Source organism: Psychrosphaera haliotis, assembly GCF_039523615.1.
Taxonomy (GTDB): domain Bacteria; phylum Pseudomonadota; class Gammaproteobacteria; order Enterobacterales; family Alteromonadaceae; genus Psychrosphaera; species Psychrosphaera haliotis.
Map to the genome: position 1 here is coordinate 1 of NZ_BAAAFQ010000010.1, position 57,671 is coordinate 57,671.

51 protein-coding genes (1 of these 51 running past the window's edge) are annotated in these 57,671 nt (G+C 39.5%); 33 read left to right on the forward strand and 18 right to left on the reverse strand.

Annotated features, from left to right (window positions below):
* The first annotated feature begins 349 nt into the window (after nucleotides 1-349).
* Both ABD009_RS12220 and trmA read left to right on the forward strand, forming a co-directional pair.
* On the forward strand, nucleotides 350-766 hold the full coding sequence (locus ABD009_RS12220; RefSeq protein WP_155697119.1) for an RNA recognition motif domain-containing protein: 417 nt from the start codon (nucleotides 350-352) through the stop codon (nucleotides 764-766).
* Nucleotides 767-885: 119 nt separating this feature from the next.
* Nucleotides 886-1,983: a tRNA (uridine(54)-C5)-methyltransferase TrmA gene (trmA, locus tag ABD009_RS12225; protein ID WP_343825784.1), complete on the forward strand. Its 1,098-nt coding sequence runs from the start codon at nucleotides 886-888 to the stop codon at nucleotides 1,981-1,983.
* A gap of 138 nt (nucleotides 1,984-2,121) precedes the next feature.
* Here trmA and ABD009_RS12230 read toward each other — a convergent pair whose 3' ends face one another.
* From ABD009_RS12230 to fabR, 5 genes are all read right to left on the reverse strand, one after another.
* Nucleotides 2,122-2,436, reverse strand: coding sequence for a hypothetical protein (locus ABD009_RS12230; RefSeq protein ID WP_343825786.1), 315 nt, complete (start codon nucleotides 2,434-2,436; stop codon nucleotides 2,122-2,124).
* Between the two features lie 19 nt (nucleotides 2,437-2,455).
* On the reverse strand, nucleotides 2,456-2,599 hold the full coding sequence (locus ABD009_RS12235) for a hypothetical protein (protein ID WP_343825788.1): 144 nt from the start codon (nucleotides 2,597-2,599) through the stop codon (nucleotides 2,456-2,458).
* Nucleotides 2,596-2,931: a helix-turn-helix domain-containing protein gene (locus tag ABD009_RS12240; protein WP_343825790.1), complete on the reverse strand. Its 336-nt coding sequence runs from the start codon at nucleotides 2,929-2,931 to the stop codon at nucleotides 2,596-2,598. Before ABD009_RS12240 ends, ABD009_RS12235 begins: the two co-directional genes overlap by 4 nt.
* Before the next feature lie 15 nt (nucleotides 2,932-2,946).
* Nucleotides 2,947-3,384: a hypothetical protein gene (locus ABD009_RS12245; RefSeq protein ID WP_343825792.1), complete on the reverse strand. Its 438-nt coding sequence runs from the start codon at nucleotides 3,382-3,384 to the stop codon at nucleotides 2,947-2,949.
* A 230-nt stretch (nucleotides 3,385-3,614) separates the two neighbouring features.
* Entirely contained in the window at nucleotides 3,615-4,253 is a 639-nt protein-coding gene (fabR, locus tag ABD009_RS12250; protein ID WP_343825794.1) for an HTH-type transcriptional repressor FabR, read from the reverse strand.
* Between the two features lie 110 nt (nucleotides 4,254-4,363).
* On the opposite strand from fabR, the gene ABD009_RS12255 reads away from it, so the two are divergent.
* Both ABD009_RS12255 and sthA read left to right on the forward strand, forming a co-directional pair.
* The gene (locus ABD009_RS12255; RefSeq protein WP_343825797.1) at nucleotides 4,364-5,482 is read left to right on the forward strand and encodes an acyl-CoA desaturase; all 1,119 of its coding nucleotides are present in this window, start codon (nucleotides 4,364-4,366) and stop codon (nucleotides 5,480-5,482) included.
* 147 nt (nucleotides 5,483-5,629) lie between these two features.
* A complete protein-coding gene (sthA, locus tag ABD009_RS12260) occupies nucleotides 5,630-7,066 on the forward strand; it encodes a Si-specific NAD(P)(+) transhydrogenase (RefSeq protein ID WP_343825800.1) in 1,437 nt (478 codons plus the stop codon).
* A 169-nt stretch (nucleotides 7,067-7,235) separates the two neighbouring features.
* Here the strand turns inward: sthA and hemE are convergent, their stop codons facing one another.
* Both hemE and nudC read right to left on the reverse strand, forming a co-directional pair.
* Nucleotides 7,236-8,303, reverse strand: coding sequence for a uroporphyrinogen decarboxylase (hemE, locus tag ABD009_RS12265; RefSeq protein WP_343825802.1), 1,068 nt, complete (start codon nucleotides 8,301-8,303; stop codon nucleotides 7,236-7,238).
* 305 nt (nucleotides 8,304-8,608) lie between these two features.
* Nucleotides 8,609-9,427, reverse strand: coding sequence for an NAD(+) diphosphatase (gene nudC / locus ABD009_RS12270; protein ID WP_343825805.1), 819 nt, complete (start codon nucleotides 9,425-9,427; stop codon nucleotides 8,609-8,611).
* A gap of 140 nt (nucleotides 9,428-9,567) precedes the next feature.
* Here nudC and rsd point away from each other — a divergent pair, with 140 nt between their 5' ends.
* Nucleotides 9,568-10,035 (forward strand): sigma D regulator, encoded by a 468-nt coding sequence (gene rsd / locus ABD009_RS12275; RefSeq protein WP_343825807.1) that lies wholly within the window; start codon nucleotides 9,568-9,570, stop codon nucleotides 10,033-10,035.
* A 119-nt stretch (nucleotides 10,036-10,154) separates the two neighbouring features.
* On the forward strand, nucleotides 10,155-11,447 hold the full coding sequence (locus ABD009_RS12280; RefSeq protein ID WP_343825810.1) for a YfiM family lipoprotein: 1,293 nt from the start codon (nucleotides 10,155-10,157) through the stop codon (nucleotides 11,445-11,447).
* 62 nt (nucleotides 11,448-11,509) lie between these two features.
* On the opposite strand, the gene fkpA is transcribed toward ABD009_RS12280, so the two are convergent.
* Entirely contained in the window at nucleotides 11,510-12,253 is a 744-nt protein-coding gene (gene fkpA / locus ABD009_RS12285) for an FKBP-type peptidyl-prolyl cis-trans isomerase (RefSeq protein WP_343825812.1), read from the reverse strand.
* A 131-nt stretch (nucleotides 12,254-12,384) separates the two neighbouring features.
* Between fkpA and ABD009_RS12290 the strand changes: the two genes are divergently transcribed.
* Together ABD009_RS12290 and ABD009_RS12295 are read left to right on the forward strand one after the other, a co-directional pair.
* Nucleotides 12,385-13,629: a WD40 repeat domain-containing protein gene (locus tag ABD009_RS12290; protein WP_343825814.1), complete on the forward strand. Its 1,245-nt coding sequence runs from the start codon at nucleotides 12,385-12,387 to the stop codon at nucleotides 13,627-13,629.
* Entirely contained in the window at nucleotides 13,616-13,843 is a 228-nt protein-coding gene (locus tag ABD009_RS12295) for a SlyX family protein (protein ID WP_343825816.1), read from the forward strand. The genes ABD009_RS12290 and ABD009_RS12295 overlap by 14 nt, the downstream gene beginning before the upstream one ends.
* A 51-nt stretch (nucleotides 13,844-13,894) precedes the next feature.
* Here the strand turns inward: ABD009_RS12295 and ABD009_RS12300 are convergent, their stop codons facing one another.
* Nucleotides 13,895-14,101: a YheV family putative zinc ribbon protein gene (locus ABD009_RS12300; protein WP_155697105.1), complete on the reverse strand. Its 207-nt coding sequence runs from the start codon at nucleotides 14,099-14,101 to the stop codon at nucleotides 13,895-13,897.
* 139 nt (nucleotides 14,102-14,240) lie between these two features.
* Between ABD009_RS12300 and ABD009_RS12305 the strand changes: the two genes are divergently transcribed.
* Both ABD009_RS12305 and ABD009_RS12310 read left to right on the forward strand, forming a co-directional pair.
* The gene (locus ABD009_RS12305) at nucleotides 14,241-16,157 is read left to right on the forward strand and encodes an ABC transporter ATP-binding protein (RefSeq protein WP_343825820.1); all 1,917 of its coding nucleotides are present in this window, start codon (nucleotides 14,241-14,243) and stop codon (nucleotides 16,155-16,157) included.
* Nucleotides 16,141-16,593: a TIGR02444 family protein gene (locus ABD009_RS12310; RefSeq protein WP_155697103.1), complete on the forward strand. Its 453-nt coding sequence runs from the start codon at nucleotides 16,141-16,143 to the stop codon at nucleotides 16,591-16,593. Before ABD009_RS12305 ends, ABD009_RS12310 begins: the two co-directional genes overlap by 17 nt.
* On the opposite strand, the gene ABD009_RS12315 is transcribed toward ABD009_RS12310, so the two are convergent.
* Nucleotides 16,570-18,945, reverse strand: coding sequence for a TonB-dependent receptor (locus ABD009_RS12315; protein WP_343825824.1), 2,376 nt, complete (start codon nucleotides 18,943-18,945; stop codon nucleotides 16,570-16,572). The genes ABD009_RS12310 and ABD009_RS12315 overlap by 24 nt on opposite strands.
* Before the next feature lie 214 nt (nucleotides 18,946-19,159).
* On the opposite strand from ABD009_RS12315, the gene ABD009_RS12320 reads away from it, so the two are divergent.
* Nucleotides 19,160-19,396, forward strand: a complete 237-nt coding sequence (locus ABD009_RS12320; RefSeq protein ID WP_343825826.1) for a DUF3149 domain-containing protein — start codon at nucleotides 19,160-19,162, stop codon at nucleotides 19,394-19,396.
* On the opposite strand, the gene ABD009_RS12325 is transcribed toward ABD009_RS12320, so the two are convergent.
* From ABD009_RS12325 to ABD009_RS12340, 4 genes are all read right to left on the reverse strand, one after another.
* Nucleotides 19,393-21,075: a porin family protein gene (locus ABD009_RS12325; protein WP_343825828.1), complete on the reverse strand. Its 1,683-nt coding sequence runs from the start codon at nucleotides 21,073-21,075 to the stop codon at nucleotides 19,393-19,395. The genes ABD009_RS12320 and ABD009_RS12325 overlap by 4 nt on opposite strands.
* 6 nt (nucleotides 21,076-21,081) lie before the next feature.
* Nucleotides 21,082-22,086 carry an XrtA-associated tyrosine autokinase gene (locus tag ABD009_RS12330; protein ID WP_343825830.1) on the reverse strand — a complete coding sequence of 335 codons (1,005 nt, stop codon included), beginning with the start codon at nucleotides 22,084-22,086 and terminating at the stop codon, nucleotides 21,082-21,084.
* Nucleotides 22,083-23,669, reverse strand: a complete 1,587-nt coding sequence (locus tag ABD009_RS12335) for an XrtA system polysaccharide chain length determinant (protein ID WP_343825832.1) — start codon at nucleotides 23,667-23,669, stop codon at nucleotides 22,083-22,085. Before ABD009_RS12335 ends, ABD009_RS12330 begins: the two co-directional genes overlap by 4 nt.
* A 126-nt stretch (nucleotides 23,670-23,795) precedes the next feature.
* Entirely contained in the window at nucleotides 23,796-24,371 is a 576-nt protein-coding gene (locus ABD009_RS12340; RefSeq protein WP_343826080.1) for an XrtA/PEP-CTERM system exopolysaccharide export protein, read from the reverse strand.
* Nucleotides 24,372-24,627: 256 nt separating this feature from the next.
* Here ABD009_RS12340 and ABD009_RS12345 point away from each other — a divergent pair, with 256 nt between their 5' ends.
* The 17 genes from ABD009_RS12345 to ABD009_RS12425 all read left to right on the forward strand — a co-directional run bounded on the left by ABD009_RS12345 (nucleotide 24,628) and on the right by ABD009_RS12425 (nucleotide 45,727).
* On the forward strand, nucleotides 24,628-25,995 hold the full coding sequence (locus ABD009_RS12345) for a TIGR03013 family XrtA/PEP-CTERM system glycosyltransferase (RefSeq protein ID WP_343826082.1): 1,368 nt from the start codon (nucleotides 24,628-24,630) through the stop codon (nucleotides 25,993-25,995).
* A 2-nt stretch (nucleotides 25,996-25,997) separates the two neighbouring features.
* Complete coding sequence (locus ABD009_RS12350) at nucleotides 25,998-26,849, forward strand: XrtA system polysaccharide deacetylase (protein ID WP_343825834.1); 852 nt, start codon at nucleotides 25,998-26,000, stop codon at nucleotides 26,847-26,849.
* A gap of 1 nt (nucleotide 26,850) precedes the next feature.
* Nucleotides 26,851-28,365, forward strand: a complete 1,515-nt coding sequence (gene xrtA, locus ABD009_RS12355; protein ID WP_343825837.1) for an exosortase A — start codon at nucleotides 26,851-26,853, stop codon at nucleotides 28,363-28,365.
* Nucleotides 28,366-28,368: 3 nt separating this feature from the next.
* On the forward strand, nucleotides 28,369-29,181 hold the full coding sequence (locus tag ABD009_RS12360; protein ID WP_343825839.1) for a glycosyltransferase family 2 protein: 813 nt from the start codon (nucleotides 28,369-28,371) through the stop codon (nucleotides 29,179-29,181).
* A gap of 2 nt (nucleotides 29,182-29,183) precedes the next feature.
* The gene (gene asnB / locus ABD009_RS12365; protein WP_343825841.1) at nucleotides 29,184-31,139 is read left to right on the forward strand and encodes an asparagine synthase (glutamine-hydrolyzing); all 1,956 of its coding nucleotides are present in this window, start codon (nucleotides 29,184-29,186) and stop codon (nucleotides 31,137-31,139) included.
* The gene (locus tag ABD009_RS12370; protein WP_343825843.1) at nucleotides 31,139-32,299 is read left to right on the forward strand and encodes a glycosyltransferase family 4 protein; all 1,161 of its coding nucleotides are present in this window, start codon (nucleotides 31,139-31,141) and stop codon (nucleotides 32,297-32,299) included. The genes asnB (ABD009_RS12365) and ABD009_RS12370 overlap by 1 nt, the downstream gene beginning before the upstream one ends.
* Nucleotides 32,296-32,685, forward strand: coding sequence for a hypothetical protein (locus tag ABD009_RS12375; protein ID WP_343825845.1), 390 nt, complete (start codon nucleotides 32,296-32,298; stop codon nucleotides 32,683-32,685). The genes ABD009_RS12370 and ABD009_RS12375 overlap by 4 nt, the downstream gene beginning before the upstream one ends.
* Nucleotides 32,686-32,688: 3 nt before the next feature.
* On the forward strand, nucleotides 32,689-33,987 hold the full coding sequence (locus ABD009_RS12380) for an O-antigen ligase family protein (RefSeq protein WP_343825847.1): 1,299 nt from the start codon (nucleotides 32,689-32,691) through the stop codon (nucleotides 33,985-33,987).
* On the forward strand, nucleotides 33,981-35,558 hold the full coding sequence (locus tag ABD009_RS12385) for a GMC oxidoreductase (RefSeq protein WP_343825849.1): 1,578 nt from the start codon (nucleotides 33,981-33,983) through the stop codon (nucleotides 35,556-35,558). Before ABD009_RS12380 ends, ABD009_RS12385 begins: the two co-directional genes overlap by 7 nt.
* On the forward strand, nucleotides 35,555-35,908 hold the full coding sequence (locus tag ABD009_RS12390; protein WP_343825850.1) for a hypothetical protein: 354 nt from the start codon (nucleotides 35,555-35,557) through the stop codon (nucleotides 35,906-35,908). Before ABD009_RS12385 ends, ABD009_RS12390 begins: the two co-directional genes overlap by 4 nt.
* Before the next feature lie 300 nt (nucleotides 35,909-36,208).
* The gene (locus ABD009_RS12395) at nucleotides 36,209-37,081 is read left to right on the forward strand and encodes a hypothetical protein (protein ID WP_343825851.1); all 873 of its coding nucleotides are present in this window, start codon (nucleotides 36,209-36,211) and stop codon (nucleotides 37,079-37,081) included.
* Between the two features lie 40 nt (nucleotides 37,082-37,121).
* Nucleotides 37,122-38,615: a lipopolysaccharide biosynthesis protein gene (locus ABD009_RS12400; protein ID WP_343825853.1), complete on the forward strand. Its 1,494-nt coding sequence runs from the start codon at nucleotides 37,122-37,124 to the stop codon at nucleotides 38,613-38,615.
* On the forward strand, nucleotides 38,615-39,694 hold the full coding sequence (locus ABD009_RS12405; RefSeq protein WP_343825855.1) for an acyltransferase family protein: 1,080 nt from the start codon (nucleotides 38,615-38,617) through the stop codon (nucleotides 39,692-39,694). The genes ABD009_RS12400 and ABD009_RS12405 overlap by 1 nt, the downstream gene beginning before the upstream one ends.
* Nucleotides 39,669-41,549 (forward strand): asparagine synthase (glutamine-hydrolyzing), encoded by a 1,881-nt coding sequence (gene asnB / locus ABD009_RS12410; RefSeq protein ID WP_343825858.1) that lies wholly within the window; start codon nucleotides 39,669-39,671, stop codon nucleotides 41,547-41,549. Before ABD009_RS12405 ends, asnB (ABD009_RS12410) begins: the two co-directional genes overlap by 26 nt.
* 1 nt (nucleotide 41,550) lies before the next feature.
* On the forward strand, nucleotides 41,551-43,491 hold the full coding sequence (locus tag ABD009_RS12415; protein ID WP_343825860.1) for an acyltransferase family protein: 1,941 nt from the start codon (nucleotides 41,551-41,553) through the stop codon (nucleotides 43,489-43,491).
* A complete protein-coding gene (locus ABD009_RS12420) occupies nucleotides 43,488-44,546 on the forward strand; it encodes an acyltransferase family protein (RefSeq protein WP_343825862.1) in 1,059 nt (352 codons plus the stop codon). The genes ABD009_RS12415 and ABD009_RS12420 overlap by 4 nt, the downstream gene beginning before the upstream one ends.
* A gap of 14 nt (nucleotides 44,547-44,560) precedes the next feature.
* Nucleotides 44,561-45,727: a glycosyltransferase gene (locus ABD009_RS12425; RefSeq protein ID WP_343825864.1), complete on the forward strand. Its 1,167-nt coding sequence runs from the start codon at nucleotides 44,561-44,563 to the stop codon at nucleotides 45,725-45,727.
* Between the two features lie 9 nt (nucleotides 45,728-45,736).
* On the opposite strand, the gene ABD009_RS12430 is transcribed toward ABD009_RS12425, so the two are convergent.
* Nucleotides 45,737-48,712, reverse strand: coding sequence for a hypothetical protein (locus tag ABD009_RS12430; protein ID WP_343825866.1), 2,976 nt, complete (start codon nucleotides 48,710-48,712; stop codon nucleotides 45,737-45,739).
* Between the two features lie 399 nt (nucleotides 48,713-49,111).
* Here ABD009_RS12430 and ABD009_RS12435 point away from each other — a divergent pair, with 399 nt between their 5' ends.
* Entirely contained in the window at nucleotides 49,112-49,825 is a 714-nt protein-coding gene (locus tag ABD009_RS12435) for a PEP-CTERM sorting domain-containing protein (RefSeq protein WP_343825868.1), read from the forward strand.
* 28 nt (nucleotides 49,826-49,853) lie between these two features.
* On the opposite strand, the gene ABD009_RS12440 is transcribed toward ABD009_RS12435, so the two are convergent.
* Both ABD009_RS12440 and ABD009_RS12445 read right to left on the reverse strand, forming a co-directional pair.
* Entirely contained in the window at nucleotides 49,854-51,101 is a 1,248-nt protein-coding gene (locus ABD009_RS12440; protein ID WP_343825870.1) for a glycosyltransferase, read from the reverse strand.
* Between the two features lie 6 nt (nucleotides 51,102-51,107).
* Nucleotides 51,108-52,052: a polysaccharide deacetylase family protein gene (locus ABD009_RS12445; protein ID WP_343825872.1), complete on the reverse strand. Its 945-nt coding sequence runs from the start codon at nucleotides 52,050-52,052 to the stop codon at nucleotides 51,108-51,110.
* Between the two features lie 213 nt (nucleotides 52,053-52,265).
* Between ABD009_RS12445 and wecB the strand changes: the two genes are divergently transcribed.
* Genes wecB through ABD009_RS12465 form a run of 4 tightly spaced genes read left to right on the forward strand, consistent with a single transcriptional unit; the run spans nucleotide 52,266 to nucleotide 56,784 of the window.
* Nucleotides 52,266-53,390: a non-hydrolyzing UDP-N-acetylglucosamine 2-epimerase gene (gene wecB, locus ABD009_RS12450; protein WP_343825875.1), complete on the forward strand. Its 1,125-nt coding sequence runs from the start codon at nucleotides 52,266-52,268 to the stop codon at nucleotides 53,388-53,390.
* 1 nt (nucleotide 53,391) lies between these two features.
* The gene (wecC, locus tag ABD009_RS12455; protein ID WP_343825877.1) at nucleotides 53,392-54,642 is read left to right on the forward strand and encodes a UDP-N-acetyl-D-mannosamine dehydrogenase; all 1,251 of its coding nucleotides are present in this window, start codon (nucleotides 53,392-53,394) and stop codon (nucleotides 54,640-54,642) included.
* Nucleotides 54,643-54,662: 20 nt separating this feature from the next.
* On the forward strand, nucleotides 54,663-55,706 hold the full coding sequence (locus ABD009_RS12460; RefSeq protein ID WP_343825879.1) for a hypothetical protein: 1,044 nt from the start codon (nucleotides 54,663-54,665) through the stop codon (nucleotides 55,704-55,706).
* A 4-nt stretch (nucleotides 55,707-55,710) separates the two neighbouring features.
* Nucleotides 55,711-56,784 (forward strand): FemAB family XrtA/PEP-CTERM system-associated protein, encoded by a 1,074-nt coding sequence (locus tag ABD009_RS12465; protein ID WP_343825881.1) that lies wholly within the window; start codon nucleotides 55,711-55,713, stop codon nucleotides 56,782-56,784.
* Here ABD009_RS12465 and ABD009_RS12470 read toward each other — a convergent pair.
* Nucleotides 56,776-57,671, reverse strand: partial view of a glycosyltransferase gene (locus ABD009_RS12470; RefSeq protein ID WP_343825884.1) — the 3' portion only. The gene runs 274 nt beyond the window's last position; only the last 896 of its 1,170 coding nucleotides appear in the window; its start codon lies beyond the right edge, outside the window — the gene reads right to left on this strand; the stop codon is at nucleotides 56,776-56,778. The two genes, ABD009_RS12465 and ABD009_RS12470, sit on opposite strands and share 9 nt — an antisense overlap.

The window sequence follows — 57,671 nt, forward strand, 5'->3', positions numbered from 1 at the left end:
GTCAACGTTTTTAGTAAATCTTTTTCAATGTTTTGAGAAAGTTTTCTAAACCGTTTTGAGTCAATCCAAACCACCTTCACTTTACGTTTCAAGCCGTTTGATGTCTCCCTGACAACGAGGACGCATTTTAGAGACTTTTCGTTTCAGCGCAAGTGCTAATTGCAATAAATCCGATCTTTTTAGATCGTTTGAACAGTTCTTGTTCGATCTGGATATTTTTTGGATCATTCTGTTAAATTATGAACAAGAAATAACTTGTAAATCCTTCTGTAGGTAATAGTATAGGCGGTACGTGAACGATCACGTGTTTACATTTATGTTTTTTAAAAATTTTTTGAGAGTATGGAATATGTCTTTTAATTCTTCGGTATTCGTACCGTCTATAGTAGTAGCAGTTATCGGTGCGGTTCTTTTTCATTTTGTTGGCTCTGCAGTCCCTGCAGCAGCTGCGTTTGCAATAGGTGCAGTAGTAGCTGGCCTAGCTGGTTCATTTACTGGCTCTTCTGAAGAGCAAGCAGCAAACACAACAACTTTATACGTAGGTAACCTTCCTTATCGTGCAAACGAAGGAAGTGTTCGTGAACTTTTCAGTGAGTACGGTACAGTATTCTCTGTGCGCTTATTAAGAGATAAGCAAACAGGCAAACGTCGTGGTTTCGGTTTTGTTGAGATCGCAGCAGCAGATAGCCAGAAAGTGATCGATACTTTAAATGACTTTGAGTTTCAAGAACGTATGCTTAAAGTACGTTTAGCAAATGACAAGTAAATAACACTTATCTAATAGAAAAAGGTCGCTTATGCGGCCTTTTTTATTGCCAAATTTAGTGTTTTAGTCAATTTTTGAGTAAAATGCATCATTATGTCCATTATTGTGAATCCACTACTATGCCTTTAAGCTCGATCCAACCAGAACAATACGACTCTTTATTAGATAACAAGATCAACTTAGTTAATGAACAGTTTAAGCAGTTCTCTATTCCTTCTATAGATGTGTATAAGTCTCCAACATTGCACTACCGTATGCGTTCAGAGTTTCGAGTTTGGCACGACGGTGACGATCTGTTTCACATCATGTTTGATAAAGAGACGAAAGAAAAGATCCGCATTGATCACTTCCCACCAGCAAGTGAACTAATTAACAACGTCATGGTTGATATCATGGATGCGCTGAGACCTAACGAGGTCTTAAGACGTAAACTATTCCAAATAGACTACCTATCAACGCTAACAGGTGAAGTATTAGTAAGCTTGCTATATCACAAGCAACTTGACGATGAATGGATCGAAGCGTGTAAAGCGCTAAAAGAAAGCCTATCTAAAAAGTATAAAATTGATTTTGTAGGCCGAGCGCGTAAACAAAAAGTTATTTTAGATAGAGACTACTTAATAGAAGAACTTAAAGTTGACGGAAAACCATACATATATAAGCAGGTAGAAAACAGTTTTACCCAGCCAAACGCCAAGTTATGCGAAGACATGTTAACGTGGGCTAAAAACGCAAAGCCATATACTGGTGATCTATTAGAGCTGTATTGTGGTGCAGGTAACTTCTCACTCGCATTAGCCGATAAGTTTGATCGTGTATTAGCTACCGAGATATCTAAAACCTCAGTTCAAGCGGCTCAATATAATATAGAGGCAAACAAAATAGATAATGTTGATATTATAAGAATGTCAGCAGAAGACTTTACCGAGGCGATGAATGGCGTACGTACATTTAATCGATTAGAAGGTATCGACTTAAAGAGTTATAACTGCAATACAATATTAGTTGATCCACCAAGAGCCGGTTTAGACGATGATACGGTTAAAATGGTGCAACAATACGAAACCATCATTTATATATCGTGTAACCCTAATACTCTGCACGACAACTTATTAGAGTTTAGTAAAACACACGAAGTTTCAAAGTTTGCTGTGTTTGATCAATTCCCATATACCGATCATTTAGAATGCGGCGTTGTTCTTACGGCTAAGTCTTAGTACGCCTCTAAGTCTTCGCCTTAACCATCGATAAAAAAGCCCACTCAAGTGATTATGCTTGGTGGGCTATTCTCGAAAACATACTTCGGCCTAACGCTTTAGCTTAGTACTGTAATAATGATGCTTTAATTAAAAGCTTTACGCTGCATCTCCACTAGCTCGTTGTTCTTTTAACGACAACCTCTGATAAGAGCTATAAGCTAATGTTCTTGTTTGACCTTCTCGCAAATATGCATCCATCTCAACGGTAAAGGTAGCAGACACAGGCACAACCTCTAAAATAACACCCTCGCCTAAATTTGCGCTTAATAGCGTTTTACCTGAAAACGCAAATAACCTTTTATCTTCGTCTTTAAAGTCTCCATCTACATAAAGCTTGATGCCTCTTATCCAGTTGTTGCAAATACGAACTTCTTTACCTTTCACATTAAATACAAACTCTTTACTAAACATATCTAATCCTTAATTTTGCTTATGCTAAAAACTTACCCAAAGCGCTGCCAATTGAAACACCTAATCCAAACAAATAAGCTGCCCCTACAATGGTCGCCAATGGCAAAACGCCGGGCTCATCCCATACAGATTTATACTCTTTACTGTCTAGTAACTGTTTCATACTACATCCTTAGTAAAAAACACTACTAACGCTGCTCCAATCATAATTCCAGAGGATAGAGTGAATATGAACTGTATTATTTTTTCTAATTTTTTGCTGCCTTCATCTGTTACCAGCTCCATCTCAATCACTGGTGTTTCTGGCACAATAATGTCTGCTTGTTGAATTTCAAAAACAGAAGCCAGCGCCATTACCGTTTCATTTGATGCATTGCCATAACGCTCAACACGCTGAATGGTTCGTAAACTTACGCCGCAAGCATCTGCTAAATGTTGTTGAGTCCAGCTCTGACTCGTTCTTTTTGTTTTGATTAACTCTGCATTTATATCCATTTTAAACCCCCAGAGTTACTTATCAAAAAATTGTAAGATTATTAACATGCCAACAAACCCGCATACTCCGCCAATGGCAAACGAAGTAATGAAGCCTTTAATAAATTCACTTTTAGAAGAGGTCGCTTTTGGCATCACTTTTCGAGTTTCTACATGTACACCGTCTTTAATTAGTGAGCAGTGTAATTCTGATTTCAGCATGTTTACCATATTAAACTCAACCTCAAACAATACGCCTTGATGCTCAAAAGAATGCACTGACTTTCGTCTTAAACTACGCTTTTCTGATACTAAAGTGCCATCAAATGTAACCGACTCTTTTCCCGATTTACCTGAACCCCAAGCTTCAACTTCATGGCCATCAATTTTAAATTCAAACCTAAAACCGTCTGAAAGCAGAGTCATTCCCGACAGCTTCTCTACACTATTGTTATTATCTTTTTCCGAAGTCATTTTCAAAATCCTTAATGTATTTGTGTTACTCAATGTGGGACTCAGTAAAACAAATATTTCCTAAACCTGTGACGACACCAACAGGACAGTCATACGTTTTGTCATATGTCTGTGGTTAGTGTCACAATATGACAGTGAGGTGTCACATCTTTGAAAGCCTTATACTGACTGGCTTTGCTTCTAATCATCTCTATTTTTAATCAAATGGAATTAAACGTAAAACCAGACGTCTAGTTTTTCACGTGTCGCATGGACTCGGAGCCTTTTGCAATAAAGCGCATTTGGCGAACCACTTTTATTGACAATAATTCTCGCTTTTCCTGGCTTAAATCTAATGCTTCTGCGCCGGCATTAAATACAATCGTCACCAAGGCATCAGCTTCATATAATGCGTCTTGATGATTCGAATTTGTTTTGGTTTGAATGTATTCCGTTAACTCCTCAACAAAGTGCTGAATTTCTCGGTTTACCGCTAACCTAAATGCCTTAGAAGTACCGGAACGCTCACGAAGTAAAAGCCTAAACTCATTACCATTAATTTCCACAAACTCCATAAAGGTAGAAATTGACGTTTGCACTACACTGCCTTTGCCTTTATCAATGCGAGCACGTGCTTGACGCATTAATTGTCTGAGCATTAAACCGGCTTCATCCACCAGCGTTAAACCTAACTCATCCATATCTTTAAAATGGCGATAAAAAGAGGTCGGCGCGATCCCGGCTTCCCGTGCAACTTCTCGCAAACTTAAATTCGCAAAACTTTGATCAGGACTTAACATCCTAAACGCGGCATCAACAATTGCTCGTCGAGTTTGCTCTTTTTGTTGAGCTCTGGTTCTCACTAGTTCTTGACCATTTATTGTTGTCATACGTTACCTAAATTCTGAATGTTCGCACTTTAGTGTCTATTCAACTCTGTTATTGATTTTATCTGCCAGTATTCTAAACTCTGCGTACACATGTATGCCGAGTATTAATAATGTCAAAACCACCTATTATCTGGACCAACGTCCTCATCTTTTTATCTACATTTCTAATTGCGATTATAGGTGTTCCTTTATATGGCTACCATTTTGGTTATCAAACCGAGCACCTTGTTGCCACTATTGTTTCGCTAGGTTTTGCAGGTATGTCTATTACTGTTGGATACCATAGACTATGGTCACACAGAACTTACGAAGCACACCCAGCTATTCAGTTTGTATTAGCATTAGGCGGTGCATTTGCATTACAAAACAGCGCATTACATTGGTCTTCTGATCACAGAATACATCATAAGTTTGTTGACCAAAATGATAAAGACCCCTACTCAGCGAAAAAAGGCTTTTGGTTTAGCCATATTGGTTGGATGTTACGAAGCTACCAGCCAGAACGATACAACGACTATAGCAACTGTCGTGATTTACAGAAGAACAAGATAGTCATGTGGCAGCACAAATACTACTTAGTATTAGCGTTGGCGCTGAACTTTGGTATTCCTATTCTTTTAGGCGTTATTTATAACGACATCTGGGGCATGTTATTAACGGTAGGTGTATTACGACTCGTATTAAGCCACCACTTTACATTCTTTATCAATTCTCTGGCTCACATTTGGGGCAAACAGCCGTACACAGATAAAAATACGGCTAAAGACAACGGCCTCCTTGCCTTCATCACCTATGGCGAGGGTTATCACAATTATCATCACATATTTGAAAACGATTATAGAAATGGCATTCGTTGGTGGCATTTCGATCCAACTAAATGGTTTATCAAAGCAATGAATGTTATTGGCCTAACGTCAAACCTACGTACCGTGCCTGAAGAAAAAATAAAAGCGGCCAAGTGGAAAATGCAAAAACAAAGAGCTAAACAGGCTTTATTAAATTTGCCGGGTAAATCCGAGGTATTAAGCCAATTAGAAGAAGAGTATCAGCATCTTGTTGAAGAGTTTAAGCATTTCGTAGAGATAAAGGGAACATACTTAGCTGCTAAGAAACAGGCTATATCTGACGCCGCACTTGCAGAACTGAAAACAAATTACGAACTTTTAAAGGCCAATATAAACCAACGTCAACAACAGTGGCAGGCATTAATAAATGAACTTCCCGCTTAAATAGGCTTATTGACGTTAAAATACCTACATAAATACAAAACTTTTACTAAAATGAATAATTCTCTAAGTTTTAATTCTTTGTTAAACTTACAAGAATTAGATGATTGAACATCATTCCTTTTATGTTGAAGCGACAAGGGTGTATTTGTGAGCAATAAAAAACAAAAAAACCAAGTAGATAAAAAAACACAATCGTTTGATTACGACACGGTTGTAATCGGTACTGGCCCTGGTGGTGAAGGTGCAGCAATGAACCTGACTAAAGCAGGTAAACGCGTTGCTGTTATCGAAAAGCACACACAAGTTGGTGGTGGTTGTACTCACTGGGGAACAATCCCTTCTAAAGCCCTTCGTCATTCTGTTAGTCGCCTAATTGAATATAATAGCAACCCACTATTTAACAAAAGCGAAAAAGCAGCGTCTTTAACATTTGAAAATATTTTAGAGCACACCACTAAAGTAATACGTGACCAAGTTAGATTACGCGGCGGCTTTTATAACCGTAACGAAGTAGACATCATTCATGGCACCGCGTCGTTTGTAGACAAAAACACACTGAAAATTGTAATGCTTGATGGCTCTATTGAGCACTTAACTGCAGAAAGCTTCGTTATCGCGACCGGTTCTCGCCCATATAATCCTGTAGACGTAGACTTTAAACACCCTCGTGTTTACGACTCAGATACTATTTTGTCGCTTAAGCACCAACCAAAAAACATCATCATCTATGGTGCCGGCGTTATTGGTTGTGAGTACGCTTCAATATTCCGTGGTTTGGGCTGTAAAGTTGACTTGATCAACACCCGTGATCGCCTATTGTCGTTCATGGATGCTGAAATGACCGATTCACTAAGCTACCACTTCTGGAATAGCGGTATCGTTATTCGTCACGGTGAAGAGTACGACAAAATTGACGCTCAAGAAGACGGTGTGATCATGACACTGAAATCTGGCAAGCGCATGAAAGCCGATTGTATTTTATTCGCTAATGGTAGAACGGGTAATACTGATTCACTAAATCTTCCAGCTGTGAACTTAGAAGCCAACTCACGTGGATGTTTAGCGGTAGATTCAACATACAAAACATCAGCAGACAATGTATTTGCTGTAGGTGATGTTATTGGTTACCCAAGCTTAGCGAGTGCCGCTTATGACCAAGGTCGAATTGCAGCAGAGTATATGCTTAACCTACCAACTGAAGGACAGTTAATTGAAGATATCCCAACGGGTATTTACACTATTCCTGAAATGTCTTCAGTAGGTAAAACAGAACAAGAGTTAACTGCCGCTAAAATTCCATATGAAGTAGGCCGTTCGTCATTTAAACACTTAGCTCGTGCTCAAATTGGCGCAACACCAGTTGGTGGCTTAAAAATTCTATTCCATTGTGATACTAAAGAAATTCTTGGCATTCACTGTTTTGGTGAGCAAGCTGCAGAAATCATTCACATTGGCCAAGCCATAATGCAGCAAAAAGGCAAAGCCAATACCATTGAGTACTTTATTCATACTACGTTTAACTACCCAACAATGGCAGAAGCGTACCGAGTAGCAGCTCTTAATGGTTTGAACCGACTGTTCTAAACTTAATTTTATGCAATAAAAAAGCGCTAAGGTTTAATCCAAAGCGCTTTTTTTGTATCTGTATCATCTGCAATCACATTACAAACAAAGGTAGCAAGCTACTTATTGTTAACTTGCTAGTAAATTTGTTCGCTTGCTAGTGAATTTTTTTACTTGTTACAGATCTAGTTTATTTGTGATATTTAGGGCTGTAATCCACAACGGCATTAATAAATGCGCCAGCATTTTCAGGTGTCACTTCAGGTGTAATACCGTGACCTAAGTTAAATACGTGGCCTGTGCCTTTGTCACCATAATCAGCAAGAATGGTTTGTACTTCTTGGCGAATACGATCTGGCGTTGCGTATAACATTGAAGGGTCCATGTTACCTTGAAGTGCAACCTTACTACCTACACGATCACGTGCTTCAGCAATATTGATCGTCCAGTCTAAACCTAACGCATCACAACCCGTTGCTGCCATTTTTTCTAACCACTGACCGCCATTTTTAGTAAATAGCGTCACTGGCACTTTACGGCCTTCATTTTCACGTGTTAAACCATCAATGATTTTGCTCATGTAGTTTAGTGAAAACTCTTCGTAGTCACGCGGCGTTAATACACCACCCCAAGTATCAAAAATCATAACTGATTGCGCACCAGCGGCAATCTGAGCATTCAAATAGCTTGTTACTGAATCCGCTACCTTATCAAGCAATTGGTGCATCATCTTAGGCTCTGAATACATCATGCCTTTTACTTTAGAGAAGGTTTTAGTACCGCTACCTTCAACCATGTACGTCGCCAGTGTCCAAGGGCTACCAGAAAAACCAATTAAAGGTACTGATCCGTTTAATTCTTTACGAATAGTACGAACCGCATTCATTACATATTGTAATTCACCTTCTGGGTCTGGGATTGGTAACTTATCAATGTCTGCCTTTGAACGAATTGGGTTTTCAAAACGTGGGCCTTCGCCTGTTTCAAAATAAAGGCCTAAACCCATTGCATCAGGAATGGTTAAAATGTCAGAAAACAGAATAGCCGCATCTAACGGGTAACGACGCAACGGTTGCATAGTAACTTCACATGCTAGCTCTGCGTTTTTACACAAAGACATAAAGTCGCCAGCCACAGCACGAGTCGCTCTGTACTCAGGTAAATAGCGTCCCGCTTGGCGCATCATCCATACTGGTGTTCTGTCTACAGGCTCTTGCATTAAGGCACGTAAATAACGATCGTTCTTTAATTCTGACATTAATTATTCTCTTTTAAACTGAATAGCAACTATCTACTACAACTCAACGAGTTTATTAACCATAGAGGTTAACGCTAAATTTTCTAGGCGGGATTCTACCAGAATGCACGGATTGTCTCCATAGAATGAAAGTGTATAAAAATTCATTTTTTTATTCTAAATCAATCATAGGTTATTTCTTGCACACTGATCTAGCTGGTGCTATAACTACTCTGCGCTCAAGAAAAACCATAATAAAACTCATTTAAATGAGCTCACGCGCTAGAAAAATTCGGCCACTCTTAGGAGTGGTTTTTTCTTTTCTGCTACCTTCTAACTAACTTCTTTGTAAATTCAATAAGCTGACCTGATATGGTTTTTGCTGGCGGAGTTTGTGGCAAGTCGTCAAATTCAAACCAATCAGCTTCCGCAATCTCGTCATCACAAATATTTAATTCGCCTGAGTCATACTCAGCAACAAAACCACACATCAACGAATGAGGAAAAGGCCAAGGCTGACTTTTCACATATTTGATATTTTTAACTTTAATACCCACTTCTTCCATCACTTCACGATGAACCGCTTGCTCTAACGTTTCTCCGCTTTCTACAAAACCAGCCAATACACTAAACAAGGTTGACGCCGTGCGTGTATGTTTAGCTAACAAAATCTTTGAGCCTTTGCGAATAGCAACAATGATAACGGGCGAAATGCGAGGGTAACAGCGGTGCTTACATGGATCGCACTGTGTAGCCAATTCCCAGTCAATAATTTTCATAGGACCGCCACACTGTCCACAGTATTGATGGGTCTTTAAAAATAACTGAACTTGATAGGCTCTAGCCGCAAATTCAAAAAGTTCGTTTTGCTCAAACAATACATTCCTAAGACCAACAAACTCATCAAGCTGCTCCTCTTGACTAGCCTGTGCTATTTCATCAAAGCTAATGGTGTAAACAGGCTCACCTTCATACTCACCAATTTTATGAACAACCTCTGGCTTAGCTAGATTTATAGCAAGATCATCAAGCCGCCCAAAAGGAATTTTGTTTCTTGGTGCAGGCAAATAAATTTGGTGACTTGAAATAACGCACCACCAGCCTTCTAATTCTGTTGAAAATGGAATACTGTGTTGAATCATCATTGTTCCTTCGCGGTTAAAAACCAATGAATACTAGTGTAAACCGAAACATCGAACTTTCGTTATGCTAAATCTAAATTTATGTCTTATAATTTTGAATAACATACGGAAAACAACAGTACTTTCAAAGAGGAAGACAAAAAATGTTAACTCGGCAGGAACAATCAGAACAAAAATATGGCGGCGCTAACACGGCTATCGATTCATGGTTAGCGGAGCGACAAGACTTGCTTGTGAAGTATTGTCAGCTAGCGGGTCTTCCACCTTTTGAGTCAAATAAAAACTCGCTTCCTGATCATGGAGCCATCACTAACTTTTGCCAAATAATGATCGATTACTTATCAGCTGGTCATTTTGAAATTTACGACAATATTGTTAATCAATGTACTGAACATGGCAAAAACAGCGCCGAGCTAGCAGAAAGAGTGTATCCATTAATTACAGAAACGACGGAGTCGCTTGTTGATTTTAATGATAAGTACGCCAACTTGCCTTCAGACAAAGAATTAACAACCTTTGACTATGACCTATCTGAACTAGGTAAAACATTAGAACAGCGCATGGAATTTGAAGACGAGCTTATTCATATTCTTTACAGTAAACATAGCTAAACCAAGGTTAACTTATAAACCCTGCCTCAATCTATCATTGGGGCGATACAAGGCTATTTATTATTAACCTAGTAACGTAAAATACAGGCAATACTCATTAATGGATAATTGCGCTTAAAATGAAGTTCTTGCTCAAACTGTTTAGCGTTTGCGTGTTTTTTGTATTGCTCATTGTTATCGCAGCAATTTCATTAAAACCCATCACACTCACTAACCAAACATTAACACCTATTCAAGTTGCGGCAGCAAAGCACTCTCTACAGCGCCTACTAACTGAGCTCAAAAAAGAGTCTGCTCATATCAACATCGTTTTGTACCAAACTGAACTGGACGCTCTATCAGATTTAGCCGCTCATACGATTAACAATGCCAATTTTGAAAACTATATTTCAGCTCAAACTTTTACTACCGCAGTCAGTTATAACCTAAGTCAGCTATTTAAAATTCAGCAGCAAGACTTTTATATCAACGCCTACTGTTCAATGTCACAACAAGATTCAAAGTTTTCCGTAGAGCACTGTAAATTAGGCAGCATACCCATTCCGCAGTTTATTGCTGAACCATTATTATTTGGCGCGTTAAAACATTACTTACCTAGCGATTCTGCGCAGCTTGCTCAACATCTATTTGAGCAATTTAGTATTCAGCCGAATGCATTGGCATTGAGCGCCAGTAGGCCTCCTTTGTTAATCACCAAAGTAAGAGAGTCTTTAAACTCAATCAAACAACAAGCCACGGATTTTGCCGTTGGCTCCAAGTTTAATACGGATAAGTTTTACGAATATATAAGCGTGCTGGAAAATAACAAAAACAACAGCAATCAGCTTGCCTATTTCATTGGCCTATTGTTTGAAAAAGCCAGAAGCAACATGATAGCTCAGCCTTCGTTAAGTGCTGTTCGTGAAAACCGTCACGCCCTCTGGGCACTGGCCACCTATTTTGGTAATCGTCGTTTCGCAAAAATAGCCGGGTTATCAATGCCTAGCACTATAAAGCCAAATCAAACGCCAGTTCTACGAACGCGCCAAGACTTAAGTTTGCACTTTTTATACTCAGCCATTCTTGAACAATTAGGTGGTAAACAAATAGGGCTAAACATTGGCGAAATAAAAGAACTGTATGATGCAAACGAAGGTGGCAGTGGTTATAGTTTTGCAGACCTTGCAGCTGATAAAGCCGGACTCAGCTTTAGCCAGTTTGTGGTTTACAGCGAACAAAAAGCAAGACAAGCACAGCAAATGTTAGCTGGCATAAAAGAAGAAGCGGTATTTTTCCCGCAAATAAACAAATTACCAGAAGGTTTGTCAGCAATACAATTCCAACAAGAACTCGGCAACAAGCACTCAGCACAATATAAAGTTCTTGAGCGCATTATAGATAATCGGATAACCGAGTTACCGCTTTACCAGTAGGCATAAAAAAGGCGCTTAATGCGCCTTAATATTTTTATTCAAACTGCAATCGCAATGATTAATTACTTAGTTGCAGGTGCTTCAGGTGCTTTTTGGATATCAAATAATTCAACTTCAAAAATAAGCGCTGAATGTGCTGGAATAGAACCCGCCGCACGTGCGCCGTAACCTAGCTCAGACGGAATGTAGAACTTGTACTTAGAGCCTTTGCTCATGTACTGAAGGCCTTCAGTCCAACCAGGGATAACACGATTAAGTGCAAAGCTGATTTGCTCGCCACGATCAACAGAAGAGTCAAAAACAGTACCGTCAATTAGTGTACCGTGATAATGAACAGTAACCGTGTCAGCAGCAGCTGGCTTCTCGCCTTCCGCTTCTTGTAATACTTCATACTGAAGACCAGACTCAGTTACAGTCACTTCGCTACGCTTTGCATTTTCAGCTAAAAACGCAGTACCTTCTGATTTCGCCGCTTCAGTTAATTCTTTTTGACGCTCCATGCCACGTTTACGAACGTCTGCTTCTAGCGCATTCATAACCGTTTCAATTTCTTCGTCGCTTAGTTGAACTTTGTCAGATAGAGCGTCTTCAATACCGCCTAAAATCAAATCTTTTTTAAGCTCAATACCAATCTCGCCATTTTTCTCTAAGTTGTTATTTAAATAACGACCCATAGACGCACCAAGCGCATAACTCTGTTTGTCAGCATCAGTCTCAACTTTAACTTGAGCTTTCTCTGCATTACCACACGCACCTAAAAGTGCTACTGCTGCTGCAATTGCAGTTATTTTTACTGCTTTATTCATGTTCTCTCCATTATTCTTATAAATCTAATGCTACAGTTTTCAATTCGTTGTAGCCTATACTAGCGAGTATCAATGTAAAGAAAAACCCCAAAACGCTCTAAAAACCAGCGACCAATAGATAGAGGTTAAATTTGAGAGTTAAAAATCTTTTTTCATCAATGGTAATTATCGCGACTACGTTAATAAGTGGTTGCCAACCAGCAGGTGACAAACCTAAGCAACAGTTTGATCACGCTCAATCCGGCGCGTTTGCGGCCAGTATTTCAAATTCTGGTCAATACTCCGTTGTCTCTACCTTATATCATGGGGTAGCTTTGTGGGATCTCAATGCTAACGGCGCAAAATATCAATGGTCGCATGACATAGAGCAAAAGCCACTTACCTTTGACGAGGGCGAAAGCACCTCAATTATGAGCAACAGCAACGTTATTTTTGCCATTGCCATTGCCGACAATGACTCACATGCAGTGCTCGCCGATAAACATAACTTCTCTTTGTGGGACATTAACACCGGCGAAAACACAGGCTTTTGGCAAGTCCGAAAGTCAAAAGTTCAAATTAATAAAGACGACACATCAAATGCTTGGGTGAATCGAAATAACCCAGCGTCCGATGAGCCTAAAGCATCGCAAATAACCGTGTTAGACAGAACCAAGTGCATCAATGTAAATGAGAGCAACGGCGAACAATGCATGATGTTAGGGACAATTAGAGCCGTAGATGTTTCTGACAACGGTAACAGCATTGTTATTGGTAAAAGCAACGGCATGGTTACGCACATCACCTTAGAAAGCGGTCGTCGTTTAGAATTCCTTGGCCATCAACGTGACTTACTCGATGAAAATGGCGAAGCAATACAAATAAACAACGCAATAAACAGTATTGATATGTCGCCTAATGGTAAGTATGTGCTCACTGGCTCAAGCGACCAAGCTGCTTACTTGTGGGATACGACAAGCGGACAAGTGGTGCATAAATTTAGACACAGCAGCCGTGTTATTCACGTCGCGTTAGATCCAAAAGCGCGTTACGCCTTTACCGCAGACAGTAAAAAACAAGCTCGAATATGGGACTTAAAAACCGGTAATGCTATTTCAAATCTCGACTTTATTAATCGCCAAGAAATATTCTCAAGTGCGCGCTTTAGTGAAAATGGAAAGTGGTTATTAACCGGCGCACCTACACGTCAATTAACGCTGTGGGATGTAAAAACAGGCAAACAACTGCAACAATGGCACGTTACACCAAGGAAAGGCTCACGCCCTCAAAGCGCGGTAGTGTATAGTGCCAGCTTTATAAATAATGAAACCCAAGTAATCAGCGAAAGCTCAGCTGGGTTAAGTGAAATATGGGACATTGCTCGTGAGCACAGATAAACTTCAAGAATTAACTACTCGAGTTGAGTCATTAGAAAGCCAAATATCGTTTCAAGAAGATACGATTGATCAGCTCAATGCTGAGATCACTGCACTGAACTTGTCGCAGGCGACGCTTAAAAGACAAATAGAACTGCTTGCGCAAAAGATTACCCAAGATAAGGGCTCTGCGGTAGCGGACCAGTCGGAAGAAACGCCTCCACCACATTACTAAGCACTAATAAATTACTGATCAGTAATAAATTATTCAACGCTAGCCAAAAGGCTAGTCTTCAGGCGTAAACACACCAATGACTTGTTCAAATTGTCTGGTTGCGCCTTGAACAGCACCTTCTGGTTGAGTCATTTGGTGACCACAAGATTTACACTCAACTTTTTCAACGTTGTTCTCAATAAACAACATCATGGTATCCATGCTTTTACATTCAGGACACGTTGCACCTGCAATAAAACGCTTTTTCTTTTGTGTCATTTTTCTACCCAAAACTAAATTCAACTTCCATAACCGGAAGGACGCGGTATTTAAACAAAAAACACGCCCTTTGGGTATACGTTTTGTTACGCAAGATATACCATTCTATGGTTAATTTTTTAGGAACCTTACTTTCTCTATGCTGCAAATTTCACAACTTGACTTACAACTTGGCAATAAAGTTCTTTTTCAACAAGCCTCTGCCACCATTTATCCAGGCCATAAAATTGGTATTGTTGGTGCAAACGGCTGTGGTAAGTCAACGCTATTTAATATGATCCGCGGTGAACTATCTAACGACGGTGGTGAAATTTCTTATCCAAAAGCATGGCAACTTGCCTGGGTAAAACAAGAAACGCCTGGCTTAGACAAGTCGGCACTAGAGTATGTTATTGACGGACATGAAAAATACTGCAAATTACAAAATGCACTAGCAAAAGCAGAACAAGACAATAATGGTCATGAAATTGCGCAAATACATCATGACTTAGAAACCATTAATGCCTACACCATTCCAGCTCGTGCAGGCGAAATGCTTAACGGCTTGGGTTTTGATGCAGAAGCTCAAAAGCGTCCAGTTAAAAGCTTTTCCGGTGGTTGGCGAATGCGCCTTAACTTAGCGCAAGCTCTAATGATAGACAGTGACTGTTTACTGCTCGACGAACCAACAAACCACTTGGACTTAGATGCAGTTATTTGGTTAGAAAAATGGCTCAACCGATACGAAGGCACCATTTTACTTATTTCTCATGACAGAGACTTTATCGACAACATATGTCAGGGCATTTTGCATGTTGAGAACAACAGCCTAAATAGCTATACCGGCAACTATTCGACCTTTGAAACACAACGTGCTGAAAAACTAGCGCAACAACAAGCCACCTTTGAAAAGCAACAAACTGAAATTAAGCACATTCAGTCGTTTATCGACCGATTTAAAGCGCAGGCCACCAAAGCCAAACAAGCGCAAAGCCGTGTGAAAATGTTAGAACGAATGGAAAAGATTGCCCCAGCGCATGTTGATTCGCAATTTCACTTTGAATTTAGACCTGCAACCAATATCCCAAATCCTATTATAAAAATGGATCAAGTGGCTGCGGGTTATGGCGATACGGCAATTTTGTCAAAAATTAGAATGAATCTAGTACCTGGCAGTCGCATTGGCTTGTTGGGTCGAAATGGTGCGGGTAAATCCACGCTAATAAAAACACTGTCACGTGACTTGCCGCCATTATCGGGTGAATTTGAACATAGTAAACACTTACGAATTGGCTATTTTGCACAGCACCAATTAGACACACTAATACTAGGTCAAAGTCCTGCCGATCATGTTCAGGCACTAGACAATACCATGACAGAGCAAATGGCCAGAGACTACCTCGGCGGTTACGGTTTTAATGGCGACCAAGCATTAGACAAAATTGATAACTTTTCTGGTGGCGAAAAAGCGCGGTTAGTTTTAGCCCTCATTGTTTTTCAAAAACCAAACTTATTACTGCTCGACGAACCAACTAACCACTTAGACATAGAAATGCGTCAAGCGTTGGCTATCGCGCTGCAAGGTTTTGAAGGCGCCATGATACTTATTGCCCATGACCGTCACTTATTAAAGTCTACCTGCGACGATCTTTACTTAGTAGACAGCGGCCAAGTAGCGCCATTTGACGGCGACTTAGATGACTACCATACTTGGCTTTTAGACCAAGAGCGTCAGGCTAATCAAAACAAAGAAGAGATAAACGACAAAGCTAACTCTGCAATGGCCAAAAAAGACCAAAAACGCAAAGATGCTGAGTTAAGAAAAGCCCTATCACCAATAAAGAAAAAAGCCGATAAGTTAGTGTTACAGCAAGAAAAAATGACCAAACGATTGGGCGAAATTGAAGAAGCAATGGGCGATACAGAACTTTATACCGAATCAAGAAAGTCAGATTTAAACCAATTACTTAGCGAACAAGCAAGCTTAAAAAGCGAGCTTGACGACATTGAGATGGAGTGGTTTGAATATGAAGAACAAATGGAAGTGATGAGGAGTGAATATGACGAATCTAATTGAGCCAGCAGAATTATGGCACTTTAGCATTACCAGCTATCAACAAGATGAACTTCAAAACGAGTTACTTAGTTGGCAAAATAGCTATGATGGCAACGTAAACATGGCGCTGTTCTGCTTATACTGCGACGATTTATCCATACAGATTAGTGATACCGAACTAGATTTGTTGCATAACCAAATCAGTGTATTTTCTCGAAAATTTACCCAAACTATTAGAGTCAGTCGAGAAACCTTTAAACAGCAAAAAGCCCAGATCCATAAGTATGAAGATATTCGACATCACTTATTAGAGGCTGAGCTTCTATTTGAACAACAAGAGCAAAGTTTACTTTGCGATATGATGAATAGAGATGCGGCAGAGTATCAATCTAACATCGCCGCACCTCACAACTGGGCAAGGTATCAGTCGCTACTAAAACGCAGCTCTGAATCCTAATACAAATGCTCTGCTAGGCAATAAAGTATCGTTTTTCAGGAAGCTAGTATGAACTCTTGCTTCCTCATCAAATACGTTATTAATTTTCGCAAATACCGTCATATCTATGTTATTCACCGTCATGTAATGATTAACTTTTACGTCCACCATTGTATAAGCATCGGTTGCTGTTTCTAGTTCAGCTACCTTATCCTGCTCAAAGTTGTGCATAACACTTAACTCTAACGCCGTATTTTCCATTTCATAGTTAAACGTAGTGCCTAAACGTACTGGTGGAATTCTTGGTAAATATTCGCCAGATGACAACTTACCGTTGATGCTATCCGCTTGCAGCGTTACTTTTAAGTCGCTTGACGCCTGCCAAACCCATTGTGCTTCAACACCGTAAAACTCAGCGTTACGAGCTTCGTATTTGTACGTGTTTAACTCATCTATAGTTACGCCCGTATTGGCCTGATAGTAAAAATCATCAACTTCGTTATAAAACGCGTTAATTACAAAACCAGTATTGCCTTCAAACTTTCTTAAGCTCAACTCAATATTGTTCGACGTTTCTTCTTCAATAGCAGACTCGTTATACGTTGTGCTGCCATCAACTGAGCTATAAATAGCACCAATTTCAAAAGAGTTAGTGCCTATATGTGCACCGTAAGACAGTAATTCAGCGGCAGATGGCGCTCTAGAAGAGTGCGTGTAAGACGCTGCAAAGTTGTATCCACTGGTAAAGTCATAAACCAAACCAGCTGACAAACTTACTGGCGTGAATTCAAATGAATGTAAGTCTGAATCAATTGAAACATTTTCCGCTCTTGCGCCTAATTGAACCAACACATCGTCAAAATGCTTTTCTTCCAATAAGCCAATGGCATATGATTTTGTTTCTGAAGGTGGTGTAAATGCTTCTTCACCAATGGCTTCAAAGTCAGACGACTTAATGTCGAACGTCAATGCGCCGTGCCAATCATTAATATCCGCGAGTAATAAATCACTGCGTAATTCCCAAGCGTCATTATTAAACTGCGTGCCCACTTCTGAGTCACCAAATTCATCAAACTCTAACTCTTGGTGTTGATAATTTGTAATACCAAACCTTGTATTGATGCCCGTAACCCAAGAGTTTGCAATACTAAACTCACTAGCAATCTGAATACGAGTTTGGCGCATATCACCCATCACATAACCTTCCTCGGCATGCTCGTCGTGTTCTTCGTGCTCATCGTGGTCTTCTTCATGCTCGTCGTGATCTTCATCATGCTCTTCGCCATGCGCATGAGCGTGACCAGGAATACCGTATAGACGGTCAAGGTAACCAACAGAAATACCAACAAAACCATTATCAAGTAGTAAGCTTGCGCCTACGTTAAAGCCTTTTGAGCGAGAAGCACTATTTTCTAGCAGTTGTGAGCCGTGAACTTCCTCATGCTCGTCATGGTCATCGTGATCTTCGTCATGATCTTCATCATGCTCGTCATGTAACTCAGGGTTGCCTGGAACTTTATAGTCGCTGCTGTCGCGATAAAAACCATCTCCGTGCAAGGCAATATCATTACTACCAATCGCATTTTCAATGCCTGTATTTACTGCAACAGAAAACTCAGATTCATCAGCTACATCGCCAAAAGACAATTGAACTTCAGCACTTTCTTCCATTGCTTTAGGAACACGATTATCAACAACATTTACAACGCCGCCAATAGCACCACTGCCATAGAATAAAGTAGCAGGGCCACGTAACACTTCAATTTGTTTAACGGTACTGGTTTCTGTAGATACTACGTGATCTGGACCAACTCTAGATGCATCGCCTACATCTAAGCCGTTTTGCGCTATTAATACACGTGGGCCATCAAGGCCTCTAATAATTGGTGTGCTACTAACAGGGCCGTAGTAAGAAGAGTGAACACCTAACTCGCCTTTTAGCGTTTCGCCTAAAGTAGACGCGTGTTTATTTTTTAACTCTTCGTCGCTCAGCACAGTAATTGGCGTAGCAGACTCTAATGTTGAACCATGCAAAGGCGTAGCGGTAACGTCAATTCGTTCAATAAGTGCAGGAGACAATACAATATTGTAAAGGCTTGTTTGTTCCGATAAGCCTACTGAGGCATGGTTATAACCCGCTGCAACAATATGCAGCTCGTCAGCATGTTGCACTTGCTCCATCACTTTAAAGCGACCATTGGCATCTGTTTTAAGAACAATAGTGCTACCGTGAACTGAAATTTTAGCATTGGAAATTGGCTTTCCTTTGCCGTCGGTAACAACACCTTCAATATTATGGGCAGCAAGCGCTGAGCTCACCACTAACGCACTGGCAACAGACGCTCCAGATAAAAGTAACTTTCTAAAAGACACAACAAATTTCTCTTCTAATGAATCAAGTAAGTCGATGATACACTATATCATAACAATGTAAATGGAATGATATTCAAAATTTTAAACCAATAAACATGATCTATATCAATAGTTGAATCGGTTGGGATTTTGTTGCTAAAAAAGTGTGATCTAGATCATATAAGAAAGTACTGCGAAGCCTAAAGTATAAGCATACCAATTAGGAGATAATATTATGTTTACTGACTTTAATCTTGAATCAATGTTTCGCGACTTTATGAGTGATCCAGTGTTATGGATGAGCTTTGGAATTTTAGCCCTAACACTAGGCTTAATGGTTTTTTATACTTGGTACTTCATTAAAAACGTAATTGACGCAGAAATTCCAATTGAAGAGTTACAGCAAGAAGAAACAAAAAATGATGGCTCAGACCACACCAATGGCCTAAACCTTAACTCACACGCTCACTAAAATTGATAGGTATACTGCAATTCCAACCGAGTATCCTTTCGATTTTGAGTTCCTGAATTTCCGTCGTTATCAAAACGGCGGATGTTCAATTTCCCCGTCGCTTTTCGCGTTAACCTACGTTCCAAACCTATGCTTGCTTGAAAGCCTTCTCTATTGCCACTCGTACCATTTGAAGTGACGTCAGTCTCATTCACAGAAGTAACAAATGAAGTACGACGAGACATTCTATGGTTAAACAAAACGGACCATTGCTCGCTGTCCTGCTCACTGCCAAAGGCTTCATTTTGAAGTTCTAAAAACTCTTGGGTGCCCTTGCTATATGCCAAGGTTAAAGTGCTCTTTTTACCTCTATAAGTAATTTGCGCATTTGCAGCTTTACTCAAAGTTAACACTTCTTGTATCAAATAGTTGTTGTCAAAAAACTCAAAGTAAACTCGGCTAGGGTTAGGGATCTCAGGGAAACCAGATAAAGGAATACAAGCTTCTCGGAATGTCAGTGCCGGATTACAACTATAAACGCCTGCAGAAACCGCCTCATTTACTAAACGCGATGTACTGCCTAAGTCTTCGCTATAACCAACATTGATGTCCCAATTGTTACCGGTTTTTCGGTAAGAAAAGTTATGTGACTCACCATAAAATCGACGACTATTTTGATAACTTAATAAAGTACGTTTACTTGGCTCAAACACAACTCGATAGCCAACAAAAGTATCATCAAAGTCTTCACTGTCGTTAAACTGAGATTGTCCTTTTGAATCTTTATTTACAGTGACCGCCACAAACGAGCGCTTGCCAAAACGCCAAGCTAAACCAGCACCATAATACTCATTGTCTAAATTAGAGGAATCAAAATTATTATTCGCGATGGAGTTTCTGCTTTTTTCACCGTTAACCACCATGTCGAATGAAGACCAAATTGGTACTTGCACATTAAACGACGCGGCTAAGTAATCTTGACGACCACGAATATCTCTATTTATTGAATTACCATTAACAATAAAACTGCCTCTAACCTTGTTTGCTTGTCGGCCAAACATTAAACGCAGCTCAGCATTTTGCGTATCACCTTTATTAAGGTTGATAGCTCTATTGCTGGTTTCTTCTAAATCGTTTTCGTTGTAATCAGTGGTGGTAAAGTTATAACTTAAGCTGTTTTGCCAGTGCGAACCTGACTTGTTTTTTAACGTTAAACCCACCGTACCGCTGTCTACGTCAATGTATTCACCTTGTGAAAATATAGGATCTGACACACCAGCAAAACGTTGATCGATATTTTGATTACGGCGACTGCCATTGACCGACAAAACCACTCTGTCTTTAACAAAACCAAACTGGTTATTTAACGAAACATCACTGTAAGAAGAATCACCAATGTCTGAATTAAGTTGTTTGATATTTGTGTGCGATAAATTCCACGTACCGTTCCACACTGGTCCAGTGGCAATCATAGAAATACCAGGGCTAAGCAATAGCGCCTGATGGCCTTCTTCAATTGGCGTATCAAAATTAACGCCGCTAAAATCTGCTTCGCCAATATAAGTATAGGTAGAGGATATAACCGGTTTAATTTCTATTTCTGTGGCGTGCGTCAGTGCCGACGTTGTTAAGCCTAAAACACCATAAACCGCAGATAGAACAAAGCGGTTTGAACTTCCTTTTCTCTGCGCCTTTTTCATCGTGCGTTATGCCCCAGTTCCGTAGTAATAACCATAACCTTGAGTTTCTGAAGGATCCGTCACTTTATTAAGTACAAAACCTACCGCCATAGACTCAGGTAACAAATCAACAGCCTGCTTAACTTCAGATACTTTAGACTTAAACTCTTCAACCACAATCACGCCTTGGCCGCATTGCTCAGCCATTAAGGCAGTTTCGTTTACACCTAATAATGGTGGGCAATCAAATACCACAATACGGTCTGGGTAACGGTTGGCAAACTCTTGGCAAAGCTTCAACATTTTGTCACTAGACAACAGTTCGTTTGATAAATGGTGTGGTAAACCTGCTGGTATCACTTTTAAATTTTCAATATTCGTGTGGTAAATAACCGAAGAAACGTTTTCCTCTTCACCGGTCAAATATTCTATTAAGCCAACATTGGCACCAATCTCTAACGTTTTAGACACGCTAGGTTTTAGTACATCAGCATCAACGAGCAGTACCGTTTTGTCTTGCTCTAAGGCAATACTTAACGCTAAGTTAACCGCTGTGAAGGTTTTACCTTCATTCGGTCTTGAGCTAGAAACAAGTACCAAGTTACTGTGATTTAGCGTTTTTGCTAGTCCACCAAAGGCATTGTTTAGTACTTTACGCTTAATGCTTCTAAACTCTTCGTTTATTAAGGTACGCTTTCTTGATAACGCTACAAAACCTTTAGCTTCAAGCCCTTCAATATCAATAACTAAATCTTTGTTATGTTGCGCTGGCTGGGCTTCTTCACTAGAAACTACCGTCGCGTCTTGGTTAGAAACTTCAGGGACAGTTGCACTTGGGTTGGAAACATTCTGGCTTAGCATTTCTTCATTAGAAACTTCTGGATTAGCAGCTACCGAGTCCGTTGTAGTTCCAGCTAAATCAGCGTCAGGCTTTGCCTCAACAGCTTGGTTCTCTGTATCGTTTGTAGTCGTTGGTTGCCCAAACTTTGCCTTTTCACCTTGGCGTTGCATCGCCTTTTCTATAGAGCTCATAGGAATCTCTCCAATAACTGCAACGGTGTTTTCATAAGAACAATTTCCGACACCATAAAGAACAAATAAATACCAACAATCACAGTAGTAGACGCAGCAAAAACCAACATTCTTCGTTTATCGCGCTTATTAATTACTTCTAAATTAATGTCTGTAACCGCACCTAAAATTGGCCTATTGGTAATTTTTGACAATTGGCTGGCACTCATAATCACAGGGTTTATTTGGCTGAACAAAAAGGCCATTGCCATGCCTGCACCTAAGCTAATAATGAGTACAGCGGTATACAACAACGGACGTTTAGGACCAGAAGCCGACAGCGGTACAACCGGTGGCTCAATAATTCTAAATTGAACATCTTCAGCAGACAAATCTGCTTTTCTTGATAAATCCGCAGACTCTTTTCTGCCTAACAAGTCTTCATACTTACGCTTAGTTATGCCGTAATCACGGTTAAGCGCCGTGCGTTTCGCTTCAATATCAGGAATGAGTTCTAATTTTTGTTCCAAACCATCTAACTTATCAGTGTAGCTCTGTTTACGAACATTTAACGAGGCAATGTTGCTTTCTAAATTATTAATCACAATAGTTAGCTGCTGAACAATAGCGTTCTCACTCAAACTGCCTGCAGCCAGCTCGCCATTCGACAAGCCCTTCATTAGCTGATCAATTTCTGCTTTACGTTGCGCCTGCAATGCTTCAAGACGTTCTCTTGTTTGCACTACGTCAGGGTGTTTATCCGTAAAACGAATTTGCAGGTCATCTAGGTTAGCTTGCATTTGTGAAATTCGGTCGTCGTACTGCGTGGCAATATTAACGTTGTCAGGATTGCCTTCATTTGTCGTACTTGTGGCAAACTTGCTCTTTAAGCTTTGTAGCTGCGTTTGTTTTTCAGATAATTCTAAATTAATGGATTCTATTTGGTTTTTTAGTTGCGAACGTTGCTGGTAATAGCCAGAACCACCAGACTCTGGTAGCAAATCACCATACTGCTTTTTAAAGTCCGCTAAACGTTGCTCTGCATTTGAAAGTCGTGCGGCATATTCTTGTAGCTGCTCATCTAAAAAGTTACTTGCTGAAGTACTGTCTTGACGGTTTTGGCCAAGCGCCGATTCAACAAACTTATCCAATGTTAATGACACCACTCGTTTAGCCACTTGAGGATCTGGATGTTCAAAGGAGATTGAATAAATGCTCGCACGTCCTGAGCTATCAAATATTATTTTTTTACGCAGACTTTCTACCACATTTTGAAACTCTTGCGGCGTTTTAGCGGAAATATCTAAATCGGCTTTACGGGCGATGTCTTCTAAATTGGGGGTCGACTTTAACGTTTTGGCAATGGCGTTAATTTCTTCTTTCGGATCATTTTGTATTGCCAATCCGCGAAGTAAAGGTTTTAGCATTGAGCGAGTATCTGCATACACTTTAGCCTGAGACTCATACACGTCTGGCATTTTTGCCACTAATACTAATCCAAGCGGACATATCAACCAGGTTGATATAATAATAAACCGCTTTTTAATCCAAATACCTTTTAAATAATCCAGTATTTGCTGAATGGTGGCCTGCAGGTCCTGCATTTACTAATCCCTTTATTAACTACTACTTTAGAATCGAACATTATATAGCGACTCTATATTGCAACTTTACTGCCTTCCTAAGAGTTAACTTTCAGGAAAGCAAACTACCTATTCTTTATAAATGGTTTAGAACCAATCTTCAGGAATAATAATAATATCGCCTGGCAAAATATCTACGTTTGCAGAAATGTCACCTTGTTTAATCAAATCATCAAGCTCTAGTTCAAACTCAGTTTGCACGCCATTAATTACTCGTACTAAAACGGCACTGTTGCCATTGGCAAACTCAGTTAAGCCGCCTACCTGAATCATTAAATCAAGTAAGGTCATATTCTGACGATAGTTTACAGCCATCGGGTTTGATGCTTCACCAATAACGCGCACTTGCTCAGTAAACGGCCCAACAAAGCCGCCCACACTTACTGTAACAATTGGAGATTTAATATATTGACCTAGCACCACTTCAATTTCGCGTGCTAATTGCGTTGGGGTTTTACCCGAAACAGGAATGTCTTCTACCAACGAAGTGGTAATCATTCCATCAGGACGAACCATAAAACTGCCGGACACTTCAGGATTTCGCCAGACAAAAATATTAACGGAGTCGCCAGGGCCAATGAGATATTGATAATCATCAACACTAGCTATTGCGGAAGGTTTTACCGTTGCCGTAGGCAAGCGGTTGGTTGAACAGCCAATCATGGCAAGAACACACACTAATAGTATTAATATTTTCACGGCAAATTCACTCTTGTTTTTGTTGTCCATAATATGTATCAATAGAGATTGTAATCAAATCATAATAAATGTGAACTATTATATTTATTCGAAATGACAGTCTGCTTACAATAAGTTAAAGTATCTGTTACAAAAATAATAACAACTTCATCTAGAACTAGGAACTGACTTGAAAAAGGTATTTCATCAAAAGCCTATTAATCATCGTAGTAATACTCTGATGATGATGGATTGGCTTGTCGCGCTAACCGTTGGCTTACTTGGCTTTTGGGCCGCTGAGTTTTATGACTTAGACTTTGTCCCCGCTTATAAAGAAGTGTGGTGGGTCCTGCCAATATCTATCGCAAGTTTGTTTATTGTTACTAATTTGTCCGTTGGTTTATACGACATAAAATTACGTGACAGCCATGTTGGTATTTTCCGCCGTTGTTTAGTTAGTGGCGCAATGACCTTCACTATTTTTGAAATTGTTGTTTTTAACATATTTACCTCTTCTGAAATTCTACCGCTTCTTTTTGCGGCCTATATCCTATTAATTGTCACGCTGGTATTTACCATTCGTTATTTAGCCAATACCTTTGAAATGTTTGGTATTACTAAAAAGCGTGTTGTTGTTATTGGTGCTGGTGAACGCGCTTCTATTATTGAAAAAAGAATGCGTCGTGAATCAGACCGCAGAGGCTTTTCACTTATTGGATTTATTCCGCTAGATTCAGATAAAGAAGATGAGCTCAAGCGTGAAAACATTATAAAGCTAGAGTCGTTAGACGACTTGCATGAGTTTGTTCAAGAAAACCAAATTGACGAAATCGTTATTGCACCTGACGAGCGCCGAGGCTCATTACCTTTAGAGTCACTATTTGACTGTAAAATGGGCGGAGTTGTTGTAAAAGACATTTTAGACTTTATTGAAGAAGAAACGGGACAAGTTGCCGTTAATCTTATTTATCCTTCGTGGGTTATTTACTCAAACGGTTTCCAGTCAAGACACTACATTCGTGTTGCGGCAGACTACGTATTTAACGTTATTTTAGCCGTGTTTGTATTTTTATTAACTTGGCCAATATTACTTATCACCATGGCACTTATATACCTAGAAGATGGCCGCAAAAAAGGCGGAACCATTTTTTATAAGCAAACTCGCGTTGGTATGGATGGGCACTTATTCGAAATCATCAAATTTAGAAGTATGCGTCAAGACGCAGAAAAAGACGGAGCGCAATGGGCTCAGAAAACCGACGACCGAGTTACTAAAATTGGTAATGCCTTACGTAAATATCGCATAGACGAATTACCGCAATTATTTAACGTTTTTAAAGGCGAAATGGGCTTTGTTGGCCCTCGTCCTGAACGTCCTGAATTTGTTAAAGAGCTGATTAAAGAAATTCCTTATTACAATCATCGTCACAATGTTAAGCCAGGCTTAACAGGTTGGGCACAGCTAAACTATCCATATGGTTCAAGTGTTAATGACTCACTAGAGAAGCTAAAGTTCGACCTGTATTACATTAAGCGTCGCAGTATTCTTTTAGACTTATTGATATTGGTTAGAACCATAGAAATCATTTTATTTGGTAAAGGTCGTTAACTATGTCGGCCAAGCAGCCCACACAGAAAAAAACACATGCAATGACTGTAGACGTGGAAGACTATTTCCACGTTTCTGCTTTTGATAGCTTATTTTCACAAAAAGACTGGCCTAACTTAGAGCATCGTGTAGACAACAATACCCGCCGCCTTTTAGACCTGTTTGATGAACATGGCGCTAAATCTACGTTTTTTATTTTAGGCGCTGTTGCAGAAAAGTTTCCAGACTTAGTCACCGAAATAGACAAGCGCGGTCATGAAGTAGCCAGCCATGGATTTGCCCATCGCCGAGCAACTACTCAAACTCAACAAGTCTTTAAAGAAGACGTTTATCGTTCTAAATCCTTTTTAGAAGATACTTTAGGCAAGTCTATCAACGGGTATCGTGCGCCAAGCTTTAGCATCAACGATACCAATGAGTGGGCCTACGAAACGTTAGTTGAACTTGGTTTTAAATACAGCTCAAGTACCTACCCAATTGAACATGACCTTTATGGTGTTCCTGACTGGCCTCGTTTTAAATACGATCGCCCTGAAGGCATTATTGAAATTCCAGTACCAACCTTAAGAAAAAATCATAAAAATAAAGGCATTGGCGGCGGTGGTTACTTCCGACTTTACCCATATTGGTTGTCAAAACGTCGAATTCAAAAATTTGAGCAAGAAGAAAACGCGCCTTACAGCTTCTACTTCCACCCGTGGGAAATAGATGCCGAACAGCCTCGCATTAAAGACGCACCAGTGCTGTCTAAATTTAGGCATTACGTGAACTTGTCAAAAATGGAAGGTAAAATTGTTCAACTGCTGAAGGATCATCAGTGGGACACCATGCAGAGCGTTTACTTAGAAGACTAATATGGACATATTAAATACGTTACGGACCAACAAAACATTGCAACGCGCAATCATTGAAAGCGCGCTTCTTATTGCCTTTTTAGTAATACTTTATCTTGATACCGTTGCTGACATGGTACACCTGTGGCTCAATTCAGAGACCTACAGCCACGGTTTATTTATTATTCCACTTACCGCCGTTTTAATCTTTGCTCGGTTAAACAGAAATCCCATAAAAAACAATACTTCGCAGCCATTATCGGCGTTAGGCATTCTATTTTTCAGTGCTTGCTGGTTAGTAAGCGAACTGGCTCAAATTAATCTACTAGCGCAGCTCAGCTTAATGGCCATCATTCCATTTGTGGTTTGGACCTTATATGGTTTTAAAGCCCTTTGGCAGCTAAAAAGTGCACTGCTATTTTTGTTTTTAGCGGTACCTGCCGGTGACTTCTTAATTCCGCATCTACAACAAATTACTGCCGTTTTATCTATTGCTATGATCGAATTTTTTGGCATTCCGGTTTACAGCGACGGACTCTATATTTCTATTCCAGCGGGGAATTTCCTCGTTGCTGAAGCCTGCAGTGGCATTCGCTTTTTAATCTCTTCTATTACCATCGCTGTGTTCTATGCCTTGTTGTATATCGACAGCTATAAACGCCGCGTAGTTATGATTTTGTCTGGTGTTTTAGTCCCTATTCTGGCCAACGGCATGCGCGTATTTATGATTATTGTTATTGCGCATTTAGGTAATATGGAAGCCGCCACTGGGTTTGACCACATTGTTTATGGCTGGGTATTTTTCAGCTTTGTAATGATTATGCTAATTTGGTTAGGCAATGCACTGTGCGACCAAACGAGCTCGCAATTTAACAGCCCAGTCACAAATCAACCACTTACAAACAGCCCTGTCACAAATAAACCAAAACCATTGGCTTATGCTGTTGTGGCTATTGCTTTAAGTATCGCGCCATTTACTCAATATTTAATTACACAAGCTCACCCAGTTGCAAAAGCAAACGCTCAGGCAGAAAATGTGCAAAGCATTAACGACCTCTACAAAATTGGCGCGGGTCAAAACTCTGCCAGCCATTGGGCTGTGTACTTTCCCACAGCAGACAATATTCAAGTAGCCGCACTGCCAACTAATAACAAAGTCACAGCTTATAAAGTGGAATACGTTACCGAAGGTGGCGATAAAGAGCTGATTAACTTTGAAAACAGATTGTTTAATCCAGACCGCTGGTCGCTTAAGTCGCAACGTAAAATTCCGTTAACTATTAATGGTCAAACGGTTACGGTACAGCATACTAAAATTGTAAACTTAGGTACTAAGCAACGAAACATATTGCTGGTTTATAAAACAGGCGAGTTTACTTCAGCCAACCAATGGCAAATAAAAGGCCATCAAGTGATCAACAAACTCTTGCAAACAGACTTTGGTGGGCAAGCATTGATCATATCAGCGGAGCAAACCGAAGTAAGCGAAGCACAACTGTTAGAATACTTCTCTCAATTTATCCAACAGGAACAATAAGCAATGTTAGTGTCTGCCGTCATATTATCGTTTAACTCAGTTAAAACGTTGCCACGATGCCTTAACGCCCTACTGGAATCTTATGAACAGTTTGAGCAAGCTTGTGAAATTTTTGTTGTAGATAACGGCAGCCAAGATGGCAGCGTAGAATTACTAAAAGAGTACCAAGAAAAATACCCAAACGTGATCAAGCCTATCTTTTTTAAAGAGAATACTGGCACCACTTTTTCACGCAATAGCGCCATAAAACAATCAACGGGCGACTACGTTCTGGTACTAGATTCAGACGCGTACATTGCTCCAGTTTGTTTGTCTAAAATGATTGCCTATAACCAAGCTCACCCAGAAAGTGGCTTAGTGGTTCCAAACCTGACTTATGCCAGTGGTAACTTCCAACTTTCTTGCGACGCATTCCCAACCTTATGGTTAAAGGCAAAGCGCTTTTTATTCTTAAAAAATATGGAAGCGAACGAACACCCGCTGAGCAGAGAAGTGAATCCAGTTGATGTGGACTACGCGATTTCAGCTTGCTGGTTAATTAGCCGAGCCTGTGTTGATGATACTGGCTTGTTAGATGAAAACATCTTTTACTCTCCAGAAGACGTAGATTATTGCATTCGAGTTTGGAAAGCCGGTTATAAAATTACCTATTTACCAACCATTTCCATGATCCATGACGCACAAGAGTTATCGCGTGGTTTTAAACTCAGCAAGTTCCACTTTTCACACCTCGCTGGATTGTTTTACCTATTCAAAAAGCACCGTTACTTTTTTGGCCTTAATCGGCTCTATAAAAAAATGGCAAGGCATCAATAACCATGTGCGGATTTGTTGCCCTCATTAACCCTTCACAGGCAGAACAAACGGAATTGTTGCTCAAGAAAATGACGGCAACACTAGATCACCGTGGTCCTGACGATAGTGGTTATTTTATAAATGACAGCGCTAACGTAGCATTTGGCCATACTCGCCTGTCAATTATCGACATTGATAACGGCCACCAACCTCTTGTTAAAAACAACATTACCTTGGTATACAACGGCGAAATTTACAATCACAACCAACTCCGCCAAACCTTAGTAGAGCTAGGCCACGAGTTTAATTCTCATTGTGATACCGAAGTGTTATTACACGCTTGGCAAGAATGGGGCGAAGCTTGTATAGACAAGTTTAATGGCATGTTTGCCTTCGCTATTTTTGATGCTGACAAACAAAGCGTTTTTATCGCTCGCGACAGACTAGGCATAAAACCCGTTTATTGGAGTCAATTAGCCAACGGAACCGTGCTTGTAGGCTCTGAGCTAAAAGCCTTATTGGCTTATAGTGCAGATAAACCTGAACTGTCGGAACATGCAGTGCATGACTACTTTTCTTTAGGTTACGTGCCTGAACCTAACACCATTTACAAAGGCATTCATAAACTTGCCGCTGGACACTGCTTTACCTTAGCTGTAGGTAACATGACAGTTGGTAGCACTGAAGCTTGTAGCCTAGAGGTTAACAAGGCCGCGCATGAGAAAATCGCGCCAAAACAATATTGGGACTGTGCCAACGCAATAAATACCCCACAAGTCACTACTAGTGCCAATGAACTTTGCCAAGGCCGTGAATTATTAAGCAACGCTATTCAAACGCGCACTATGGCAGATGTTCCTGTAGGCGCCTTTTTATCTGGCGGCGTGGATTCTTCAATTATTGTTGGCGAAATGAACAAAAACCAAAACGTCTCAACTTACTCTATGGGTTTTGACCGAAAAGAATATGACGAATCCGCTCAGGCAGAAACCGTAGCAAAACATCTAAATACAAACCATGTTGGCATTACCGTGTCATGTAATACCTTTGATTACCTGCCAGAGCTTGTGGCAATGTTCGACGAACCCTTTGCTGATAACTCAGCTATTCCAACGTATTTGTTAACCAAACAAGCTAAAAAACAAGTGACCGTAATGCTTAGCGGCGACGGTGCCGACGAATTATTTTTAGGTTATCGCAATTACCGACTGCTTCGCCTTGAAGGAAAAATCAAAAACTCCTTACCAAAGGCAATTCGTAAACCGGTATTTTCATTTTTAGCCAAGGTTTACCCTGCAATGCCTTGGGCTCCGCAATTTTTGCGAGCTCATTCAACGTTAAATGCATTAAACAACGACTTCATTACTAACTTCCATCGGGCCATGAGCATTAATCCTCCAGAAGTATTAGCGCAAATATTTACGCCTGCATTCACTGAGTCGTTAAATGGTTATAGCTCTAAGTCACACTTTGAAACGCACGCAAGTAAGATCACCAACACAGACGTGATTAAAAAAGCCCAGTACATCGACTTTAAAACCTATTTGCCTGGCAACATTCTTACCAAAGTTGACCGCACTACCATGGCCAACAGCATAGAAGCGCGAGTGCCGTTTTTAGATCATCGTTTAGTAGAGCAGTGGTTACCTAAATCAAGCGAGCAAAATATCAAAGGCCGCAAAGCCAAATTATTACTCCGGCAAATTGCATCAACCTTATTGCCAAACTGGGTAACTGGCAGACTTAAAAAAAGCTTCACGTCGCCCATGGACGAATGGTTTAGAATGATGACCAAAAGTGAGTTGAAAAAACGAATGCAATTAGACGTTTTAAAATCTAACCATTGGTTTAATATAGACGGCATAGAAGGTTTGATAGACTCGCATTACTCTGGCAAACAAAACATTGGCATGACGCTGTGGAGCATCACGGTATTTGCTGAATTTTTAAAAGCTCAACCAACGCAGAAAGAACAATAATGAAAATTTTATACCATCACCGAATCGCCTCTAAAGATGGCCAATTTGTTCACGTTGAAGAGCTAACCAATGCGTTATTAGAACAAGGTCACGAACTCAAGTTTGTGGCCCCACAAGTTAATGAACAGTCTGACTTTGGTCACGACGGTGGGTTTGTTAGTAAGCTAAAAGCCGCTCTGCCTGCCTTTATTTATGAATTACTGGAACTCACTTACAGCATTTGGGTGTTTATAAAATTAGCCGTGGCGATAAAACAATTTGAGCCTGAGTTTATTTACGAACGTTATAACCTTTATCAGCCAGCAGGCATTTGGGCATCAAAACTATTTAATGTTCCACTTATTTTAGAAGTGAATGCGCCGCTTGTTGAGGAACGTAGTCGCTACAGCGGCTTGTCGCTTACATGGCTGGCTAAAAAAGTAGAAGACTATACCTGGCGTGGTGCCGATCATTGTTTACCGGTGACTGATGTTTTAGCCGACCACTTACGCGCGGCAGGCGTACCAGAAAGAAACATTACGGTAGTGCATAACGGCGTGCGTCAGCCATTTATTGATGAAATGTTGGCCTCGCCTATTGATTTAGAAAAAGACAACATAGTGATTGGCTTTACCGGTTTTATAAACCCTTGGCATGGCATGGACAAAGCCATTGAAGCCATTGCTGAGCACAAACACTTACCATTAAAATTAGTATGCATTGGTGATGGCACCATTCTTCCTGAACTTAAACAACAAGCAGCTGATTTAGGCATTGCCGACAAAGTAGAGTTTAAAGGCTTAGTAACACGCGACAAAGTATTAGACTTTGTTAAAGAATTTGATATCTCACTACAGCCTGACGTAACCGCCTACGCCTCGCCATTAAAAATGTTTGAATACATGGCCGTTGGCTCACTTATTATTGCACCACGAACACCCAACATTGAAGAAATACTCAGCGACAACACCGCCGTATTTTTTGAAAAAGGCAACCAGCAATCCTTTAAGGCCAGCCTTAACGAGGCCATAGAAAACTACGTAAACTACAAACACAAACGCGAAGCCGTAAAGCAAAGCGTCATCGACAAAGGGTTTGTGTGGCACGAGAACTCGAAGCGTGTGGTTGATATAGCGCAGATATTAAATACGCAAGCAGTGCAGGGGAAAACTAAAGTATGAAAATTTTAATAACACTCGTTTTAATTATTGCAGGGCTTTCCGCTTATGGCTGGTATAAAAGTCAGCCTGTATCACTGTGTAAAACAAGCGAATCAAGCACGCCTTATTGCAAGTATGTAGGGAAAATTAACAAGATATATATCAACGAAAAAGGTTTAGCACTAATTTTTTTAGACAAGGAATTTGATGTAAATTCCGCTAAGTCTTTTGGTTATGAAGCGAATTCTGGCAGAGCAATGTCTTTAGATCTAAACCAAGGTGAATTTAGCAAACTAACCTACGAAACATTATTATTAGCCTTCGATGAAGAGTCAGAAGTGGAACTACACGCTCGCTCTGTATTCCAAGGACATATGAAAATAGATAGAATTTGGGTTTCAAAATAACTAATGTCAGTTACCGCTATCGCCTTTTTGGCGGCCTACTTTGGCTGCCTATTAAAGGCATTTACTAAAAAACCAATTTGGGGATTGTACGCCTACCTTATTGCGTTTTATGCACATCCAATTGCTCGTTGGTGGGGTAGCTCACTGCCAGAGTTACGATGGTCTTTAATGGCGGCTCTTGTAACCTTGCTAGCATTAATGTTGCACAGAAGTGAAAAAAAACACGCTTGGTTCGAATTTAAAGAAACGAAACTATACGCTTTATTCCTCGTATTTTTATTATTGCAGTACATATGGGCTTTAAATACATCATTTCATTCAATTTTTGTGCAACTTGCAGTTAAGTATCTAATTCTTATATTTTTAATTCAAGGCTGCATAAAAACCAAGTCGGACGTTATTGGCTTTATAGCTGCAAATATTTGTGGGGCCTTGTACTTTGCATATTTGGGAGCCGGCTATCCCGGTGGTCGACTGGAAGGTATTGGTGGACCTAGTATTGAGTCTTCTAATGGGCTTGGTCAACACCTTTCAATATTATTAGTGTTTAGTTCTTATTTATTATTTATTAAGTTAGGAAAGTATAAACCCTTACTAATTTTAGCTATTATTTTTATTTTGAATACGATCATGCTTACCCAAAGCCGAGGCTCCATAGTTGCCTTGGGGTTAACAGGCATCGTATCTCTTTATTACATACCCAAAGGCTACAAAAAACACTTTATGGGCTTAGCAACACTTGGTGTTATTGCGTTTGCATTGCTAATTGGGCCTCAAATATTGGAGCGTTTTCAAGGTGTAGAAAAAAATGAATCTGGCGAAATATCAGACAGCAGCGCTCGCTCACGTTTAGTTATCATTTCAGCACAATATGAGATGTTCAAAGAAAGACCGCTATTTGGCCAAGGCCATAGGACCACGTTAATTTTAAGTCCGTATTTTATACCTCAAGAATATATGACCACTGTTAAAAATGGTGAGCAGGCAGTTTCTCGCCGAGCATCTCATAACTTTATTATGGGTATGTTAACGGACCATGGCATTATAGGTTTAGGTATTTATATACTAATTGTAATAACGATCGCTAAACATTTGTTTCGATTAAAAAAGCATAATGAAAGCCAAGCCGATTCTGATTTAATAGTAATTCAAACGGGCCTGTGCTTAGCCTTTTTGTGCTATTTGTTTGCGGGGTTATTTTCCAATAACAAAATTTATGAAATTGCTGTTTGGCTAATTGCTATTATCCCAATGGTGGACCACCTAATTAAAAAGTCAGTAATGGACAATAAAGAATGTTAACCGATTCTAGAACTATCGATGGACCAGCCAACTTAACGGCGGATATTTGTATTATGGGCGCAGGTGTTGCGGGCATTACACTTGCAAACGAACTGAAAGATAAATATGACAATATAATATTGTTGGACGCTGGCGGGGAACATTACGAAGAGAGCATTCAGGAATTTTATGATGCTCATACCGTTTCGCCATTTTACCCGAATCCAAAAGATTCTAGGCTAAGGTTTTTAGGTGGCGCTAGTAACCATTGGGCTAATAATACATCTCCTTTTTCACCAATAGATTTTGAAAAGCGAAGCTGGGTTCCCAATAGTGGCTGGCCCATTGGCTATAGTGAGCTTGCTCCGTTTTACGTAAAAGCTGCAATTTACTGTCAAACTGAGTCTGACAGCTATAACCCTGATTACTGGCTACCTAAGTTACAAAAACAAACGCTTCTTGCTGGAGCAAACTATTCTGAACTGGCAATAGCCAAAGCTTCTGTACCACCAACACGTTTTTTTCATGTTCATGGTAATGAGCTGGTAAAAAGCTCTAATGTACACATCTATTCATACGCTAGTGTGACGGATTTAACTTTTAACCCCAACGATCAAAGCGTGAAGGAAATTAAATTTTCTTCATACAACGGATTAGAGCACAGTATCCAAGCTGATAAGTTTGTAATGGCCTTTGGTGGGCTCGAAAATGCTAGAATGCTTTTGTACTTCAATAATAAATATAACAATCAACTCGGTAATAAGTTCGATAATGTTGGCCGTTATTTTATGGATCATCCGACATTAAATGCTGCTCAGATATTTAGCAAAAGTGATGAACTCAATAATATGAGTACGATGGATAAGCAACGCTTTATCGTCGCATTTTTTCAATTAACGGAGTCAACTCTCCGCGAGAATGAAACGACTAACCTTCGAATGCCTGTTGTTGCTGCTAATGAATATCAGATGTCAGATGGCATTTCTTCATTTCATATATTAAAGCAAGCTATTGCTGAACGAGAGGTACCCGATCAGTTTGGAAAACATTTAAGCAATTTTGTTACAGATATTGATATGGTAATGGAAGCTGTTGCTCGTAAACAGTTCGACACTACATTGTTTGACGATGCCACTGCTATTTCAGGGTTTCAGATACCTATGATGATAGAGCAAACGCCTCATCGCTCTAACCGCATATATTTGTCAAAACGTAAGGATAAATTAGGAATCCCTAAACTCAATATAGAATGGGAGCTGAAACAAAGTGATAGAGATTACTTGTGGCGCACATTGGAGCTCTTTGGAAGAGATTTAGGCGCATTATCCTTGGGCAGGCTCCGCCTATTAAAAGAACGAAGCAGTCGCCTATTTGGAGATCAAATGGGCTTCGGTCACCATCACATGGGGACGACTCGAATGTCAGATTCCCCTGAAACAGGTGTTGTCGATAGCCACCAGAAAATATTCGGCACCAACAATTTTTATGTCGCTGGTTGTAGTGTGTTCCCTACAGGTAGCCATATTCCTCCTACACTTACTATTGCGGCAACAACAATTAGGCTTGCACAACATTTAAAGGAAATGAAATGAGAAGTTTATCCCGACGAGATATGCTTAAGCTTATAACAGCGAGTAGCACAGTATTAGGTTTGCCACTTTCTCATTTTACAACAACTTCTAGTACTAATGATCAAACTCTCGACGAATTAGTGTGTGTTCACCGCGCGTGGTTAAAGTCCGAGGTTAAAAAAGCTGAAGATTATTTATCTTCACTCCCTCAATCGTCGCTTTTACATGCGAGCAGTCTAAAAAAGCTAATTAGTAAAGATTTCTCTCAAGGCCATATTATCTATGTGAACGGCTTGATGCTGAGTCGCACTGAGGTAGCAATTAGCAGTTATTACTTAGAACAATTTTCTAAAAAACCAAATAAGGTATAAGTTGTATTCCTCACTTAAAGATTATGCAGTTTAGTAGGTGTAGTCATAGCAAATGGCCAAGGCACCGCTTACATATGTTTAAATACACTACAAACACATCAAAGAGGCATTTTTGATTTTAGATGACATAAAGAAAAGCAACAGTGAAGTGCAGGTTAAACACTCTAAATAAAGCTGCACTTAAGCATCGTCTCAGGCTTTTGTAAATGAAATATCTATTTCGGTGATTACCTCAGCAAGCTTAATTAATAGAAATATCAATAGTAGAGTTAATTAGACATAGAAGAATAGCGAGCAATTATGGATATTGAAGAAAAACTATACCGGACCGGTAAAGGGCATTGGAACCATTTCTCTTTGGAATTAGAGCAAATATTTGAAGCTGCGAAGAAGTGGAAGACAAAGACAGAAGGTTATGACAAGTTATGGCTATGCTGGAATGTTGATCCAGACTGGTGTCTAGTGCAACAGCAGCTAGTAAAAGATGCCGGATGGACTCCGCTTGTGGGTTCGGATCCTAGAGCAAAAGCGCCGGTGCTGCTTGAGGGATCAATTGAAATTGACTTTAATGAAGATTTAAAGCTGCCAATGCTTCACATGATGTTTCCTATAGAGTTTGCTTTTTTATACGCTAAAAAATTAGCGTTTTGGCATTCAGACTTGCTTGTCCGTAACAAAAACGTCTCATATTTAGCCGAAGTATTTGAGTCTTTGCAAGAAGGTGATATTGCGGTTACCAAGCCCAATCGTGGCATTAAAAATACGATATTAAATAAATATAACCGATACTGGGAGTTGGCTGGTTGCACAACTCAAGCGGCTAGCAAACATCAGTTTGAAACTGGTTCAGGTTGGTTTGGTCATGTCGCCTACCATCCTAATTCACCAAAAGCAGAGTTTGCAAAAAAATCTAAAATTTATTATGACCATGGTAGCGGTATAAAGTATTGGGCCAAAAACCTTAAGCCTAAAAACTCTAAAGTCTATTTGATTCCTGAAAAACTCTTAGATGAAGGTCATTGTACTAGAATTAGAAGTAAACATTATGTAGCTCAATCCCCTAATAATTCTAGACGAAATTTAGCATTAGATTTGTCTTACAATTTCGATCTTAAGACTGAATGCCAAAAGCTTGATTTACGCGACACATATAAAAAAGTATTACCCAAATAACATAAATAACAAGCAAGCTTTAAAAAGTGAACATAAATAGATGAACCATCAACATTCGCCAAAATTAGCGAAGAGTGCATTGCTAATGCTAGTTACTCGCTTAATTATTAATACTCTGGGTATTGTTAGCTCTCTCGTTTTAGTGCGTATTTTGTCACCCCAGGACTTTGGGATAGCTGCAATTGCTATGTCCCTATACAGCTTAGTTAGTTTGTTTGGTGACTTTGGTTTGAATACAGCGCTAATACAAAAAAACAAGTTGGAAAAAAGCGACTATGATACAGGCTTCACAATCAACTTAATCTTTGGAGCTGTAGCGTGTTTATTCTTTGTAATAATGGCAAACACAATTTCAGTATTTTTTGAAGACCCTCGCCTAGAACCAGTCATTTATGCAGTTTCATCGCTGTTTGTAATTTCTAGTTTCAAAAATATTAAAGTTGTCGACTTCCAAATCGAGATGAACTTTCATCTCGAGCTTAAACTTCAAGTTATCCCCAAGCTAATAAGCTTTTTCGGAACGCTATTAATGGCGTACTTATTGGAAAGTTATTGGGCTTTAATTTTTGGTTCACTTCTTGTCACTTTGCTAAACGTAACTTTCAGCTATGTGATGTTACCTTATATGCCTTCATTGTCATTAAAAGGCGTAAGAGCATTGTTTAACTTTTCTAAGTGGATAATGTTAAATAATCTTTTTTACTATTTAAATAACAAAAGCGTTGATCTAATAGTTGGTAAGTTTATTTCTACCTCTGCTGCTGGCATTTATAGTATCAGTAAAGAAATGGCTACATTGCCGGCCACAGAAATAGCAGCACCTATCAATAAGGCTTCGTATCCAGCGTATGCAAAACAAAAAAGTAATTTTGAGGCGCTACGTGAACTTTTTTATCAAACAACATCAATGATTACGGTTATAGCACTCCCCGCATCTTTGGGGCTAATGATTACCGCTGACTATTTTGTCCCTACTGTACTAGGTGACAAATGGATGTCTGCTATTCCTGTTATCCAGTTACTTTCAGTGTTTGCGTTCATTAGCTCTGTTTCATCAAATAATGGATATATTTTCTTAGCACTTGGAAAGCCGAAAGTTACTACACTTATTTCAGCTATAAGAATCTTGTCATTTTTCGGATTTTTATTTGGATTAAATCTAATCGAAAATATAGAGGGGCCAGCATTAGCTCTGATACTCAGCTCAATTGTTAACTTATTTGTGTCATATTTTTTAGTTCGCCGTGAGATATCGATTTCGATAACTAAGACTTTTATCACAAATATGCGAGCTATTCTTTCGACCTTAGCGATGTGCATAATGCTTTTTTTAATAAAGTATTACCTTAACTTTGATGTCAATTTGTTTACTTTCTTACTGTTAGTTTTATTAGGTGCTGTTTTTTATTCTGGGTTTATTTTGACAGCGTGGGTATGCAGTGGAAAGCCAGAATGTGTTGAAAGTTTAATTGCAGAAAAGCTTTCGCAAACTTTTAGGAAGTTTAAAGTCTCAATGAAAAAGAGAGCCCAATAATGAATAATACATACCGGTTAGCTTCTTTAGACGCCCTAAGGGGAATTGCAGCTCTTGGAGTGGTGCTTTATCACTTTACTTCCCTCTTTGCGATAAAGTTTAGCTACCCTGAGTTGTCCGCTATATTTCCTTCACCTTCGTCACACATTGGCCGGTATGGGGTTGAGCTTTTCTTTATTATAAGTGGTTTTGTCATTTCGATGTCTATCGAAAATTCCAATAATGTTTATCGCTTTTTTGTTTCTAGATTCTCCAGATTATTCCCTACATTTTGGGCTGCAGTTTTTATCTCTTCCATTTTCATTTGGGTCTTCAATGGGCAGTTTGATCTTGTTGTTTTTCTTAAAAACCTAACTATGACCCCTAACTTTTTTGGTGCAAAAAACATCGATGGCTCATATTGGACTCTTACATATGAATTATTTTTCTACATTGCTATAGCCACATTATTTTATTTTTTTAAAACGATCCCTACTAGATTAATGGTTGTTATTGGCATCGGAGTTTCACTGCTAACAGTACTAGTTTCTATGTTTGATGTTTATTTGGGATATAAAGTTAAAGCTTTACTACTAATTCCTCATATCCATTTGTTTTTAGCCGGCTTTCTTTTTTACAAACTTTGGAACTCAAACAATTTAAAACCGACCCATATTTGGATTATCTATTTGGTACTATTTGTTTTAGTTCTAGTTCAATGGCTATTGGCAGAATCAGACTATTCTCGACATAACTTTACTTCAAGCATAATGGTAACAGCCTTCTTTTTGATAATGATTCTAGTAACAAAAGAAAAGCTATCTTTTCTGAGCCACCCAATACTAATCTACTTAGGCACGATATCTTATTCGTTATATCTAATTCACCAAGAAGTCGGTTACATTTTCATTAATCAACTTATTAACATTACTGGTAGCTATTGGTTGAGTATGCCTTTAAGTCTCGCTGGTGTAATATTAATAGCTGACTTAATGTATCGATATATTGAAAGTCCATCTAATAAAATTGTAAAGAGATACCTAATGCTCTTTCAAAAAAATAAAGTAGAAAAAAATGTGCGGAATACTAGGAACACTTAATTACAATAACGCAGCGGATGCAGAACGTATTGCCGCCATGCGAGACACGATGCCATATCGTGGGCCTGACGATAACGGGTTATGGATTTCAGACGATAACTATTGTGCATTAGCACATTTGCGTTTGAGTATTTTAGATCCAACCCCAGCTGGCCACCAGCCACGTATCGAACAAAGTGGTCGTTTTGTTATTTCTTATAATGGTGAAGTGTATAACTACATTGAAATTCGCGCCGAATTGGAAGAAAAAGGCTATACCTTTGAAACCGGCACTGACACCGAAGTCATTCTGCAAGCTTATGTAGAATATGGTGTTGAGTGTTTGCATAAATTTAATGGCATGTTTGCTATCGCTATTTGGGATAATCAAACACGAGAGTTATTTTTAGCTCGTGACCGTGTTGGTATTAAACCTGTTTATTATTATCACAGTGACAATGAACTGATTTTTGCGTCTGAAACCAAAGCCATTTTAAAAGGCCTAGATGCTTTACCAGGCTTAAATATCGAGTTAATCGACGACTACATGAGCTTTGGTTATATTCCAGGTGAAAACACCTTACACCAAGGCATTAAACGCTTAATGCCTGGTCATTACGCCATTGTTAAAAACAAACAAATGAGTATTACTCAGTGGTGGGATCTTAAATTTGATAATACGCAAGACAAAGGTTTTGACTACTATTTAAACGAAAGTAAACGCTTACTTGAAAGTGCGATCGACTTGCGCCTTCGAAGTGACGTACCACTGGGCATATTTTTAAGCGGTGGTATCGACTCAAGTGCGGTTGTTGGTTTGCTTGCTGATAAAGTGAAAGAGCCGTTAAAAACCTTCTCTATTGCTTATGACTTTGGTAAAAACTTTGATGAAACTCAATATGCCCGAATGGTCTCTGAAAAGTTTGGTACCGATCATCACGAGTTAAAAATTACCCCACAGCAATTTGCCGACTTTATTCCTGAGTACATCCATCTAATGGATGAGCCGGTAACGGAAGCCGCTGCTATTTCTTTGTTTTTTGTCTCTAAACTCGCAAAAGAAAAAGTCACGGTGGCATTATCAGGCGAAGGTTCAGACGAAATATTTGCAGGCTATGACTTATACCAATACATGAACGTATTGGAAAAATATCGAGGTGTGGTTGGCCAAACAGGCAGTGAGTTTTTTGCTGGCATTTCTAACAAAGTGCTGGGTAAAAGCCACAAGGTATCTAAATACCTAAACATGGCAACACAACCTATTGAGCTGCGCTATAAAGGCATGTCTACGTATCCTGACGCTTCAAAAGAAGCCTTGTATAGACAAGATTTTAAACAAGAATTAGATAGCGCCAAACAGCGCACATCTCATGGCCAATTCTCAAAACAATTGTTTAAAAACATGGAAGGTCAAGACCAGCTCAACAAAATGCTCTACTTTGATACAAAAACCTGGCTAGTAGATGACTTGTTAATTAAAGCCGATCGCATGAGCATGGCGACATCGGTTGAATTACGAGTTCCGTTTTTAGATTACCGATTAGTAGAATTTGCGGCTCAAATTCCATCTAAGCACAAAATCAAAAAAGGTGAAGGTAAGTACCCACTTAAAAAAATGATGGAAGGCATACTGCCAAATGACATCATTTATCGAAAGAAAATGGGCTTTCCAACACCACTTAAATTAATGTTCCAAAACGAACTAAAGGACTACGCCAAGGACTTATTGTTATCTGACGATACAAAGCTGCACCAGTTCTTTAAAGTAGAGCGCATCCAACAACTGATCACTGAGCACAACGCCAATAAATATGACCACCATAAAACATTGTGGCAGTTAGTGGTGCTAGAAGAGTGGCTTAGGAAGAATAGCTAAGATGGAAAAGGATAAAAGGACTTATTACTCCCATATAGACTCGCTACGTGCCATAGCTGTTTTTACGGTAATTTTATTTCATATTAACCACAGCTATTTACCTGGTGGGTTTATTGGCGTTGATATTTTTTTCGTTATTTCCGGTTATTTAATATCGAGCCAACTGTTTAAATCTGTTTCAAACAATACTTTTTCAATAAAAGAGTTTTACGCCCGTCGTATTAAACGAATTTTACCCGCGGCATTATCAGTTATTGTATTTACTATAGTAATAGCGCAGTTTCTTTACTTACCAGAAGATGCAATTAAAGTAGCTGAGTCTGGTATTTGGTCTGCAATATCATTGCCCAATGTGTATTTCTGGAAATTCCAAGATACTAGTTATTTTGCTGCCAGTAGCTATACCACACCGCTATTACATTATTGGTCCCTTGGAGTAGAGGAGCAGTTTTATCTTTTTTGGCCGCTAGTTGTTTTAATTCTATTACCTCGGTTAAACAAGTTTTTATTCAGCATCGTCATATTAGCCACAATACTTATTTCAGCCGGTATTGCTCAAACCCTAATAAGCGAACATCACTCTTTTGTATATTATATGCTTCCAACCAGAGCGGGTGAACTGCTCGTGGGTGCCTTACTGGCCGCATTGCTGCATTTTAATATGATCAAAAAGCCAACCAAAAACACTCCGTTGTTATTGTTGTCTTTAGCTGGAATAGTTGCTTCATGTGTATTTATTTCTTCAACCGATATATTTCCCGGTTGGCTATACCTAGTACCCACAAGTTTTGCAGCTTTATTTATTTGGTCTGGCTTTAACCAAACCTCATTTACTCACAAATTCCTCACCATAAAGCCGGTGCTGTGGTTAGGTAAAGTTTCCTATTCTGCTTACCTTGTTCATTGGCCTCTATTAGCCTTTTATCGATATGGTTACGGTGAGCCATCTGTATTTGCTTCAATTGTTTTATTTTTTACCATTTTGTTATTGGCATTTATCAACTGGAAATTTATAGAAGAACGATTTAGATACTCAAGCGGCACATTTAGCAAATTAGCATTTAAACAATTTATATTGCCTTCTATAATTATTGTCACTATAGCCTTTGCTGTAATTAAAACTGAAGGATTCGGTCTACGGATACTAAACGATACCTACGCTACTGAGTTAGCGAGCACAAGAAATCATGCCGTGACCACCAACAAGTATGATTATATTTGTCAGTACTGGCGGTTAGAAGAAAAGCACTTTAACAACAGTGATTGTATTATTGGTGACAGTAAAGAAACTGACGTTTTGTTATGGGGAGATTCTAACGCAGCTCATTACATAGGAGTCTTCGGCACTATTGCAAAAGAGCAAGGTTGGTCATTTAGAAACGTATCCCACGCTGCTTGCCCGCCCATTTTCACCGATGTAAAAAGTTTTGTTAAAGTTAATCGGTATGACGACTGTGCAAATTCAATTGAGCTAGTGAAAACTAAGTTAGCGCAATATAAAACAATTATTGTCTCTGCTGCGTACAATCATTATCAACAGTTAGACAGTGACTTTATGAGTCACTTTGAAAGTATGGTGTTGGAACTAAATAAGGCTGAAAAAAAAGTAATTATTGTTGGTAAGGCCCCTGTTTTCAAAAAGTTTGATCGCCATTGTTTGTCGAAAACAATCATATATCCCGTCAAAAACTGCCTCAATGTTCAACAATCTGACAAAGCAGAGATTGATGACATTAACAGACAGTTAGCAACGTTCGCAAAAAACACCGAGAACGTTAACTACATAGACTTTAACTCAATAATTTGCAGCAATGGATGCAGCCCATATAGAGAGGGTAAACCTATCTATTTTGATTCTAGTCATATAGAGACCCTATCTTCTTGGAACATAGTACGCAATAGCTCTAACCTAAATTTCACTTTTGAAGGACGAACCCTGTGAATAAATCTTTATCGTTGTATTTAGATGTCTGGCGATTCTCAGCTGCGATGATCGTATTTTTATCACATGTCGCATCACAGAAAATCAGTGGTGGGCTATTCTGGCAAACCAAAGCGTATGACCAAACAGCGGTAATGATATTCTTTGTAATGTCAGGTTTTGTGATTGCTTTTGTCACAGAAAAGAAAGAGAAAAATCTGTTCAGCTTTAGCATTGCTCGTATAAGCAGGCTCTATTCAGTTTTAATTCCTGCCTTGGTCGTTACCATCATTTTCGACTATATCGGCTTTAAAATAAATCCTGAATTTTACCTTGGAGGACCTTGGCCTTTCGACACTGAGAACTTATTTACTAACTATTTTCTATCTTTTTTTATGATTCAAAATGTTTGGAATCTTGGGTTTAACCCCGGTATCAACCAACCTTTTTGGTCACTATCCTTTGAGTGGCTTTACTACATAATTTTTGCCTGTGCATTTTTCCTAAAATCAAAGTGGAAGTATCTACTGCTAACTATTTTTGCCATCATCGCCGGACCTACAATACTTGCTTTATTACCAATTTGGATCGCAGGCTTTGTTTTGTATAAAGCGATGCAAAAAAGCACTAGCAGTGAATATTCTTTTACACGCGCAGTGATATCATTGCTTGCATTAATACTCCTGGTCTTTTTTGGCCCAGAAATCAGAAGTATTGATTTTAACTCTACGTTTATCCAAAGAAAGGAAATTTTTGGCGATTACTTTGACGCACTAATGTTCTGTATACACATATACTTCTCACCAGCACTTCTTAAGTCATTCTCTGCGGTGCTAGAGAGATTTGAGAGTTATATTAGATGGGTGGCATCATTAACGTTTGCTCTTTATTTATTCCACAGACCAATAATTCAAACTGTCGCAGCAATTAATCCTTACGACAACTCCCATTGGTTGTATCTATTGGCGTTGTTCTTTATCCCATTCACCATTGTTGTTACTATTGGTCGTTGGGCAGAGAAACAAAAATATACGATTAAAAATTTGTTGGCGAGCAAATTCCAAAGCAAATATTAAAGGACTTTAGTTTAGTGAAAAACATTCTCGCAATTAGCTACTTATTCCCAAACGCCGAGCGTCCTAATCATGGGATCTTTGTTTTTAATCGATTAAAAGCAATGAGTAAATATGCAAATGTGACTGTGATTAATCCTATCCCTTGGTCTCCAGTGCATGGCTTCATAGATAAATTTAAACACTTAGCTAACATTCCTTTTAAAGCCGAACGCGATGGCATTACGATTTACCATCCACGGTTCTTTTCTATTCCTGGCCACTTTAAAGGTTTAGAAGTGGTGACTTATAAACAAGCGGTAAAGAATGTTATTAAGCAAATTGGTTTTGAGTTTGATTTAGTTGATCTTCACTGGACCTTTCCAGACTTGCCATCCGGCGATTACCTTAGTAACTACTATAAAGTACCTTACAGAGTTACCTTGCGCGGTATGGAAGCCTTCCACCAGCAAGACGGCGATGTAAGAGAAACTTTAGTGGCGCATTACCTTTCTAAAGTAGATAGTATTATTTCGTTAAGCGAAGAAATGGCTGACACTGCTGATAAAATTGCCAATACACGTTCAAAAACAAAAGTAGTGAGAAACGGTGTTGATACCGACGCGTTTTATCATATTGATCAAGCTGAGTGTCGAGAAAAGTTAGACTTACCGCCCGATCAAAAGATCATTTTAGGTGTAGGTGCCCTTATTCACCGTAAAGGTTTTGATGTTGTCATTAAAGCGCTAAAAAAAATCATCCTACAACTAGGCTTAAACAACACTCACTTTTATATTTTAGGCTCAGAAGGTGCTGAAGGTGATTACCGTAAAGAACTAAAAGCCTTAGTTACTAGCCTTGGCCTTAAAGACCATGTTCACTTTGTGGGTGCCGTACCTAATAATGAGCTTATTACTTGGTATAACGCAGCTGACGTATTTTGTTTGTCTAGCCGCGGTGAAGGTAGCCCTAACGTACTAACAGAAGCATTAGCTAGTGGCTGTCCTGCAGTAGCTACCAATGTAGGTAGCGTACCAGAGATTATGACCAGCGAACCAAACTTAGGTACCGTTGTTAAAGTAGACGACATTGATGCCATTACTAAAGACTTAAGTGACTTACTTCTCACAGAAACAGACAGAGCCACTCAAGCTGCTAACTTAAACAAATACACCTGGGATTGGTGTGCAAAGCAAGTGGTTTAACATTTTAGTTTACTCCAGCTTACAAATCGAATTATTCGGTAAACTACTTTGTACCAATTGAATTTCATTTAATATTAATTGTGTTTTTTGATCATAGTTAACATTTATATTTATACTCTGGTACTCTTTTTTATCACCACTATATATATACTCCCCTAACCCATAAGAGTGCGGTGCAATGGTAACAGAGTCAAACTCCTCCCATTGTGCAGCGGTTTCACGTGAATAACGCTCTACACTTGTTAGAGATATTCTTGGGTTAAAGTACTTTCTTTCATCTGAGTTGTTATACCAAACCAGCCTAATCTTATCCCCATTAGACAGTTTATATGCGCCTTCAGAAACTCCTTGATAGTTATATGAACCGCTACTAGCTACTGTGTTAGTAAAGCCATTTAGGTAAAGCCCAGTGTATTTATCCTTGATTATTTTTTTGAAATCAGAATCAAGATAAATTCCGCTACTTTCCCACTCTCTAAAGTTGGCAATTACTTTACAATTGGAGGCAGTATAATAGTCTTCTGGGTGTATTTTTATACCGGCAGGTACATTGATAATAATATTGTCATTTCTATGTATTTTAAGTTCAAACTCATAATGACCTTCAGTAACAAGGACCCCCTCAATGTTGTGCTTATCATTTAGCACTAAACCAGGAGGCAAAAACAAAGTTTCAATGTTAGTGATGTTTTTATCAATGTTAAACTCACTTAGATCAAACTGGTACTGCCGACCTTCAACCCCCTCAACCAACTCAATAGGTTGTAAGTTTATGCTGGGCTGCAAAGTCTCTAACTCTATTTTATCTAAAATAATTGCACTATTTTCAGTGCTATTTTTGGCTACATTTATAATATTAATAAGGCCACTTTCCCGTTCTGACAGAGTATATGTAGATGTTTTCTGGTCACTTGCAACTAGGGTTAAAGGCTCCATTTGCTGCCATATTCCACCTTTTCCAGAACCTTGCCTATCATTGTCGGTGAAGCTAATAGTGGGAGTAAATTCATGATCAGCATAAGAAACGTTGTGCCAAGTAAAAATTAATTTATCTCCTGCGGTCAAGTCTAACCCTGGGCCCTGAATACCCTGGTAATTGTATCCTTCACCCATACCAAATTTCGTATAAATACCAATGTCATTAAAGCCTGTATATCTATCTCTTATAACTGTATTTAAGTCATAAAAGCTAAGCTCAGTTTCTTCACTAGAATTTTTAAAGTCGGCTAACAATATTACTTTTTTGTCATTAATTGGGTTTAGCTCTCTCTCTACCTTAACTGTAAAGCTTTTTTGTATTGCAGAACCCACAGAGTCTTTAATTTGAGCGATTAATTCAAAGCTTTCTGACTCTTCAGTTATTCCTTTTAAAAAGCCTGTTTCATTAATTTGATATGTACTATTTGGGCGTTTAATTAGGTCAAAGTTATAAGGTGGTACACCGCCTGATACTAATAGTTGAGCACTATACTTAGTATTGCTCTTTGCTATAGGTAGCTCCTCTGTAACAAAACTTAAAGGCCCATCATTAACTGAATCGTCAATAACAGAAAATTCATAGCTGATTGTTTTTACCAAGTTCTTCTTTTTAATTTCGCCAAGACCAGGCACGTTAACTAATTCGTTATCTACTTTGGACTCTTCTATACCCTCTCGTTTTGAAACATCTTTAATCGCAAAGTATATTGTTTTACCTTGCTCAACCTTAATTTTGTGTTCCTGGTTTAGCTCTAAAGCGGCCCATATTTGGTTATAACCGGAGTTTGGTTTTTTGATTAAACCAACACTACTATTTAATGCTCTATTAAAGTTAATAACTTCCTTGGGTACATGTGCTTCTTCGAAATTAAGGTTGTTTATTGGGCTAAATGCATAACGAACCTCGTATTCGGCGCTACACTGTAAACATCGGTACTTATCATTAAAACTAATGTCGAACAAGAGCTTATCGGGATCAAAACCAACACCTACATTATTTATAGTCTCTTCATTCTCATAATCTACATAGCCAAGTCGTATTTCATCAATATAGTACTCAGAAAAAACAGGTAGATTTTTAGAAAAGCTAGGTACTAATGCTAACGCCGCTATATGTTCAAAATATTCTTGCCCTTTACCACTAAATTCGTACCCGCCCTCATCAAACGCACTGTACGGTCCAGGAGAGCCGCCATTAAAATGCAATGGGTGAGCATCAAATTGAACTTTGGTCCAACCTCCCATAGGTATGTTTGATACATAGTGATAATAATGTCCTTTTCTTGAATCATTAATAAAAGGATAAATAGAGAACTGAATATTTGGCCGTCTTAGAGAATTGGATTTCACTTGAGAGGCTAAGTTACCAGCAGCAGGTGGCATTTTAAGCCAAAGAGTAAGCCGATTTTTACCTTTAAATTGACCAAATAATGCGGTTGAAGATTGAGTCTTTAAATAAAGTGAGAGGCCGCCGTCGAGTGTCGAAGGCTCCCCCAGGTGTGGTGATGTTAAATCAGCGTCCATAAAGTCTTGCTTAGACTTTATTTCAGGTCCCATAAATGAGACACCGCCTTCTGAATTTGCATAAGCACCACCAGTCATTTGAACTTTTAACGACGCTCCCTTTTTAGCTATTGATGTGTCTGCATCAATAAAACCAAATCGAGTCCAACCCATGTGAGATGTATTGTAATAATTATAATAGGGAGAAAGCTTAAGCCCATCTATGCTGCAAAGATTTGACTGACTTAATCCGTTGTAAACATTGCAGTCATTGTTGCCTTTATCGGAATAAAACCATTCATCAAAGCCGTTCTCAATCTTTCCATCTATAAAGTCGAAGCTCATAAAAAGCTCATCTTCATTGGCTACGGATGTCTGGGGGCTATTTTCGCTGCTTTCAGTATTTGCAGTGCTAGTTGAACTTTGTTTGTTCTTTTCCTTAGATTCACCGCTACAGGATATAAGCAATGTCGCTAACATCATAAAACCAAAAACACTCTTCATTGTTCTAAAACCTTGTGATTGTGAAACACGGTTACATAGGGAGTTTAAAGTGTAGAACATAATTTACGACTCATTTTATGTTTGGGTGATAGAACAATAACTAGGACATTAAATAGAACAATCATACGTAGCGAACTAGGCGCTAGCTCATGTCTATTTTAAACACAATTTGATTGGGCTCATAACAAAGAGTTACCTCAAAGTTAAAAATAGCTCTAACCGCTTGATCGTATGTCATTTAAAACTGTCTGTTTTTTTTACAGCACTGCTCACAAAATCAGCAATAAATTAACAAAAACCATTTAAAACAACACCATAGATAAGGTGAAAACCTTGGCGTCAAATTTGCTTACATCTGACTATTCGAACCAGTAAATAATAATGACAAACGGAATTATAATGAAAAAAATATTAATTTTGGCTGCTATTGCTCTAATGAGCATAAACACGGCTTATGCTAGCTTAATTTACAGCACTTCAAATATATCAAACAACCTTCGCGATATTTCAAGCACAGGTACACAATTTAATCTTTCAGACGACGCTATGACCGGCGAGATAGGTATGGGGTTTAACTTTGGTTTTTACGATATTTTTGTAAATACAGTCAATGTTTCTTCTAATGGCTTTTTAGCGTTAGGTGGATTTGCTAGCGACGACGGCTGTTGCTCAGGCAAGCCACTTCCTGCAGATGACGGATACAATGGCATTATTGCGGGCCTTTGGGAAGACCTAGACACTAATAACAACACTACGGGCGCCATGTTTTATCAAACGCTAGGCGCTGTTGGTTCTAGAGAGTTTGTTGTTGGTTTTTATGATGTGGCGCATTACTCCAACTCTGATCCAGTGACCTTTGAAATGATTTTACATGAAGGTTCTAATAATATTGAGTTTCAATATGGACTAGTTTCTTATGAAAACGGTACACACTCAGTAGGGATTGAAAATACCACAGGCACTAGCGGTATCCAGTATTTATATGGCGATGACATTGAGCGCTTGTCAAACACTGGCGTATTATTTTCAACAACACCAGTATCTGAGCCAAGCATGCTTGCTATGTTTGCATTTGGTTTATTAGCAATGAGACGTTTACGTAAAAACGCCTAAGCCAATTAATGCAATTTGGGGTTTCGCTTTAAACAAGCCCCAACATTACTTGCTCTAACTGCCTTGCCTTTTGTTCACGGTTATAGGCAGTTAAATCTCTTTGATATACAGTAACCTGTCCCTGCTCATTTTTACTGCCAATTAGCTTTGTAATTCCTACTGCCAATTCTTCCGCTGCCATGCCGGTTTCAACGCCATCAAATGATGATGCTAACTTGTAGGTTGCGCCTTGCGAGTCAGCTTTTACTAACATTGCACGTTGGGTTCTTAGGTATTCGTATACTTTGCCCGGGATTTGTTTGTTAAATCGAGCGTCTTGAATAAGCACTAATGCATCGGCTCGTGTCATATTATTTAATGCATTAATAAAGGGCACAGGTTCAACAAACTGAACTAAATCAGCAATGCCCAATGCAATTAATACATCACTAAATTCTTCGCCACTGCCAGCTCCTTGAAATATTAATTCAAAGTTATCGGCAGTCACTAAACCATCATTGTTTAACATGGCTATGGCTTCAAATATTGGCACTGGATCGCGACCATGCGCATATAAAACACCACTGTAATACATTGAGAATTTTTTTGAGTCAAACGGCGTATTGGCGCGTTCTAACGAATTTAAAGCGGCCAGCCGTTCAAAGTTTGCTTCGTCAAACCCGTTTTCAATGACGGTATTTTTACTTTCAACTAAAGCACCATACTTAGCCTGATATAAATCGCGCACGGCGGCAGTTGCGTAAGTAAGGTGGGCGGAATTTCGCATGACTTGGCGGTCTATTTTTTTATGTATGTAGTCCAACCATCGCCCTGCGCTGCCATTCATGTAATGACAAGGGTCTCGATAGTCAGCAACCCAAGGCAAGCCTGTCTGTTTGGCTAATTTGTTGGCAATGTAGTGTGTGCTTGGTGTTGGTGCAGAAGACCAAATAACGTCGGGCTTATATTTTTTTATTAACTTTGCGCCCACTCTAACCGACGAAGGAATCCATGTTAGGCCCCAGCGGTCTGGCGTTTCCATAATAGAAAAGTATTTACCTTTGTACGACAAGTCGCGCTGAACATCGAGCGCTCGAGTGCGGTAAATTTTATCGTCAGGCCCGTCTTGATAGGTTGAGTCTATTTTTGAATATGCACTTGGGTTTGCGGTTAATACAATAACTTCCCAGCCCCACTGTTTTAAATATCGATAAAAACTTTCGATGCGTGGAACCGACGCGCCATTGCTTGGTGGAAACTCAAAGGCGATCATCAGAACGGTTTTAGTGGCGCTCACGGGTAGTTACTCTCCGGCTATTTTTAGTATTGATAAACAAAACTGATTAAATTCTTTTCGATGTGGCATAAACCTAGGCAACGCCGTTAAACTGGTTTTAGACGTAATGCCACCATCATTGGTTGCTACACCATATTGGATGCCAAGTTCATTTAGCATGTGTTGATGTTCTACTTTAAAGTCTCGACCAAACCAGCCGTTTGGGTACGCAAATAACGACGGCGCTTCACCCAAAATGTCAGTTAAATACTCAACCGACCCAATCACTTCTTGTTTTGCCACCTCTGGATTCTGCATAGCAAGAATACTATGAGAGTGAGTGTGGGCTCCAACATCGTGGCCAAGTTTTGCTATTTTATTTAACTGTTGTGCCTTCATCATGCACCTGGCTGGCTCAAAACGACCTATTTTTTTGTAAATAGCGTTAAGTACGTCGTCTCGTTCTTGATTCGCTAAAAACTTAATTTTATTTACTAGGTATAAATAAGCGTTTGCTTTTTCTTGTTCGGTATTAAGCACAAATGACTGGTCGAATAGTCCAAACTGCGTGGCCATGGTATTTTTTAACGACTCTGCCAATTCATCATTCCACAAGTAACCTCGTTCAGTGCCTTTTGTGGCGATAAAAAAGCTGGCCTTTATTCCGAGTTTCTCAAAAACTGGCAGTGCATTGTCAAAGTTATCGGCATAACCATCGTCAAAGCTTAGCACTAATGCCTTTGGAGGCAACTTACCTTGTTCAATCAAAGCCAGCGCTTGGCTTAAAGAAAATATCTTAAAGTACTTATTGAGCTTGGTTAGCAACACTTCAAAATTGGCTGAGGTGATGTCGTCGGGGCAAAATAATGAAGGCTCGTTAACAACGCGATGAAAATACAATACTGCCAAAGGGTGTTCTTTATGCTTTATTCTATTTATGAAGGCCAATAGGCTTAAACCAAAATGTAACATTCCTTTTGTATCCTTACTTATCAGCGCGATTAACAAGAGTACACGGAGTTGTTTTCTTTGTGAATAACCTAATGTGCAATACCAACATATAATGACTATATTTATTGCGGCGCTAGTGGCAGAATAACACTCATTATTTTTGGTAATTAGCGAGCTAACTTTTTGTTTAGAATTGCTAATAACTTGCTATGGAAATTTAAATAGGCAGCGTAAATGAAAAAGGTTCTAACGGTATTTGGTACACGCCCTGAAGCAATAAAAATGGCGCCCTTGGTACACAAATTAGCAGCGGCAGAAGGTTTAGACGCTAAAGTTTGCGTAACGGCTCAACACCGCGAGATGTTAGATCAGGTTTTAGAGTTATTTGAAATTAAGCCTGACTACGACCTTAATATTATGAAGCCTGGCCAAGACCTGTACGACGTGACCACCAATATTTTAAGTGGTTTAAAGCCTGTTTTGGCGGAGTTCAAACCCGACGTTGTTTTAGTTCATGGTGATACTACCACTACATTTTCAGCATCCTTAGCCTCGTTTTACCAACAAATAAAAGTGGGTCATGTTGAAGCTGGATTACGCACAGGCAATATTTATTCGCCTTGGCCAGAAGAAGCAAACCGCAAGCTAACAGGCTCGCTCACCAATTTCCATTTTGCCCCTACGTCATTATCTGAGTCTAATTTACTTAAAGAAAACGTATTGCCATCAAGCATTACAGTGACCGGCAATACCGTTATTGATGCGCTACTTTGGGTTAAAAACAAACTTGAAACAGACAGTCAATTACAAACACAGTTTGCGAAGAAGTTCGACTTTTTAGATGCGTCGAAAAAGCTGATTTTAGTGACTGGTCATCGCCGTGAAAGTTTTGGTGGTGGATTTGAGCGAATTTGTGCTGCGCTTGCTGAAATTGCCGAACAACGTGAAGACGTGCAAATTGTTTACCCAATGCATTTGAATCCAAATGTTAGAGAGCCAGTGAATCGCCTGCTGTCAAAACACAAAAACATTATTCTTATTGAGCCACAAGACTACTTACCGTTTGTTTACCTTATGAATCAGAGTTATTTGATTATTACGGACTCAGGCGGCGTGCAAGAAGAAGCGCCATCGTTAGGTAAGCCTGTTTTAGTGATGCGCGATACCACTGAACGCCCTGAAGCAGTAGAAGCAGGAACCGTTAGGTTAGTCGGTACCGACGTTCAAAAGATCACAGAAAATACATTCGAATTATTAAACGATGCCGCCGTATATGAAAACATGGCTCGCGCCCATAACCCTTATGGTGATGGTGAAGCTTGTCAGCGCATCGTAAACACGCTTTTAGAGGAATTATAAAATGGAATTTAAAAAAGTTTCCGTTATTGGACTAGGTTACATAGGTTTACCAACGGCTGCGGTGATTGCTTCGCGCGGTATTAAAGTGGTGGGTGTTGAAATTAACCAAAAGGCGGTAGACACCATTAACGCCGGTAACATTCACATTGTTGAGCCTGATTTAGATATTGTTGTAAAAAGCGTTGTATCCACTGGCAACCTTCGTGCTACTACACAAGTTGAACCTGCTGAAGCCTTTATGATTGCAGTGCCTACTCCGTTTAAACATGGCGAAGATGATTCCCACAGCCCTGATTTGAGTTACATAGAGTCGGCGGCTAAAGCCATTGCTCCGGTATTGGAAAAAGGCAATTTGGTTATTTTAGAATCGACGTCTCCCGTTGGTGCGACAGAAAAACTAGCGGGCTGGTTAAAAGAAGCGCGTCCAGATTTAACCTTCCCACAAGATGTTGGTGAGCAGGCAGATATTAATGTTGCCCATTGTCCAGAACGCGTACTACCAGGATATGTTTTACAGGAATTAGTATCGAACGACCGTGTTATTGGCGGCATTTCTCCAGCTTGTAGTGCTAAAGCCGTTGCGCTTTATCAAACTTTTGTTCGTGGCGAGTGCATTATTACTAATGCTCGTACCGCTGAAATGGCGAAGTTAACAGAAAACTCATTCCGAGACGTTAACATTGCCTTTGCCAATGAGCTTTCAACAATTTGTGATCAGTTACACATTAACGTGTGGGAATTGATTAAATTAGCGAATCGTCACCCTCGTGTGAATATTTTGAATCCAGGTCCTGGTGTTGGCGGCCATTGTATTGCCGTTGATCCTTGGTTTATTGTTGATAGTTGCCCAGAGCAAGCCAAACTAATCAAAAAAGCTCGCTTAGTGAATGACAACAAACCTCATTATGTTATTGATCAAATAAAAGAAGCCGCTGACCAATTTAAAAAGCCTGTGATTGCTTGTTTAGGTTTAGCCTTTAAAGCTGACATTGACGACTTACGTGAAAGCCCTGCAGTACAGATTGTTGAGCACCTAGCAAACGACAATATTGGTGAATTATTAGCGGTTGAACCTAACATTAGTGAATTACCAGAGTCGATGACAAGTAAAGGTGTTGAGTTTGCTTCATTAACTCAAGCGTTAGAGCGCGCCAATGTGATTGTTGTATTGGTTGATCACAAAGAGTTTAAGTCTGCTGATAAAGCGGCCTTTGCGAAAAAAGTAGTGATTGATACACGCGGTATTCTTTAACTCAAAAAAGGAGGTTTAGTGTGACACTTCGTAATTTAACATCCATTGGTTTTGTTGGTTTACTGCTGTTATCTAACCTCTTTGCTGCTCACTCTTATGCTAAACAAGTATTTGTAGATGGTCAGTCTTTTAGTTCATTAGCGGAAGCTAAACCGGCTATTAAAGACGGCAGTCGCATTTATTTAGAAAAAGGCGTTTATACTCAAGGTGTGTACTTAACCGCTAGCAACATTTCAATTTTAGGCGAACCTGGCGTTGTATTTGATGGCGCTACTGCCGATGGCAAAGGCGCATTAGTATTAACTGGCAACGATGTTGTTGTTGAGTCAATTGAATGCAAAAACATAGCGGTGCCCGATGGCAATGGCGCCTGTATTCGGTTTGAAGGCGAAAACATTACCATTCGAGACTTGTATGCACATGACAGTCAGTCTGGTGTAAAAACAAGCCGCGTAAAAGGCTTTGTTCATATTGAGTTTTCTAAATTTGAACGTATTGGCAATCGCAATGGCTTTTCCCATAGCATGTATATTATTGCCGATGAATTAGTAGTGCGTTATAGCCAAATTTTAAGCACAAAAAGCCAAGGGTCTGGCATAAAGTCTCGTTCTAAAAAAGTGATTGTTGAAAATAGCCTGTTGGCTTCCCTCGACGGTGTTGATAGTCGTTTAATCGACATGGCGGAATACGGCGAGTTAATTGTTCGTGACAGTATTTTGCAGCAAGGCGATAACTCCTCAAACAGCCAACTCATTGCTTACGGACTTGAAAAGAAAGCCAGGAAGTTTGCCGTTAATCGAATTGAACTGCGCAATAATTTAATATTTTTTGATCGTACTCGCCCAAATGTGCTTATTTCAAAACGTTTAGACGACGGTTTTGTAAGTAGCGGCAATATGTTTATTGGCGATTTAAATCACCCTGACCAAATGGTGCCTTATAATGAATGGTTTTTAAGCCGACAAGACGCCAAGTTAGAACCTTACCCTTATTTACCTAAAATATCGGAACGAGAGAAAGTAATGACTTTTGTTCGGGTAGCAGGATCACAGAAGAATTTATAATTAAATGGATATTTCAACATCACACTCAGCCGTTAGCGTATCGTTATTATCGTCTACCGACCATGACCTTTGGGATAAGTATGTACATACTAAACCTGAAGCAAGCATTTACCATCAAAGTAAATGGCTTACACTTATTGAGTCTTCTCTTAAACAAAACGGCTTTTATTTTATTGCAAAAGACGCAACCAATAACGTTGTGGGTATTTTGCCTATCATTAATTTGAAAAGTTGGCTGTTTGGCAATTATATGGTGTCCATGCCGTATTTTAATTACGGGGCTGCTATTGCAGATTCACCTGAAATTGAAGCGCAACTTATGCAAGCGGCCATTAAACAAGGCGAAACACTTAAGGTGAGCCACATACAGCTTCGTGCTTCTGAGCCTTTTGTATCATCGGCAACAACCGACCCGATGACGGTATCGACACAAAAAGTAAACATGATTTTGGACTTACCGGAAACGCCAGAGTTATTAGGCAAGGCGATAGGCTCTAAGCGTCGTTCACAAATAAAAAGGCCAATACGTGAAGGTGTGTCTCATAAGTTTGGTGGCGTGGAGTTACTTGAAGATTTTTACGAAGTGTTTTGCTTGAACATGCGCGACTTAGGTACACCGGTTTACAGCAAACTATTTTTTAAGGCGATATTAGAAACCTTTGCCGACAATGCCCTGCTATGTGTTGTGTATTGGGAAGGCAAACCTGTGTCTACCGGCTTTTTACTGCACAACAATGGCCGTATGGAAATTCCATGGGCTAGCACAGTGCGTTACGCCAACCGAATTTCTGTGAATATGTATTTGTATTGGCAGATTTTAAGTTATGCCATTGAGAATGATTTTAAACAGTTTGATTTTGGCCGCTCAACCATTGACGCAGGCACTTACAAATTTAAAAAGCAGTGGGGCGCAGAGCCTCAGCAATGTTATTGGTATCACTGGGTTCCAGAAGGTGCACAAGCGCCAGATTTATCGCCGAGCAGTGGTAAATTTGATTTAGCGATTCAGGTTTGGCAGAAATTGCCATTGTGGGTCACTAAGATGATAGGCCCACCAATTGTACGGAACTTACCTTAGCTCTATTTGATATAGTCCCATGTAGGCATCGACCATTTTATCCATGCTGTAATTATCAAATACAAGTTGATGGGCAACACCGGTTTTTTGCAATCGTGCCTGCTCATCTAACAGTATGTTGTTTAGCGTTTCGGCATAGGATTCCACGTTTTTACTTTCAACAAACCAAGCATGGCTTTCGTCGATAAACTTGGCAATACCGCCCACGTTTGTAGTGATTACAGGAACCTTTAATGCCATGGCTTCCAAAATAGTCATTGGCATGGCTTCATAATTTGATGACAGCGCAAACAAATCTGTATTGGACAAAATGTCGGCCACATCAGATCTAAAACCTAAAAACTCAACATCTTTGGCGCTACTTAGTGCATTGTTAAAATCCACTAACTCTTGATAAATAGGCCCATTACCCGCCAGCTGAAGTTTTACATTTTCCCAATTAGGGTAGGTCTTTTTAGCCAAATCAAACGCCGACAATAATAACTTTTGATTTTTAATTGGGTCTAATCGGCCAACCGTTGTGATCACAAACGGCCCATTGCCAGAGGCGGACGTGACAGAGGCATGGTGTTCTGACGTTTGGTGTTCTGACGTTTGGTTTTCTGAGGAACCGTTTGTCACGACTTGTTTTCCTGCAACTTGTTTAACAGCAACGTCTTTTTCAACTGTAACGCCATTAAAGATAAGTTGGACTTTGCTTTCGCTGATTTTTAAAGCTTCCGTCACCCATCTATATAAGTCATACGACACCACAATATAATGGTCGATAAACTTGGAAATCAGTTGTCTGAAGCGATTGTTAAACTTGTTCTTACCAGCCGGGTCATCGCCACCACGGCCATGATCGCAATGCACGGTAACAGGAACACCCGCTAATTTTGCCGCTA

What these genes read in the sequence shown, in the direction of transcription:
- ABD009_RS12220 (WP_155697119.1), top strand. Translation starts at nt 350, where the DNA reads ATGTCTTTTAATTCTTCGGTATTCGTACCGTCTATAGTAGTAGCAGTT.
- trmA (WP_343825784.1), top strand. Translation starts at nt 886, where the DNA reads ATGCCTTTAAGCTCGATCCAACCAGAACAATACGACTCTTTATTAGAT.
- ABD009_RS12230 (WP_343825786.1), bottom strand. Translation starts at nt 2,436, where the DNA reads ATGTTTAGTAAAGAGTTTGTATTTAATGTGAAAGGTAAAGAAGTTCGT.
- ABD009_RS12235 (WP_343825788.1), bottom strand. Translation starts at nt 2,599, where the DNA reads ATGAAACAGTTACTAGACAGTAAAGAGTATAAATCTGTATGGGATGAG.
- ABD009_RS12240 (WP_343825790.1), bottom strand. Translation starts at nt 2,931, where the DNA reads ATGGATATAAATGCAGAGTTAATCAAAACAAAAAGAACGAGTCAGAGC.
- ABD009_RS12245 (WP_343825792.1), bottom strand. Translation starts at nt 3,384, where the DNA reads ATGACTTCGGAAAAAGATAATAACAATAGTGTAGAGAAGCTGTCGGGA.
- fabR (WP_343825794.1), bottom strand. Translation starts at nt 4,253, where the DNA reads ATGACAACAATAAATGGTCAAGAACTAGTGAGAACCAGAGCTCAACAA.
- ABD009_RS12255 (WP_343825797.1), top strand. Translation starts at nt 4,364, where the DNA reads ATGTCAAAACCACCTATTATCTGGACCAACGTCCTCATCTTTTTATCT.
- hemE (WP_343825802.1), bottom strand. Translation starts at nt 8,303, where the DNA reads ATGTCAGAATTAAAGAACGATCGTTATTTACGTGCCTTAATGCAAGAG.
- nudC (WP_343825805.1), bottom strand. Translation starts at nt 9,427, where the DNA reads ATGATGATTCAACACAGTATTCCATTTTCAACAGAATTAGAAGGCTGG.
- rsd (WP_343825807.1), top strand. Translation starts at nt 9,568, where the DNA reads ATGTTAACTCGGCAGGAACAATCAGAACAAAAATATGGCGGCGCTAAC.
- ABD009_RS12280 (WP_343825810.1), top strand. Translation starts at nt 10,155, where the DNA reads ATGAAGTTCTTGCTCAAACTGTTTAGCGTTTGCGTGTTTTTTGTATTG.
- fkpA (WP_343825812.1), bottom strand. Translation starts at nt 12,253, where the DNA reads ATGAATAAAGCAGTAAAAATAACTGCAATTGCAGCAGCAGTAGCACTT.
- ABD009_RS12300 (WP_155697105.1), bottom strand. Translation starts at nt 14,101, where the DNA reads ATGACACAAAAGAAAAAGCGTTTTATTGCAGGTGCAACGTGTCCTGAA.
- ABD009_RS12305 (WP_343825820.1), top strand. Translation starts at nt 14,241, where the DNA reads ATGCTGCAAATTTCACAACTTGACTTACAACTTGGCAATAAAGTTCTT.
- ABD009_RS12310 (WP_155697103.1), top strand. Translation starts at nt 16,141, where the DNA reads ATGACGAATCTAATTGAGCCAGCAGAATTATGGCACTTTAGCATTACC.
- ABD009_RS12320 (WP_343825826.1), top strand. Translation starts at nt 19,160, where the DNA reads ATGTTTACTGACTTTAATCTTGAATCAATGTTTCGCGACTTTATGAGT.
- ABD009_RS12325 (WP_343825828.1), bottom strand. Translation starts at nt 21,075, where the DNA reads ATGAAAAAGGCGCAGAGAAAAGGAAGTTCAAACCGCTTTGTTCTATCT.
- ABD009_RS12330 (WP_343825830.1), bottom strand. Translation starts at nt 22,086, where the DNA reads ATGAGCTCTATAGAAAAGGCGATGCAACGCCAAGGTGAAAAGGCAAAG.
- ABD009_RS12335 (WP_343825832.1), bottom strand. Translation starts at nt 23,669, where the DNA reads ATGCAGGACCTGCAGGCCACCATTCAGCAAATACTGGATTATTTAAAA.
- ABD009_RS12340 (WP_343826080.1), bottom strand. Translation starts at nt 24,371, where the DNA reads ATGATTGGCTGTTCAACCAACCGCTTGCCTACGGCAACGGTAAAACCT.
- ABD009_RS12345 (WP_343826082.1), top strand. Translation starts at nt 24,628, where the DNA reads ATGATGATGGATTGGCTTGTCGCGCTAACCGTTGGCTTACTTGGCTTT.
- ABD009_RS12350 (WP_343825834.1), top strand. Translation starts at nt 25,998, where the DNA reads ATGTCGGCCAAGCAGCCCACACAGAAAAAAACACATGCAATGACTGTA.
- xrtA (WP_343825837.1), top strand. Translation starts at nt 26,851, where the DNA reads ATGGACATATTAAATACGTTACGGACCAACAAAACATTGCAACGCGCA.
- ABD009_RS12360 (WP_343825839.1), top strand. Translation starts at nt 28,369, where the DNA reads ATGTTAGTGTCTGCCGTCATATTATCGTTTAACTCAGTTAAAACGTTG.
- asnB (WP_343825841.1), top strand. Translation starts at nt 29,184, where the DNA reads ATGTGCGGATTTGTTGCCCTCATTAACCCTTCACAGGCAGAACAAACG.
- ABD009_RS12370 (WP_343825843.1), top strand. Translation starts at nt 31,139, where the DNA reads ATGAAAATTTTATACCATCACCGAATCGCCTCTAAAGATGGCCAATTT.
- ABD009_RS12375 (WP_343825845.1), top strand. Translation starts at nt 32,296, where the DNA reads ATGAAAATTTTAATAACACTCGTTTTAATTATTGCAGGGCTTTCCGCT.
- ABD009_RS12380 (WP_343825847.1), top strand. Translation starts at nt 32,689, where the DNA reads ATGTCAGTTACCGCTATCGCCTTTTTGGCGGCCTACTTTGGCTGCCTA.
- ABD009_RS12385 (WP_343825849.1), top strand. Translation starts at nt 33,981, where the DNA reads ATGTTAACCGATTCTAGAACTATCGATGGACCAGCCAACTTAACGGCG.
- ABD009_RS12390 (WP_343825850.1), top strand. Translation starts at nt 35,555, where the DNA reads ATGAGAAGTTTATCCCGACGAGATATGCTTAAGCTTATAACAGCGAGT.
- ABD009_RS12395 (WP_343825851.1), top strand. Translation starts at nt 36,209, where the DNA reads ATGGATATTGAAGAAAAACTATACCGGACCGGTAAAGGGCATTGGAAC.
- ABD009_RS12400 (WP_343825853.1), top strand. Translation starts at nt 37,122, where the DNA reads ATGAACCATCAACATTCGCCAAAATTAGCGAAGAGTGCATTGCTAATG.
- ABD009_RS12405 (WP_343825855.1), top strand. Translation starts at nt 38,615, where the DNA reads ATGAATAATACATACCGGTTAGCTTCTTTAGACGCCCTAAGGGGAATT.
- asnB (WP_343825858.1), top strand. Translation starts at nt 39,669, where the DNA reads ATGTGCGGAATACTAGGAACACTTAATTACAATAACGCAGCGGATGCA.
- ABD009_RS12415 (WP_343825860.1), top strand. Translation starts at nt 41,551, where the DNA reads ATGGAAAAGGATAAAAGGACTTATTACTCCCATATAGACTCGCTACGT.
- ABD009_RS12430 (WP_343825866.1), bottom strand. Translation starts at nt 48,712, where the DNA reads ATGAAGAGTGTTTTTGGTTTTATGATGTTAGCGACATTGCTTATATCC.
- ABD009_RS12435 (WP_343825868.1), top strand. Translation starts at nt 49,112, where the DNA reads ATGAAAAAAATATTAATTTTGGCTGCTATTGCTCTAATGAGCATAAAC.
- ABD009_RS12445 (WP_343825872.1), bottom strand. Translation starts at nt 52,052, where the DNA reads ATGTTACATTTTGGTTTAAGCCTATTGGCCTTCATAAATAGAATAAAG.
- wecB (WP_343825875.1), top strand. Translation starts at nt 52,266, where the DNA reads ATGAAAAAGGTTCTAACGGTATTTGGTACACGCCCTGAAGCAATAAAA.
- wecC (WP_343825877.1), top strand. Translation starts at nt 53,392, where the DNA reads ATGGAATTTAAAAAAGTTTCCGTTATTGGACTAGGTTACATAGGTTTA.
- ABD009_RS12465 (WP_343825881.1), top strand. Translation starts at nt 55,711, where the DNA reads ATGGATATTTCAACATCACACTCAGCCGTTAGCGTATCGTTATTATCG.